This is a genomic window from Algoriphagus aquimarinus (assembly GCF_007997215.1).
Classification (GTDB): Bacteria; Bacteroidota; Bacteroidia; order Cytophagales; family Cyclobacteriaceae; genus Algoriphagus; species Algoriphagus aquimarinus_A.
Genome location: NZ_VORW01000009.1, coordinates 1 through 57,671 on the forward strand (window position 1 = coordinate 1; position 57,671 = coordinate 57,671).

General features: G+C 39.9%; 58 protein-coding genes and 1 tRNA gene (1 of these 59 running past the window's edge). 24 read left to right on the forward strand and 35 right to left on the reverse strand.

Annotated elements, in window-relative coordinates; genetic code table 11:
- Positions 1-453: 453 nt before the first annotated feature.
- From ESV85_RS13405 to ESV85_RS13425, 5 genes are all read right to left on the reverse strand, one after another.
- Positions 454-1,050, reverse strand: a complete 597-nt coding sequence (locus tag ESV85_RS13405) for a DUF1080 domain-containing protein (RefSeq protein WP_146918424.1) — start codon at positions 1,048-1,050, stop codon at positions 454-456.
- A 127-nt stretch (positions 1,051-1,177) separates the two neighbouring features.
- Entirely contained in the window at positions 1,178-1,942 is a 765-nt protein-coding gene (locus ESV85_RS13410; RefSeq protein WP_146918426.1) for a DUF1080 domain-containing protein, read from the reverse strand.
- Positions 1,943-2,061: 119 nt separating this feature from the next.
- Positions 2,062-2,820: an ABC transporter substrate-binding protein gene (locus ESV85_RS13415; protein WP_146918428.1), complete on the reverse strand. Its 759-nt coding sequence runs from the start codon at positions 2,818-2,820 to the stop codon at positions 2,062-2,064.
- Between the two features lie 43 nt (positions 2,821-2,863).
- Positions 2,864-3,928 (reverse strand): M42 family metallopeptidase, encoded by a 1,065-nt coding sequence (locus ESV85_RS13420; protein WP_146918430.1) that lies wholly within the window; start codon positions 3,926-3,928, stop codon positions 2,864-2,866.
- Between the two features lie 37 nt (positions 3,929-3,965).
- On the reverse strand, positions 3,966-5,549 hold the full coding sequence (locus ESV85_RS13425; protein WP_146918636.1) for an acyl-CoA carboxylase subunit beta: 1,584 nt from the start codon (positions 5,547-5,549) through the stop codon (positions 3,966-3,968).
- Between the two features lie 444 nt (positions 5,550-5,993).
- Here ESV85_RS13425 and ESV85_RS13430 point away from each other — a divergent pair, with 444 nt between their 5' ends.
- From ESV85_RS13430 to ESV85_RS13455, 6 genes are all read left to right on the forward strand, one after another.
- On the forward strand, positions 5,994-6,938 hold the full coding sequence (locus ESV85_RS13430) for an exopolyphosphatase (RefSeq protein ID WP_146918432.1): 945 nt from the start codon (positions 5,994-5,996) through the stop codon (positions 6,936-6,938).
- 68 nt (positions 6,939-7,006) lie between these two features.
- Positions 7,007-8,077, forward strand: coding sequence for an Ldh family oxidoreductase (locus ESV85_RS13435; RefSeq protein ID WP_146918434.1), 1,071 nt, complete (start codon positions 7,007-7,009; stop codon positions 8,075-8,077).
- A 301-nt stretch (positions 8,078-8,378) separates the two neighbouring features.
- A complete protein-coding gene (locus ESV85_RS13440) occupies positions 8,379-8,606 on the forward strand; it encodes a hypothetical protein (RefSeq protein ID WP_146918436.1) in 228 nt (75 codons plus the stop codon).
- Positions 8,607-9,224: 618 nt separating this feature from the next.
- Entirely contained in the window at positions 9,225-9,521 is a 297-nt protein-coding gene (locus ESV85_RS13445; protein WP_146918438.1) for a hypothetical protein, read from the forward strand.
- A gap of 2 nt (positions 9,522-9,523) precedes the next feature.
- Positions 9,524-11,359, forward strand: coding sequence for a flavohemoglobin expression-modulating QEGLA motif protein (locus tag ESV85_RS13450; protein ID WP_146918440.1), 1,836 nt, complete (start codon positions 9,524-9,526; stop codon positions 11,357-11,359).
- A 16-nt stretch (positions 11,360-11,375) separates the two neighbouring features.
- The gene (locus tag ESV85_RS13455) at positions 11,376-12,419 is read left to right on the forward strand and encodes a glutathione synthetase (RefSeq protein ID WP_146918442.1); all 1,044 of its coding nucleotides are present in this window, start codon (positions 11,376-11,378) and stop codon (positions 12,417-12,419) included.
- A gap of 74 nt (positions 12,420-12,493) precedes the next feature.
- Here the strand turns inward: ESV85_RS13455 and ESV85_RS13460 are convergent, their stop codons facing one another.
- Positions 12,494-13,441: a succinylglutamate desuccinylase/aspartoacylase family protein gene (locus tag ESV85_RS13460; protein WP_191322011.1), complete on the reverse strand. Its 948-nt coding sequence runs from the start codon at positions 13,439-13,441 to the stop codon at positions 12,494-12,496.
- Between the two features lie 536 nt (positions 13,442-13,977).
- Here ESV85_RS13460 and ESV85_RS13465 point away from each other — a divergent pair.
- From ESV85_RS13465 to ESV85_RS13475, 3 genes are all read left to right on the forward strand, one after another.
- Positions 13,978-14,361, forward strand: coding sequence for a hypothetical protein (locus tag ESV85_RS13465; RefSeq protein ID WP_146918446.1), 384 nt, complete (start codon positions 13,978-13,980; stop codon positions 14,359-14,361).
- Positions 14,362-14,552: 191 nt separating this feature from the next.
- The gene (locus ESV85_RS13470) at positions 14,553-15,263 is read left to right on the forward strand and encodes a YetF domain-containing protein (RefSeq protein WP_146918448.1); all 711 of its coding nucleotides are present in this window, start codon (positions 14,553-14,555) and stop codon (positions 15,261-15,263) included.
- Between the two features lie 515 nt (positions 15,264-15,778).
- The gene (locus ESV85_RS13475) at positions 15,779-17,086 is read left to right on the forward strand and encodes an FAD/NAD(P)-binding oxidoreductase (RefSeq protein WP_146918449.1); all 1,308 of its coding nucleotides are present in this window, start codon (positions 15,779-15,781) and stop codon (positions 17,084-17,086) included.
- 123 nt (positions 17,087-17,209) lie between these two features.
- On the opposite strand, the gene ESV85_RS13480 is transcribed toward ESV85_RS13475, so the two are convergent.
- The 8 genes from ESV85_RS13480 to ESV85_RS13515 form a co-directional block, all read right to left on the reverse strand.
- Positions 17,210-17,296, reverse strand: a tRNA-Ser gene (locus tag ESV85_RS13480).
- Between the two features lie 99 nt (positions 17,297-17,395).
- On the reverse strand, positions 17,396-18,463 hold the full coding sequence (locus ESV85_RS13485) for an asparaginase (protein ID WP_146918451.1): 1,068 nt from the start codon (positions 18,461-18,463) through the stop codon (positions 17,396-17,398).
- Positions 18,460-19,236, reverse strand: coding sequence for a TatD family hydrolase (locus ESV85_RS13490; RefSeq protein WP_146918453.1), 777 nt, complete (start codon positions 19,234-19,236; stop codon positions 18,460-18,462). The genes ESV85_RS13485 and ESV85_RS13490 overlap by 4 nt, the downstream gene beginning before the upstream one ends.
- Positions 19,224-20,339 (reverse strand): glycosyltransferase, encoded by a 1,116-nt coding sequence (locus ESV85_RS13495; protein ID WP_146918455.1) that lies wholly within the window; start codon positions 20,337-20,339, stop codon positions 19,224-19,226. The genes ESV85_RS13490 and ESV85_RS13495 overlap by 13 nt, the downstream gene beginning before the upstream one ends.
- Positions 20,339-20,965 carry a polysaccharide deacetylase family protein gene (locus ESV85_RS13500; RefSeq protein ID WP_146918456.1) on the reverse strand — a complete coding sequence of 209 codons (627 nt, stop codon included), beginning with the start codon at positions 20,963-20,965 and terminating at the stop codon, positions 20,339-20,341. Before ESV85_RS13500 ends, ESV85_RS13495 begins: the two co-directional genes overlap by 1 nt.
- Before the next feature lies 1 nt (position 20,966).
- Positions 20,967-22,178, reverse strand: a complete 1,212-nt coding sequence (locus ESV85_RS13505; RefSeq protein ID WP_146918458.1) for a PP2C family protein-serine/threonine phosphatase — start codon at positions 22,176-22,178, stop codon at positions 20,967-20,969.
- Between the two features lie 2 nt (positions 22,179-22,180).
- Positions 22,181-22,432, reverse strand: a complete 252-nt coding sequence (locus tag ESV85_RS13510) for a hypothetical protein (RefSeq protein ID WP_146918460.1) — start codon at positions 22,430-22,432, stop codon at positions 22,181-22,183.
- 3 nt (positions 22,433-22,435) lie between these two features.
- Positions 22,436-23,566 carry a glycosyltransferase gene (locus tag ESV85_RS13515; protein ID WP_146918462.1) on the reverse strand — a complete coding sequence of 377 codons (1,131 nt, stop codon included), beginning with the start codon at positions 23,564-23,566 and terminating at the stop codon, positions 22,436-22,438.
- Between the two features lie 21 nt (positions 23,567-23,587).
- Here ESV85_RS13515 and ruvC point away from each other — a divergent pair, with 21 nt between their 5' ends.
- Entirely contained in the window at positions 23,588-24,163 is a 576-nt protein-coding gene (gene ruvC, locus ESV85_RS13520) for a crossover junction endodeoxyribonuclease RuvC (RefSeq protein WP_092894598.1), read from the forward strand.
- Positions 24,164-24,214: 51 nt separating this feature from the next.
- Here the strand turns inward: ruvC and ESV85_RS13525 are convergent, their stop codons facing one another.
- Positions 24,215-24,760: a porin family protein gene (locus ESV85_RS13525; protein ID WP_146918464.1), complete on the reverse strand. Its 546-nt coding sequence runs from the start codon at positions 24,758-24,760 to the stop codon at positions 24,215-24,217.
- Positions 24,761-24,937: 177 nt separating this feature from the next.
- Here ESV85_RS13525 and ESV85_RS13530 point away from each other — a divergent pair, with 177 nt between their 5' ends.
- Complete coding sequence (locus ESV85_RS13530; RefSeq protein ID WP_146918466.1) at positions 24,938-25,501, forward strand: Crp/Fnr family transcriptional regulator; 564 nt, start codon at positions 24,938-24,940, stop codon at positions 25,499-25,501.
- An 84-nt stretch (positions 25,502-25,585) separates the two neighbouring features.
- Here the strand turns inward: ESV85_RS13530 and ESV85_RS13535 are convergent, their stop codons facing one another.
- From ESV85_RS13535 to ESV85_RS13550, 4 genes are all read right to left on the reverse strand, one after another.
- Positions 25,586-25,843 carry a PIN domain-containing protein gene (locus tag ESV85_RS13535; protein WP_146918467.1) on the reverse strand — a complete coding sequence of 86 codons (258 nt, stop codon included), beginning with the start codon at positions 25,841-25,843 and terminating at the stop codon, positions 25,586-25,588.
- Positions 25,844-25,962: 119 nt separating this feature from the next.
- Positions 25,963-26,229 (reverse strand): hypothetical protein, encoded by a 267-nt coding sequence (locus ESV85_RS13540; protein ID WP_146918469.1) that lies wholly within the window; start codon positions 26,227-26,229, stop codon positions 25,963-25,965.
- Entirely contained in the window at positions 26,213-28,159 is a 1,947-nt protein-coding gene (locus tag ESV85_RS13545; protein WP_146918471.1) for a DUF4209 domain-containing protein, read from the reverse strand. Before ESV85_RS13545 ends, ESV85_RS13540 begins: the two co-directional genes overlap by 17 nt.
- Before the next feature lie 52 nt (positions 28,160-28,211).
- On the reverse strand, positions 28,212-28,751 hold the full coding sequence (locus ESV85_RS13550) for a hypothetical protein (protein WP_146918473.1): 540 nt from the start codon (positions 28,749-28,751) through the stop codon (positions 28,212-28,214).
- 403 nt (positions 28,752-29,154) lie between these two features.
- Between ESV85_RS13550 and ESV85_RS13555 the strand changes: the two genes are divergently transcribed.
- The 13 genes from ESV85_RS13555 (at position 29,155) to ESV85_RS13620 (ending at position 47,069) form a co-directional block, all read left to right on the forward strand.
- On the forward strand, positions 29,155-29,754 hold the full coding sequence (locus ESV85_RS13555; RefSeq protein ID WP_146918475.1) for a hypothetical protein: 600 nt from the start codon (positions 29,155-29,157) through the stop codon (positions 29,752-29,754).
- A 237-nt stretch (positions 29,755-29,991) separates the two neighbouring features.
- The gene (locus ESV85_RS13560) at positions 29,992-31,680 is read left to right on the forward strand and encodes a hypothetical protein (protein ID WP_146918477.1); all 1,689 of its coding nucleotides are present in this window, start codon (positions 29,992-29,994) and stop codon (positions 31,678-31,680) included.
- Between the two features lie 10 nt (positions 31,681-31,690).
- Positions 31,691-32,788, forward strand: a complete 1,098-nt coding sequence (locus tag ESV85_RS13565; protein ID WP_146918479.1) for a ferritin-like domain-containing protein — start codon at positions 31,691-31,693, stop codon at positions 32,786-32,788.
- 3 nt (positions 32,789-32,791) lie between these two features.
- The gene (locus ESV85_RS13570) at positions 32,792-33,229 is read left to right on the forward strand and encodes a VOC family protein (protein WP_146918481.1); all 438 of its coding nucleotides are present in this window, start codon (positions 32,792-32,794) and stop codon (positions 33,227-33,229) included.
- A gap of 131 nt (positions 33,230-33,360) precedes the next feature.
- Positions 33,361-34,728, forward strand: a complete 1,368-nt coding sequence (locus ESV85_RS13575) for a purple acid phosphatase family protein (RefSeq protein WP_146918483.1) — start codon at positions 33,361-33,363, stop codon at positions 34,726-34,728.
- Positions 34,729-34,901: 173 nt separating this feature from the next.
- Positions 34,902-39,950 (forward strand): translocation/assembly module TamB, encoded by a 5,049-nt coding sequence (locus ESV85_RS13580; RefSeq protein ID WP_223276001.1) that lies wholly within the window; start codon positions 34,902-34,904, stop codon positions 39,948-39,950.
- On the forward strand, positions 39,940-42,234 hold the full coding sequence (locus tag ESV85_RS13585) for a BamA/TamA family outer membrane protein (RefSeq protein ID WP_146918485.1): 2,295 nt from the start codon (positions 39,940-39,942) through the stop codon (positions 42,232-42,234). The genes ESV85_RS13580 and ESV85_RS13585 overlap by 11 nt, the downstream gene beginning before the upstream one ends.
- A 156-nt stretch (positions 42,235-42,390) precedes the next feature.
- Positions 42,391-43,284: a DnaJ C-terminal domain-containing protein gene (locus ESV85_RS13590; protein ID WP_146918487.1), complete on the forward strand. Its 894-nt coding sequence runs from the start codon at positions 42,391-42,393 to the stop codon at positions 43,282-43,284.
- A gap of 1 nt (position 43,285) precedes the next feature.
- A complete protein-coding gene (locus tag ESV85_RS13595) occupies positions 43,286-43,588 on the forward strand; it encodes a chaperone modulator CbpM (protein WP_146918489.1) in 303 nt (100 codons plus the stop codon).
- 21 nt (positions 43,589-43,609) lie between these two features.
- The gene (locus ESV85_RS13600) at positions 43,610-44,068 is read left to right on the forward strand and encodes a DinB family protein (RefSeq protein WP_146918491.1); all 459 of its coding nucleotides are present in this window, start codon (positions 43,610-43,612) and stop codon (positions 44,066-44,068) included.
- Positions 44,069-44,085: 17 nt separating this feature from the next.
- Entirely contained in the window at positions 44,086-44,577 is a 492-nt protein-coding gene (locus tag ESV85_RS13605) for a VOC family protein (protein WP_317130790.1), read from the forward strand.
- A gap of 57 nt (positions 44,578-44,634) precedes the next feature.
- A complete protein-coding gene (locus ESV85_RS22555; protein WP_223276002.1) occupies positions 44,635-45,834 on the forward strand; it encodes a class I SAM-dependent methyltransferase in 1,200 nt (399 codons plus the stop codon).
- A gap of 128 nt (positions 45,835-45,962) precedes the next feature.
- Positions 45,963-47,069, forward strand: a complete 1,107-nt coding sequence (locus tag ESV85_RS13620) for an acyltransferase family protein (protein WP_146918493.1) — start codon at positions 45,963-45,965, stop codon at positions 47,067-47,069.
- Positions 47,070-47,247: 178 nt separating this feature from the next.
- Here the strand turns inward: ESV85_RS13620 and ESV85_RS13625 are convergent, their stop codons facing one another.
- The 16 genes from ESV85_RS13625 to secY form a co-directional block, all read right to left on the reverse strand.
- Positions 47,248-47,784: a pyridoxamine 5'-phosphate oxidase family protein gene (locus tag ESV85_RS13625; protein ID WP_146918495.1), complete on the reverse strand. Its 537-nt coding sequence runs from the start codon at positions 47,782-47,784 to the stop codon at positions 47,248-47,250.
- A gap of 273 nt (positions 47,785-48,057) precedes the next feature.
- Complete coding sequence (cysM, locus tag ESV85_RS13630) at positions 48,058-48,933, reverse strand: cysteine synthase CysM (RefSeq protein ID WP_146918497.1); 876 nt, start codon at positions 48,931-48,933, stop codon at positions 48,058-48,060.
- 82 nt (positions 48,934-49,015) lie between these two features.
- Entirely contained in the window at positions 49,016-49,864 is an 849-nt protein-coding gene (locus ESV85_RS13635) for a serine O-acetyltransferase (RefSeq protein ID WP_146918499.1), read from the reverse strand.
- Positions 49,865-49,882: 18 nt separating this feature from the next.
- On the reverse strand, positions 49,883-50,431 hold the full coding sequence (locus tag ESV85_RS13640; protein WP_146918500.1) for a hypothetical protein: 549 nt from the start codon (positions 50,429-50,431) through the stop codon (positions 49,883-49,885).
- Positions 50,412-50,699 carry an FtsB family cell division protein gene (locus ESV85_RS13645; protein WP_146918502.1) on the reverse strand — a complete coding sequence of 96 codons (288 nt, stop codon included), beginning with the start codon at positions 50,697-50,699 and terminating at the stop codon, positions 50,412-50,414. The genes ESV85_RS13640 and ESV85_RS13645 overlap by 20 nt, the downstream gene beginning before the upstream one ends.
- Before the next feature lie 103 nt (positions 50,700-50,802).
- A complete protein-coding gene (gene eno / locus ESV85_RS13650; protein ID WP_146918504.1) occupies positions 50,803-52,083 on the reverse strand; it encodes a phosphopyruvate hydratase in 1,281 nt (426 codons plus the stop codon).
- Positions 52,084-52,105: 22 nt separating this feature from the next.
- Positions 52,106-53,203, reverse strand: a complete 1,098-nt coding sequence (gene carA, locus ESV85_RS13655) for a glutamine-hydrolyzing carbamoyl-phosphate synthase small subunit (RefSeq protein WP_146918506.1) — start codon at positions 53,201-53,203, stop codon at positions 52,106-52,108.
- A gap of 119 nt (positions 53,204-53,322) precedes the next feature.
- A complete protein-coding gene (gene rplQ, locus ESV85_RS13660) occupies positions 53,323-53,895 on the reverse strand; it encodes a 50S ribosomal protein L17 (protein WP_146918508.1) in 573 nt (190 codons plus the stop codon).
- A gap of 6 nt (positions 53,896-53,901) precedes the next feature.
- Positions 53,902-54,891, reverse strand: coding sequence for a DNA-directed RNA polymerase subunit alpha (locus ESV85_RS13665; protein ID WP_092894618.1), 990 nt, complete (start codon positions 54,889-54,891; stop codon positions 53,902-53,904).
- 39 nt (positions 54,892-54,930) lie between these two features.
- Positions 54,931-55,536, reverse strand: coding sequence for a 30S ribosomal protein S4 (rpsD, locus tag ESV85_RS13670; RefSeq protein WP_146918510.1), 606 nt, complete (start codon positions 55,534-55,536; stop codon positions 54,931-54,933).
- 18 nt (positions 55,537-55,554) lie between these two features.
- Positions 55,555-55,953 carry a 30S ribosomal protein S11 gene (gene rpsK / locus ESV85_RS13675; protein ID WP_057939435.1) on the reverse strand — a complete coding sequence of 133 codons (399 nt, stop codon included), beginning with the start codon at positions 55,951-55,953 and terminating at the stop codon, positions 55,555-55,557.
- A gap of 15 nt (positions 55,954-55,968) precedes the next feature.
- Complete coding sequence (rpsM, locus tag ESV85_RS13680) at positions 55,969-56,346, reverse strand: 30S ribosomal protein S13 (protein ID WP_092894620.1); 378 nt, start codon at positions 56,344-56,346, stop codon at positions 55,969-55,971.
- Between the two features lie 3 nt (positions 56,347-56,349).
- The gene (gene rpmJ, locus ESV85_RS13685; RefSeq protein WP_092894928.1) at positions 56,350-56,466 is read right to left on the reverse strand and encodes a 50S ribosomal protein L36; all 117 of its coding nucleotides are present in this window, start codon (positions 56,464-56,466) and stop codon (positions 56,350-56,352) included.
- 7 nt (positions 56,467-56,473) lie between these two features.
- Positions 56,474-56,692 carry a translation initiation factor IF-1 gene (gene infA / locus ESV85_RS13690; RefSeq protein WP_057939437.1) on the reverse strand — a complete coding sequence of 73 codons (219 nt, stop codon included), beginning with the start codon at positions 56,690-56,692 and terminating at the stop codon, positions 56,474-56,476.
- 1 nt (position 56,693) lies between these two features.
- The gene (gene map / locus ESV85_RS13695; protein ID WP_146918512.1) at positions 56,694-57,467 is read right to left on the reverse strand and encodes a type I methionyl aminopeptidase; all 774 of its coding nucleotides are present in this window, start codon (positions 57,465-57,467) and stop codon (positions 56,694-56,696) included.
- A 1-nt stretch (position 57,468) separates the two neighbouring features.
- Positions 57,469-57,671: the end of a preprotein translocase subunit SecY gene (gene secY, locus ESV85_RS13700; RefSeq protein ID WP_146918514.1), read on the reverse strand. It continues 1,117 nt past the right edge of the window; only the last 203 of its 1,320 coding nucleotides appear in the window; its start codon lies beyond the right edge, outside the window; the stop codon is at positions 57,469-57,471.

The window sequence follows — 57,671 nt, forward strand, 5'->3', positions numbered from 1 at the left end:
CACTGCCTATAAAACCGCACGAAGCAAATTCTATAAGCTTCTCCCTGTCTGTTCTCAGGTTACTATTTTTTTTGTCTTACATCACTTCAAAGAACTTAGTGTCACTCATTTGTGACTCTGGTCAGATACCGGTAACTCGCGTTTTCCGATCCGTTTTCCCCCTTCCTTGCTGAAGGGAGTGCAAAGGTAAGAGATCATTCTTGACTTCCTAACACCCTCGCAAAATTAATTTTTTCAATACTTTCTGAGTTTCTCAACTCTTCCCATTTCCGCTGCCGTTCGCCTCGTTTGGGAGTGCAAATATCTACGTTTTATTCTTAGGAGCAATAGATTTCTTTGAGATTTAAATCCTTTTGACATAAACGACTGATAGAGACGGGGAAAAGTTTCCACAAAACAAAAATGCCCTGATGACTCAATCATCAGGGCATTTCATCTATAGCTTTTGGCCTATTAAAGCTTTTTCAAAACAATGTTTCGCCAGTAAACCTTAATTCCTCCGCCATCATGGATCTGAAGGTTAATTCCACCTTTTCCTTCTCCAATTTTAGCATCAGAGAAGTTCACCATCTCCACTCCATTCAAGTAGGAAGTAACATTATCACCTTTGACAACAATCTTCATTTTGTTCCATTCACCGAACTTCAGATTCTTGTCTTTTTCTGGATCTGGCTTCACTAACCACCCTCTACCGTATGATTCGTAGATCCCGCCAGTATCATGACCAGGAGGTGCAACCTCTACTTGCCAGCCCGAAACTTTTGTTCCATCTACTGTAGATCTAATGAAAACACCAGAATTCCCGTTTGCCTCTTGCTTGAATTCAAGGTTAATTTCAAAATCATCGTACTCCTCATCAGTTCCTAAGTAACCGTATCCCTTATCAGGGCCACTTTCAGAAATCAACAAGCCATCCTCTACATACCATTTTTCTGTTCCGTAAATAGTCCAACCTGAAAGATCTTTACCATTAAAGAGTTTTACTTTCTTCTGCGCATACGCAAAATTCACGGATGCTACCAAGAGCATCACCACTAATACCTTTTTCATATGTTTATAATTTGTCTTTAAATGTCATATAGCCTTTCTCTTCCCGATAGCTATCGGGATCAATTCGGGGAAATCTCGCATGTATTGCAAGCATACCTCTGTAAGAAGCTTGGAATCATGCTCGATTTCATAGTTTTCTAATTTTAATGTTTTTAAACCAAGTCTCAGCGCCGTGATCTTGAAGTGAAATCAAACCAGTTTTTGAAATCGCATAATCAGGGAAGTCATTCCACTTACCCGAATTACGTGCAGCTGTCCATGCTTCAGAATACGGAACGAACTCAACAGTCTGCTGTCCATTCAAATAATAGCTAGACCCATCTTCTGAGAAAATTATTTTTGATGTATTCCACTCGCCTGCTGGCTTCACTGCTCCTTCATAATTCGGTTCGGTCATTGCATAATCCGCGCCAATTGACTGCCACTTCTCCAATGGATCAGCAAAACCAAGCTGATCAATCATCTGATATTCCGGCCCTGTCTCATATGGAGCATGGTATTTTGGATCTTCTACTACGTGATAAAGCACACCACTATTTCCTCCTGGAGCTATTTTCCAAGTCCATTCCATCTCAAACTCCTCAAATTCTACAGGCCCAAACACAATATCTCCTCCGATATCCCCGCCTTTACCTAGTGCTTTCAAAGCTCCATCTTCTACTGTCCAGCCATCTGAAGGAAAGCTATCTCCGTTAAACGCTCTCCATCCATCTGTATGAGTGCCGTCGAAAAGAAGCATCCAGCCATCAGCCTTTTCTTCCTCAGAAAGTGAATTCTCTGCTACCAGAACTTCCTCAACAACTGTCTCAGTCACTGAGTCTTCTGCTGGCTTAGGCCCGCACGACCAAGACAAGGCGAATAATGCCACCCATGCATATCTTGTATTTTTCATATTTTGATAAGTTTCAAACTAATTAGAGTCAAAAGTTAATTGATTTTTTTAATAAAGTCTCCCGGTTAAATAAATTTTTTCATGAGCGGTATTAATCAAACGGGCCCTATATATAGTGTTCATAGATTTCCGCAGTACTCTTTTGCGCTTAGCAACCTACTTCCATACCAAGAGAAAATCTCGCCATCTACTAATCTAACCTTTGCCTTCGGTAAAATCGATTGAAAGTACTGTATGTGCATATCTTTAAAAGGAAAAGGTTCTGAGCTGAGTAAAAGGTATTCTGGATTCAGCTTAACTAGTTCTTCACTTGTAAGCTGAGGGTATCGAGAGGTTCGAATCAAATTATCAAAGCCTGCAAAATCCATCATCTCATCAATAAAGGTGTTACGCCCAGCTACCATAATAGGATCTTTCCAAATCAAATAAATCGCAGTTCCTTTCTTGGCAGGTGGTAATGCAAAGTCTGAATTCAACTGCTTAATCATTTCTTCAGCTTTCTCCTCCACTCCTAGCATTTCGCCAAAACTCCCAATCATATCCAGACTATCTTCCAAAGTATAGATATCACTCATCCAAACAGGATACTTTTCCATCAACTCCTCGATTCCAGACTGCTCGTTTTCCTCCTTGTTACCAATAATCAAATCTGGTTTCAGTGATTCGATAACCTCAATTCGATAATTCTTGGTGCCTCCAACTATGGTTTTTCGTTTTTTCATGCCTTTGGGATGAACACAAAACTTGGTTACTCCTACTAATCTTTCTTCCAAACCTAAATCAACCAACAATTCTGTTTGAGAAGGGACAAGAGAAATGATCCGCTGAGGAGGATTCGTAATAGAAATGCTTCGCTTGAGTTGATCTAAATATTCCATGAAAAAGAACGGTCCACAATCGAGATGATTGTGGACCGCAGACTTATTTTATATATCTAAAATCAAAAGTTGGATCAAAATCAATTAAGAATTCATACATCAAGCTGATTACCTGTTCGATATCATCCTTACTCGCAGTCTCAACTGTTGTATGCATGTATTTCAAAGGAAGTGAGATCAATGCCGAAGGAACACCCTCATTAGAATAGGCAAATGCATCTGTATCAGTACCTGTACCTCTAGATGCTGCAGCTCTCTGAAAAGGAATCTCTTTTTTTCTGGCTGTCGCAATAATTAAATCCAGCAACTTCTTGTGTACAGAAGCTCCAACGGGCAATACTGGTCCTTTTCCTGCAGTAAAATCTCCACTCGTCACCTTATTATATAAAGGAGCTGTGGTATCATGGCAGACGTCAGTAATAATTGCCGCATTTGGTTTGATTTTATGCGCTATCATTTGGGCACCACGAAGACCAATTTCCTCTTGGACCGCATTTACTATATAGAGTCCAAATGGCAATTCCTTTTTCTCCTCTTTGAGCCTTTTAGCTACTTGGGCGATCATATAGCCACCTATTCTATTATCAAGTGCTCTGCCTGAGTAAAATTTACCATTTAATTCAGTCAACTCATCTTTGAAGGTGATCACACATCCTACGTGGATCCCCATTTCCTCCACCTCATCCTTGGATCTGGCTCCTACATCAATGAAAATATTATCCAACGTTGGAGCATCTTCTTTTCCCTCTTTTCGCACATGTATTGCAGGCCAGCCAAATACTCCCGGAATCATTCCTTTGTCCGTGTGAATATTCACACGCATCGATGGAGCGATCATATGATCCGAACCTCCGTTTCGACGCACATATATATAACCGTCGTCTTTGATGTAGTTTACAAACCAGCTGATTTCATCGGCATGTGCTTCAATCACCACCTTGTATTCAGCCTTTGGGTTAATTACTGCAACAGCGGTTCCATAATTATCAGTGAAATAATCATCCACAAATGGCCTGACATAATCCAGCCAAATCTGTTGTCCTGAAGCTTCAAAACCCGTTGGAGAGGAATTGTTTAAGTATTTATATAAAAAGGTATTCGAATCCATATTGAAAATTGTATTTGAAAATTGATAATTGAATTAATTACAAAGGAATATTCCCGTGCTTCTTTCTTGGGATTTTATCCACCTTGTTTTCCAGCATTTTGAACGCTTTGATAAGTTTGATACGTGTTTCTGACGGTATGATAACTTCGTCGATAAAGCCTCGATGTGCTGCTCTGTAAGGATTGGCAAACTTGGATGTATATTCATCCACTTTTTCTTGCAGTTTGGCTTCCGGGTCCTCAGCCTCAGCAATCTCCTTCTTAAAGATAATTTCAGAAGCTCCCTTCGCTCCCATTACAGCAATTTCGGCAGTTGGCCATGCAAAATTCAAATCGGCTCCTATGTGTTTGGAATTCATCACATCATAAGCTCCGCCATAGGCTTTCCTTGTAATAACAGTAATTCTAGGAACAGTCGCCTCTGAGAAAGCATAAAGCAGTTTTGCTCCATTCGTGATAATCCCATTCCATTCTTGATCTGTACCAGGTAAAAATCCAGGAACATCTACCAATACTAGGAGAGGAACATTGAAGCTGTCGCAAGTTCTCACAAATCTTGCTGCCTTGACTGATGCATCATTATCCAATACACCTGCCATAGATTGGGGTTGATTACCCACAACACCAATACTTCTACCCGCAATCCTTGCGTAGCCAACAACAATATTGTCAGCAAAGTTTTCATGCACTTCCAAAAATGAATCCTCATCCACAATTCCTTTCACAGCATCACGGATATCATACGGTTGATTTGGATTATCTGGAATCAAAATATCCAATTCCTTTCGGCTTTCATCTTCCAACAGTTCGTAAGGATAAACGGGAGCAATTTCCTCACAATTTTGAGGCATATAGCTCAAGATCTTTTTGATATGCTGGATACATACCAGTTCATTCGCACATGCGAAATGAGTCACACCACTTTTGGTACTATGAGCTGAAGCTCCACCAAGTTCTTCTGCGGTAACATTTTCCTGAGTGACGGTTTTCACCACATTTGGTCCAGTTACAAACATATAAGAGGTGTGCTCCACCATCAATATAAAGTCAGTAATCGCTGGTGAATAAACTGCACCACCAGCGCAAGGACCCATGATCGCAGAGATCTGTGGAACTACTCCAGAAGCGCGGGTATTTCTATAAAATATGTCGGCATACCCCCCAAGTGAATTCACTCCTTCTTGGATTCGAGCTCCGCCAGAATCATTCAATCCAATCACTGGCGCACCATTCTTCATGGCCATATCCATGATCTTGCAGATTTTCTCCGCATGAGTCTCGGAAAGGGATCCTCCAAAAACAGTGAAGTCCTGCGAAAAAACATAAACCAATCGCCCATTCACCTCTCCATATCCGGTAATCACGCCATCACCCAGGTAATGCTCTTTGTCCAAACCAAAATCCTTTGCTCTATGCATCACGAATTTATCGATCTCCTGAAAGGACCCCTCATCCATCAGCAATTCCACTCGCTCACGAGCGGTGAGTTTACCTTTCTTGTGTTGGGAAGCAATTCGATTTTCTCCTCCACCAAGAAGAGCTTCAGCATTTTTCTTTTTTAGTAAATCGATTTTACCCTCTTTTCCGGGCAACGTATAATTGGGTTTATCCTGCTTACTCATATAATAGTTTTTAGACTTGCTCAAATATAACAGGCTTTGTCAGCTATGGAAAAGAATGAGAAGGAATGAGCTTAAGGGAGGTGTCGATTTGTAGATTTTGTAAAAAGTAAGTAGTAAAAGGCATTAACAAAAATATATCTGCAAAGAACCAAGCGTAAGTAGCCATGAGACTTTTTTAAAAAGCTCTCAGAGATCTGGGCTTTGAACCTATGGAAGGAGGTCTCAAACAGGAATAACAATGAGAGAGCTCTCCATAATAACTTTATGGAAGCTTTTCAGCAAAGCATCTAAAACAGTTTAAATTTATCTCTGCGGGTCTCCGTGAAACCTCTGTGTCCTCTGCGTCTAAAGGACATTCACAAAAAACTGAGGAATAAAATAAAAGTAGAAAGTCCTCATTTCAAATAACTTTCTATATTCGCCCATCGAAAAAATTGGCAGCATATGAATACCCGAAAGGCGGCGGTGATAGACATGGGGACCAATACATTTCATTTGTTATTGGTAGAATTAGACGGTGTAAGTTTTAAAACAATTTACAAGGAGAAAATCCCTGTCAAATTGGGTAAAGGCGGTATCAACCAAAATACCCTAGCAGAAGATGCTATAAAACGAGCATATCATACACTCACACATTTCAAAAACCTGATCGATGGCGAGCACATAGATCAGGTTTTTGCTTTTGCGACCAGTGCTGTACGAAATGCCGAAAATGGCCCTGACTTCGTCAAAACCGTCAAAGAAACCATTGGAATAAATATTCAAGTGCTTTCGGGTTCAGAGGAAGCGCAGATGATCTATGAAGGAATTCGACTTTCTGGCTCACTAAACGGCCAGACCGATTTGATGATGGATATTGGTGGTGGTTCTGTGGAATTCATCATAGGCAATAGTCAGGAATCACTTTGGAAACAAAGTTTTGAAATCGGTGGCCAACGACTACTGGAGCTTTTTCACTACCACGACCCGATTCTCCCAGAAGAGATCGATAAACTGGAAAGTTATCTCGAAGAAAAGCTGCAACCTCTGATTGAGGCTATTAAAACCTACAACCCGGTTGGTCTGGTGGGAGCTTCTGGGACTTTCGATACCCTGACGGACATTTATTTTGAATCCATGCTGCAGTGCAAACTCACTGGACGCCATGTATTCGAACTTCCTGTGGAAGAATACGAAGCGATTCATCGCATGATATTGAGCAAAAACAAAGAAGAACGTCTGGTGATTCCCGGAATGATTCCCATGCGGGTAGATATGATCGTGGTCGCTTCAAGCTTGATTGAGTTTATTCTGCGATACATCGATATTGATTTTATCACCTGCTCACACTACGCTTTGAAGGAAGGCGCTATCGCTTCCTTGCTTATTCCTGAGCAAACGACTCTTTAAGCCGCTCCAAAAAATTCCTTTCTTATATTTGGCTGATAGTTATTTCCCAGCTTAATCCCCCTTCTCATATGACTTATTCCTACGAACAACTCCACGCTTTTACTTTAGGTATGCTCGCCAAAATCGGCTGCCCAGAAGATCAAGCCAAAACGGCTGCGGATGTTTTGCTGTCTGCAGATCTGCGCGGAGTAGATAGTCATGGGGTCGCTCGTCTTTCCGGTTATGTGCGTTTATGGGAAAAAGGAAGAATTAATGCTACGCCAAATGTGCGCGTAGTACACGAAACTCCCTCCACAGCGGTAGTAGATGGAGATGGAGGTTTGGGTTTGGTGGTAGCACCTTATGCGATGAAAGTTGCTATCGAAAAAGCCAAGATTGCTGGGACAGGCTGGGTTTCTGTGAGAAATTCGAATCACTACGGAATTGCAGGTTACCATGCTATGCAAGCTTTAGCTCACGATATGATTGGGATTTCTTTGACAAATGCCAGTCCGCTGGTAGCTCCTACTTTTTCTCAGGAGAGACTTCTGGGAACCAATCCAATTGCTGTAGCAATTCCTGCCAAAGACCAGCCGCCATTCGTAGCTGATATGGCCACAACAACAGCTGCCAATGGGAAATTGGAAATCTTGCAACGCAAAGGAATGGACACACCAACAGGCTGGGTGCAGGATAAAGATGGAAATCAGACTACTTCTGCTAATGGAGTGAAAGATGGAGGAGCTTTACTTCCATTAGGAGGCGATCGTGAGCATGGTTCACACAAAGGCTATGCACTAGGTTCCATCGTGGATATTTTCTCGGCAGTACTTTCAGGCGCCAATTATGGACCTTGGGTTCCGCCATTTGTGGCATTCCTAGAGCCAGATCCTAATCCAGTTGGAGAAGGAATAGGACATTTCTTCGGCGCTATGCGCGTGGATGCATTCCGACCTGCAGATGAATTCAAAGCCCACATGGATAATTGGATCACTAGATTCCGAGCGGCCAAGCCTACCCCAGGTAATGAAAGAGTATTGATCCCAGGAGATCCAGAACGGGAATTGGAAGCTATTCGTATGAAAGATGGAATTCCATTGCTAGATCCAGTCGTCAAAGATTTGACGGAACTAGGCGAACGGTTTGGAGTGAAGTTTTAAAAGTTAAGGATGGATGACGAGATAAGAGAAATATATCGACTAATGCTTATTGAAAGAGTATTCCTTACATTCTTTTAACTTAGTACATCTTACAAAATAAATCATGTCTGACAATTCTAAAAAGTACAAGCTTGACCGATCTGCCTTCAGAGCAAGTGAACTATGGTAAAGAATATCAGGATTTAAATTGGAAGGATCGAATGAGGATCCATCAATATCTCAATAGCATTGCTTACGGTTACGATCTAAGCAACCCACCTAAAATGGATCGGACAGCATTTTGCATGAAATCCAGGGAATAATGGGGAATATTTTTGAAGATGATTTTAGGGATTTTTTAAATGCCCTGAATAACCAAGGAGTAGAATACATACTTGTGGGTGGCTTTTCTGTGATTATTCATGGTTACCCTAGAACAACTGGTGATATAACTGAAAACAATTATATAAAGCTTGTTAAAGCTTTCTATGAATTTGGAATGCCTGTCTTTGATATGACTCAGGAAAATTTCCTTAATCACAAAGAATGAGATGTTTTTTCTTTTGGGAAATCCCCAGTGGCAATTGATATTATGACAGCTGTAAAAGGGCTGGAATTCAATAAAACTTTTGAACAAGCAAAGATCTATGATGACGGAGGGCTAAAAGTCAGAACAATTCATAAAAACGATCTAGAGAATTTAAAAAGCAAAAACAAACACTTCCTAGTGATCAAAGCAAAATGATGCAAATGCCACTAAAAAAATAGTGGAGCACGAAGGAAGAAAATACCTATTAATTCAGGGGGCATTAAGTCTGAAAGCTTTTGCAAAAAAGCTGTTGAATCCTGTGTAAAAAGGCTTGGAGTCCTTAATACTCTTGTGAAGCACACCGCTGTTCAGCCCCCCCCAAAAAAATTCGCTCAAAAAGAAGCCAAAAGGGAAAAGCTAAGCGCCACATTTTTCATCACTCCACTATCTACCCAAACTGGGAATAAAGATTCTCAGACAAACTATAGGAGGAATTTTTTAGCGCTTTCAATCTTTGATCAAATCCTAAAAAACCTTGCTTCTGGGTTAACTATGCATGATTTAACTTTTTTAAAGGTAAGGAATCTCCCAAAGGCATCCAGATTGCCTATTTACATCTACACTAAAAAATCAACGATCATGACTAATCATAAGCCAACAAACCCAAAAGATTCGATCAACAAAACCACGGAAGAACTTGCCGAAGAGGCTAGAGTGACCAAAGAAGACCTTAAAGCTCTTGGGCCCAAAAGTGCCAATCTAAGTGATGATGGTGGAGATGACGAGCAGTTACTGCATAGAAAAGATAAGATTGACTTCGGAGGCGAAGGTCTAGATGTGCCCGGAAGCGAATTGGATGACGCACAAGAAAAAATAGGCTCAGAAGACGAGGAAAATAATGCGTATAGCCAAAGTAACGAAGACGAAGAAAAGTAAGGATGATCGATAAAAAGACAAAGGAAGCCATTGCTAACTCTCTTAAAACGGGAAACACCCTAAACATGCGTTTGGGAAAGAATATCCGTTTTAAAATTGAAAGAAGGCTTCCTTTTTTATTGGTTTACAGATACAAGGAGGGTGACAAAAATCCTGTTTCAGGATTGGTGGTCACAGAAAGCTCTTATCTCATTGCAGATTCTTCCACTGACAACAATAGCGAAGTAGCCATTTTGGTCAAAGACCTTGCGAAAGGAATCGCAGACGACTATGGCAGCGTGATGATCATGGAAGTCTGGATAGGAAAACCTGACAGTAAAACTTTTGTCATCAAAGCGGCAAAAGATAAGGCACCTAATACGGTAAAAGCACTTCAAGAAGGATTGGAGAAATTTTCGATTAATCATGCTGGTTTGGATGTGGTAGTAGAAGAGACTACAATCAGACATGCAGATGGCATCTCTGATTTCCTTACCCTCAAGCAATGTCAGGAGGCTGGTATTTATCTGTTGGGGTTGGAGATTCCGCCCTTTTTCCAAGGTGAGCATTCAGGCGAGTTCTATTACCTAGTTTTCAAAGAGTTCAAACGTGCCTTTTCTGGCATTCTTAGAAAATCAATTTTTGAATTCCTCCGAGTGCAGACTTCATTTGATATAGAAAATTATCAAAAACTAGGAAGTACTGCTATAGACAATGCCGTATGGGAAGTGGATAAAAAGCTCTCAGAGATTGAAGCGAAATATCAGTTTCTTATGCTTATTTCCCCTACAAACACCCTACAGGCTAAGGAGGAATTTATTTCCAGTCAACATAAAATCAATCCTAAATTTCTTTACAGAAACTTGCCCGTTGATCCAGACAGATTGAAAGAGGAGCTTTTCTCCATCAATTTGAGAGATATAGAAGACCCTACCCTTGCATTCTTATACACAGAAAAGCGCGAGGAACTGGAAAAGCAAATCACCATGCTGAAAGAGCGAGGCTCAAAGAATTTCATGTATAGCAGCATTCGTCTATACAGTTCTCCGGGAGTTAATCTTTTCGAGACTGCAAAATACCTGTTGAAAACACTTCCTCATGATAGCTATGAGGATGTTAAATGGATAGACTGCTATGATCTCGCAAAAATTTGCACAAACGAAATCGACAAATACAGAGAAATCTATCCTAAACTGGATGCCAAAGTCGAGGTCAAACATGACATCGTCGGAATGCTGGTATCAAGAGGGCAACTCTATATTGGCGAAAGCTTCAAAGTTCCTGAGCATAGAGTTCAAGCTTTGGTGCATCACGAAGTCAGTACACATGTGCTCACTTTCTACAATGGAAAGATGCAGCCGTTTGACCAAATGAGTAGCGGATTTGCAGATTATGATGAATTGCAGGAAGGATTGGCTGTTTTAGCAGAATACCTCGTGGGTGGTTTGACCAATAATCGTCTCAGAATTTTAGCAGCAAGGGTAATTGCTGGAAGAACTTTAATTGAAGGTCAGACTTTTGAAGAGACCTACAGAACCTTGACCGTCGAGTACGGCATGACTCCAGAACAGGCCTTTCAAATAACAGCCAGAACTTATCAAGGTGGTGGATGCACCAAAGATATTATTTACCTGCGGGGGCTTATCAAACTGGTGGATTACCTACAAAACGGAGGAGAATTAGAGCCACTTTATGTAGGTAAAATAGGCTTCAAGCACATCCCTCTCATTCAGGAATTGAAAATCAGAGGGATTATAAAACCTTCACCACTTTTCCCTTCTTACCTAAAAACCGCAGAAGCCAAAGATCGCCTAGAAAAACTCAAATCGGGAATGGATCTGCCCGAACTAGTCAATTAACTAAACCACTAACTATATGAAAATTGGAATCGTAGTAAATCAAATCGAGACCGAAACGGCTGCTTATAGCACCACAATGATTTCGTCGGCCGCTGTTCATCGCGAGCACGAGGTCTATCTTATTTCTGTCGGCCAACTCAGTTACTTAGAAAACGGTCATATGGGTGCGATTGCAATTAAAGCTCCAAAGACGAAATTCAGGAGTTTGGAAAAATATATGGAGGCGATTCACAGTCCTGAAGCTGAAAAGGTTTCTATCTCCTCTGCGGACTTAGATGTCTTATTTCTTAGAAACAATCCTTGCGAGGAATTTGGTGAGCGTGCTTGGGCACAGACAGCAGGTATGATCTTTGGCCAAATTGCCATGGCAAAAGGAGTTCTGGTAGTCAATGACCCATACTCCCTCATGTCTTCATTCAACAAAATGTATTTTCAGCATTTCCCAGAGGAAGTTCGACCACGAACTATCATCAGTAGAGATTCAGATGAGATCAAAGAGTTTTACAAAAAAGAAAAGAAAAAGATCATATTAAAGCCTCTTCAAGGCTCAGGCGGAAAGGATGTATTCCTTGTCGACTCCGACAAAAACATGAACCAAATCGTGGAAACGATCAATAGATATGGTTTTGTCATTGCTCAAGAATACCTTCCTGCAGCTAAAAACGGAGATATCAGAGTCATCATGATGAATGGAAAAATTCTGGAAGTAAAAGGGAAAGTTGCGGCTATCAATCGTGTAAATAACAATGATATCAGAAGTAATCTTCATACGGGAGGAAAAGCAATTCATGCTGAAATCACCGATGATATCCGCAGACTTTGCGAAATCGTCGGGCCAAAACTAGTAAGAGACGGGATGTTTATGGCTGGCATAGACATAGTAGGCAATAAAATAATGGAGCTGAATCTAGATAGTCCAGGAGGCATCAATGCAATGCATAGACTGGAAGAAGTTGACTTTTGTTCGGCAATGATTGAAGCTTTGGAGCGTAAAATCAATTACCAAAACCATTATGACGGCACACTCCCAAATGCCTTTTTGGCAACTTTGGATCTATAATCCGGAAAGTCACAAAAAAGAGGGGGAAAGCTATTAGTAGCTTTCCCCCTCTTTTTCACCTAATCCAAATTAAATCAATCCGCAGGCATTACGATAAAGAATCCATCTGAACCCTGCTTTTGATACAATGGCAAAAACACACGTGAGTCAGAATCTGCAAGAATTTCCTTTCCATCTAGTTTTGCCAAAAGCTGTCCTTTCTTTACCGCAGAGAAATTCTCAAAACCGGGTTCCATCACAAACTCCTGATCTTCCTTAAGATCTAATCTGTAGGTTACTTCAAAATTATCCTGAGTAGGCGATGATTTTTTTAGCAAATCGTGGTAATACGCATAGTCAATCACACTTCGATCTAACAATCCATTATCCACCATTACCACCCATATCGCGGCCTCATGGTAATCTACTGATTGAGGATCTTCATGTTGTCCAGCTTCCATCGTAAATCCCGTATGACCTTTCAGCGTCAAAAAATGGTCAAAATGGCCTGGGATATATTTCTCTATTCCTTTCACCACAGGCAAAGGCATTTTTTTAGCGAAATTAAAACTCTCCGGTTTTTTATTAACACTGATATACGGAGCCGTTTTAGATGAAGTGGTATGCAAATCCATAAACAGAAAGTCCTCCTGCTTCTTGTTGTTTTCAATAGCCTCTACTATCAAGGAAAGATCATGAAACTCCGAACCTTCCTGAAATCCTGCAGCTTCTCCGGTTTTAAGTTGCTCCGCAAACTCAGGAGTACAAACTCTATTCAAGTCTTTATCTATCAGTCGTACGCCCTTTTTCAAAGCTGCCATATTTCCTGACACCCCTATTAGCTTCCCTTTTAAATAAGGCCTATTGGTTTTCAGTTTATTAAATACCCGCTGCAAAGCCAGTATTCCACTAGGTTCATTCCCATGAATACCAGCGCTAGCCAGCAAATATGGGCCGGGTCTAGAGTTCATCCCATCTGTAGGATACTCCCCTATTATTCTTGTCAATTTATCTGAGTTGAATATCTCGCTATTAGAGGTCATGGCTAGTTGGTTAGGTTCTGTATAAAAAAAGCCAAAGACCATACCTCAAATCATGTAAAACTCAGAGATCTTCCTTAATCAGCTGCATAGCTAGTTTCAGCGCAAAAAACAGTATTATACAGATAGAGTCAGCAGATCTACTTTCAATTAACTGCGCTTTACCAGCCTATTCTGAGTGAGACATTCCTCGATTTGAGACCACAGCAAAGTCATTAGAAAAATCCACATATTGGGAACTAAAAAGATCACAATGAGTACTTTACAGACATGGCGGTAGCAGTATCACATTGCCTAAAAAACAATTTTGGATTTTTTAATAAATCAATATTTTTTCAAATATGTCATCCCAATACATGCTCTTTCAACTGCCAGACCTTTATAATAAGCATTAGATCAAAAAATTATACTAAAACCAACACATATGAAATCAACGTTTTTGCACGAAAGATGTAAAGATTTTTTTTGGGTAGAATTTTGAGCTAATAAGTATAGTAACCTTTTCCTCCTAAGTAAGGGGGCTGAAAACTAAACCAACTATGAAAACTCAACTAGTAATTTATCCTGCGATGATAGCACTACTGTGTATGTCCTGTGGAGAAGATAAAAAAGACACATACGAAGAGAGTATAGAAGCTCAAAATGAAATGAGTGGCCCAATGCATGAAGGTGATACCAATATGGTGAAGCGTGATGGAACATTACTAGATGGCACTATAGACCAAACTGACACGGTGAAGCTACCCTCTCAGGTACTTGAGGTAATTTCAAATGACAAAGCGCTTTCCGTGGATAAAATCAGAAGTAAAAGAAAGTTCACCGAAAATGGGATTACCTATTACGAGGTCCAATTCATGACTCCGGATGAAAAAACCCAGACTATGATTTTTGATGAAACCGGAAAAATTAAATCTGAAGATTAATAGATATGATTAGGCGATGATGCCTCCTTTGACCGACTGTAGATCACCAAAAGTTTACTAGTTAAGAAGTCGAATACGCGTTAAGTAAAGTAAGGCTGACAGGTAAACCCAAAATAGATTCTAGTATAAATATAGGATCATGAAAATCGAAAGTTGAGAGGAGGCGCCATCGTTTATTTCTAGGGAGAATTATGAAACCAGAGCAATCAGTGGATCTTTTTGATGTTAATCGCTTGCTGATGGGCGAGGGTATACCTTTTTCCTTTCTTGCAGAAGTACTACTTCGTACTACTGTTATGTTTTTTATACTTCTTATTATACTACGCCTCTCAGGGAAGCGAGGAATTAAGCAACTCTCTGTATTCGAATTAGCTATAATTATATCCTTAGGCTCGGCAGCGGGTGACCCTATGTTTTATGAAGATGTCGCTTTACTTCCAGCGATTCTTGTATTAATAATCGTCATCAGTCTCTATAAACTCATCACCTACCTTACCGGTAGATTTGAAAAGGTAGAAGAGTTTGTGGAAGGGAAACCGGTCAAATTAATTGAACATGGCAAAATCCTTTATAAACCATTCCGTAAAGAATCACTGGCCTATGATGAGCTATTTTCCCAACTTCGTCAACAAAGCGTATCGCATCTCGGTCAAGTGCAAAGCGCCTATCTAGAAACATCAGGAGAACTGAGTATTTTTTATTTTCCTGATGATGAAGTCATTTCCGGCTTGCCTATTTTACCTGATATTTATGATTTTCCTTGTACAGAATTTCACTTAGGTACAACATACAGCTGCAAGCACTGCGGAGAATTGAAGCCAGATCTTCAGCCTTCAACTACTTGTCCTATTTGTGGTGAAAATGAATGGTTGGAAGCTAGTCATAGTCCACGCATGAATTAAATGACGGTCTATTTCTTTTGAAAAGCATAAAACACAATTGCAACAATCCAATCCATATTGAAAACGTAACAATCCCTAAAACTCTTCTCCTTGCTATTTTAAAGATCCATTAAATAGAGAATTAGGTGCCTTGAAGAGCAAATTATAACTATTTTATTATGTGTATTCGGATACCTGCACGTATGTTCAATCAGGCTTCGACTGCGCTCAGCCTCCGGTCAATTTTGGTTTAAAGGGAGAGGGAGGGAATGCGGCGGTGCCGCATTCCCTCCCTCTCCCTAGACTTTAAACTTAAATTCGGTCCTTGAGCGCAGTCGAAGGGAAGGTATTCAAAATATTATTTTAGTACGTGCATTCAAGCGAATACACATATATTTTATTCTGGCATTGCCAATATCAGAGTTTCAGAAGCCAAGCTTTACTTACTTTTTCAATTTATCCCTTATGTAATAAAAGTTACCATCTAATGAGGTATCTAAATTTAGATTAGATGGAATTTAAAAGACCCAATAATCATGAAATCACATTATCAAATCCTAATAATTGGTGGTGGTACAGCAGGTATAATGACAGCTGCACAGCTCATCCAGCAAAAAAAACTCAAAGATATAGCCATCATTGAGCCTGCCAGCACACATTATTACCAGCCGGCTTGGACTTTGGTGGGAGCAGGAACTTACGATTATGATAAAACTGCAAAGCCTATGGCTGATGTGATTCCCAACGATGCTATATGGATAAAGGATAAGGCAACTGGCTTTGACCCTGAAAATAATTTGGTCCATACCTCAGAGAGCGGTGACATTACTTATGATTATTTAGTCGTAGCTCCTGGCTTAGTATATGATAATAGTCTGGTTAAAGGCTTAGGGGATGCATTGGACAAAGGTGTGGTCTGCAGTAATTATACAGACCCAAACCACACCTGGGAAGTAATAAAAAACTTCAAAGGAGGAACTGCATTATTCACGCAACCGGCGACGCCGATCAAATGTGGTGGTGCACCTCAGAAAATAATGTATTTGGCGGATAGCTATTTTAGAAAATCTGGGGTACGTGATAAAACCAATATTGTCTTCGCTACTCCAGGTTCAATTATTTTTGGAGTTAAGGAAATTGCCGAAACACTGATGAAGGTCATTGATAGAAAAGATATCAACCTACGGTTTCACCATAAACTAGTAAGCATAGATGCTGAAAAACAAATAGCCTGGTACGAGCTCAACAAGGAAATTCCTGAAGGAGGGTGTATTATCATGACCAAACCAGAAGACAAGAATTTACTTGACAAAGACTTTCAGTACAATTATAAAGATGTAAAAGTCACTGTAAAGGGGGATTTATATGGCATTCATTATGATATGATCCATACTGCACCGCCCCAAACAGCTCCAAAATTCATTCAGGATTCCCCACTTGTCAACGATTCTAAATGGCTGGATGTAGACATCCATACCATGCAACATAACAAATACCCTAACATATTTGGTCTTGGCGACGTGGCATCACTGCCAACAGCAAAAACTGGAGCAGCTATCAGAAAACAAGTCCCAATCATCGTGGATAATATAGATCTGTTGATAGCACACCATAAGATAGGCACTAAGTCATATAATGGATATTCATCTTGTCCACTTGTAACAGATTATGGAAAAATGGTCCTGGCGGAATTTGACTACGGAAATAATTTCACTCCAGACCCAAAACTGAAATCTATGCTTATTTCAGATAGCTCAAAAGAACACTGGCGCCTATGGATGCTGAAAAAATATGGGCTTCCATATCTTTATTGGAATAAAATGATGAAAGGTAAGGACGTTTAATACATTAGTAGAAAGTTCGCTGCTTTTAAAAGACAATGTTTGCAATAACAGTAGCTCAGGGTCAAAACCCTTAAAAATTAAAAAGCCCTAGCTGTCATATTGACATTCTAGGGCTTTAATCTGTAGAGAGGAAGGGATTCGAACCCTCGATACCCTCACGAGTATACACGCTTTCCAAGCGTGCGCCTTCAGCCACTCGGCCACCTCTCTAGGTTGTTTTCCGACTCAGTATCCCGAATCGGAGTGCAAAGAAAATTATTATTAGTGCCCTTTCCAAATTATCCTGGAAAATAGCCAATGAATTTACTGTTAAGCACTCATCTCTCCTGCCAGAGGCACTTTTAGCTTCGCTATAATCTCTGAATGTCTGCTCTCCTGACCCAGAAGAAACATCAATTTTGTCACTGCCGCCTCGGTAGTCATGTCTGTTCCACTGATCACTCCCACATTGAGAAGCTCCTTACTGGTCTCATATCTACCTTGGATTACTCGACCACCATTACATTGAGACACATTCAAAATGATTATCCCTTTGTCGATGGCCTTTTGAAGTGAACTCATAAACCACTCCTCACTTGGGCTATTTCCAGAACCGTAAGTTTCCAGAACTATTGCCTTAAGCCCTTTCACACTCAGAATAGAATCAATTACATTTTGAGTAATCCCAGGAAAAAGCTTAAGAATTAAGACATTATTATCAAGTGACATTCTATTCACCAATTTCTTATGGGATTCCAGCGGACGAATTGCCTGCGTATTATAATCTATGACAATCCCAGACTCGGCAAGAGGTGGATAATTCTCAGATTCAAACGCATCAAAATGAACACTCTGCACCTTTTTGGAGCGATTCCCTCTTAAAAGCAGATGATTAAAGAACACACACACTTCAGGTACAATAGGCTCTCCATTGATTTTTGCTGTTGCTATTTCTAAGGAAGTCATCAGATTTTCACGCGCATCTGATCGCATAGCTGATATCGGCAACTGTGCACCGGTGAAAATCACCGGTTTATTCAAACCTTGCAGCATATAGCTAAGCATGGAGGCAGAATAAGCCATGGTATCGGTCCCATGCAACACTACAAACCCGTCATAGCTATCGTAATTCTCATTAATTATATAAGCCATATCTTTCCAATGACTCATCGTGACATTGGAAGAATCAATAGGTTCTGGGAAAGAAATCACCGTAATGGCAATATCCATAGTATAGAGAATAGGAATCTTCTCCAGAATCTGCCCGAAGTTGAATGGTACCAAAGCCCCACTATCATCATAGGCCATTCCAAGCGTACCTCCTGTATATATAATGAGTACAGAAGAAGTCTTGCTGGTACGAAGCGCTGTATTTAATCGAACTATTTTATAATTCATGATCCAATCTCACGGAAAAGGTTAAGGGCATTTTGTTTCGTTTTCTGAGCTACTTCCTCTTTCGAAATCTGAAGGTAATCTCCTATTTTCTCTGCAATAATCGGCAAATAAGCAGGAGAGTTCCTTTTACCCCTAAATGGTACCGGAGCAAGATAAGGAGCGTCTGTCTCCAAAACCAAATGATCTATACTGATTTCAGGAATTACCTGATCCAATCCACCATTTTTAAACGTTGCTACTCCGCCAATTCCAAGCAGAAATCCCATGTCAATAATTTGATTTGCCTGAGCTAAATTCCCATTGAAGCAGTGAAAAATGCCTCTGAGGTTACCATCACTGGCGTCCTTTACTATCGCGATAGTTTCGTCCATAGAATCTCGACAATGAAGCACTATCGGCAAATCCTTTTCCTTAGCCCAGCCGATCTGAATCTTCAGTGCTTCTTTTTGCTGCTCAAAGTAGCTTTTGTCCCAATATAAATCCAGACCAATTTCTCCAACAGCCGCAAACTGGCGCTTATCCAGCCAATCCTTCATGATAGCCAATTGCTCCTGAAAATCTTCCTTCACATCACAAGGATGCAATCCCATCATCGGAATGCATAAACCTGGATATTTCTCTTCACATGCCAGCATAGCATCTATCGTCGACACATCCACATTGGGCATGTAAACTCGCTCTATTCCAGCATCTTTGATATCTTGGATCACCTGATCCCGGTCGGAATCGAATTTGGTTGAATAAATATGTGCGTGTGTCTCTATGTAATGCATGGGTATATTCTGGATTTCCATTTCGTCTTGGAAGGCCAAAAATAGTAAAGAATCGTAAGGACGGTAGTATTGAAATTATAAAAATCAAAAACGAGCAAGTATAACCAATTGATTTTCACGCCAGCTTTATTGGCAATGCCAACGAGAAATATGCCTTGCAAAAGAATTTTTATCAAAGCTAAACTCATACCCACTAAGGGGTTAATGGCTATTAAAGCTATAATGCCAACGAAGTATCCAAACTGAAGTCCCAATATCAACTTCCAATAAATCGGCAAAGTCATCACTCCGCTCATCCAGCGCTTTCTCTGATTTAAAAGCTTCGAAAAACTGCTCTCAGGCTTAGTGAAAGCCAGCATCCCAGGACTTACTTGATGTGCTATACTAAAACCTTCTCGCTGAATAGCCCGTGAGATTTCCAGATCTTCGGTAAGGCAAAATGGCAAATCCTTGAAGCCCCCTGATTGCTCATACGCGGCTTTACTGATCACCATATTATTCCCGAGTCCAGTGGTTTGAATTCCGAGATCGGTAGCTACTTTGACGAAACCTAGCGTCAGCCACCAATCAATTTCTTGAAATCCCCCCATCAAACTCAGCGCTTTCACCTGCGTAATCCCTATCACCAAACCTACATTTTCAGCAAATGCACCTACCCCTTCCCGTATCCAGGCTGGATTCACTTCGCAGTCTGCATCAGTGAAAAAGTAATAATCCCCATTCGCTTTTTCGCCTAAAAGCGCCAGCGCATTTGCCTTGCCATTTTCATTAAATAGCGCATTTTGGGAAGAGGTAATGCTCAATAAACTGGCATTATCGTGCTTGGCGCACCAATCTACCAATATCTCAGCGGTTCGATCTGTACTTTGATCATCTGCAAATAAAAATTGAATCCTGTCTGCTGGATAATCCAACTGCTCAAAGGATGTCAGAAGATCAGGCAGATCTTTTTCTTCATTTCGAGCAGCGATGAGAATAGAAACTTGGGGAACTTCAGTACTTAATTTTCCTTGATGCGTTTTCCAGAAAAATTTCACACGAAAAAGTAGGACAACAAACTGAATAAGAATCAGCCCAACTATTCCTATGCAAAACCAGAGCATCACAAGAGTGATGTAGTCCAGCCCATATCCTGAATGTAATCTAGGTATTGGGGTAATATCTTCGGTAAAACTTCCTTGGTCCTTAGCTGATCGTGAAAGACCGCGATGGAACCTGGTTTAGAATGTTGTATGGATTTCCTCAAGACCAACTCAGGTTTCAAACTTTGATCATAATCGCCTGAAAGCATATTCCACATCACCACTTCATGAAACCTGCTTACCTCCGCCGCTTGACTAGATTTAATCAAACCATAAGGAGGACGAAACAATTTTGTCTTCACGCCCAACTCATCCACTAAAACCTTATCGCACAATTCAATATTTTCGAGGTAAGCAAGGGTCTCTGTTTTCCAACCATTCAGATGATTGTAGGTATGATTCCCAAGTTTATTTCCTTCAGAGATCAATTCCTGGGCGAGTGATGGATTCTTACGAATATTATCGCCAACCACAAAAAAAGTGGCTTTTTGACTTCTTTTCGCCAGTTCTTTCAATACATAATCTGTAACACCAGGTACTGGTCCATCATCAAATGTGAGATAAATTTTACTTTCTTCTTTTCCCTTTTGCCAAAGCCGCTCTGGGAAAAGTCGCTGAAAAAGAAAAGGAACTGTGTGCCAAATCATCCTATTGAAATCTTAAACTGAGCAAGGTCAAATCATCCCGTAAAGGCACGTCTTTCGAGAATTCCTTGATTTTCTTCAAAAACTTTCGATGAAAATCATCCGGATCCATGATCATATTCTTATCTACAAATTTCTCCAATCGCTCCTCGCCATACTCCTCCTCAAATGGATTCATTGCTTCAGTCAATCCATCAGTATATAAGTGTAAGGAGAATTTTTGTAGGTTTTCCCGCTTACCTATCTCCAAAAATGGCAGCTCATCAAAAGCTCCCAAAATAGTTGTACCCGCATGAAGACTTTCACATTTTTTGGTTTCTTCTCGGCAGAGTAAAGGTGGATTATGCCCCGCATTTACATAAGTGAGTTCCCGTGTTTTGAAATTGAAATGTCCTAGAAAAAAAGTGATAAAGCGTTCACCATGGGTATTTTCATACAAGGTGTAATTCAGTTGATTCACTACCATTTCCAGATCAGCATCGCTTCGCAAAAGCGTACGCAAAGCAGCTTGGAAATTTGACATCAGCAAAGCCGCAGAGATTCCTTTCCCCGATACATCAGCGACACAGAAGTACACTTCATCTTCGGATTTTCGGATCAGATCGTAATAATCACCACCCACCATACTGTGTGGGAGGTAAGTGACTTTCGCCTTCAACTCCTTATCTATAGGAAGCTCTGCAGGGAAAAGCATTTGCTGCACCTGAGATGCGATAGCAACTTCCCTATTCAAAATCTCTTGTTCCAACTGCTTCCTGGCAAAACGCTTATTTTCCAAAGCCACCACCAGAATATTTGTCAAGGCCTGCGTGAAATTCAGATCTAAATCCAAGCTTTGATCCTTTCTTCGTAGAAATAGAATCGCAAGCATCTTGTCTTTATGATAAACAGGCAAATAGGTTTCCAACTCCTCAAAGGAATATTCTTCCTCCAGTTCTAATCTAAGCTCACCGGTAGATTTCTCATCTACCACTTGATCAGCCGAAATCAGCATAGGAACATTCCCTTTCACGCCGTGTGAAATCTTATTCTCAAAAGCGCCCTCCTTTGCCACATAGAGTATCAGCGCTTTGATATTCAGGTGCACCAGGCAGGTAAACTTGAAAATATTCAGCAAGATCGCCTCAGACTGATTCTCATTAATTGCCTGAGTGATCTCAAGCAGTGATTTCAGCTGCAGTTCCTTGCGTTGATATTTGTGTATTTCTGTGGTCAATTCTAAAGTGTATTATGTGCCATTAGGCCATTTTTTGTCGCCAAAAAATATAAGCCCGTTCCTTCTTTCATGATATCAACCTTTCCAAATCGTTCTTTATCCGGATCATCCAGGCACTTAATATATCCCTGAGAAAAAAGCGATTGCAAAGTTGACAAAAGCAACTCCTCCTCCCAATCCAGGGTTTCTAAAAGATATCCGTAGGGCTGGACGAAATAGAGCTCGTCCATCAAGTCAAATTCCTCGTCGTTCATGATTTAATTTTCAGATTCTAAATTAACACTTCTCCCGTTACCCCTGCCTTTCCAAGTAAACTTTCCGTTCAAAGCTCCAATCCCAACTCGCAAGACATAGAATGGATGTACAAATGAAGTTTGAAATATTGAGAGGTTACTCTGTTGCTTATCTAAATTTTTCAAGACTTTACCCAAGCTTAACTTTTCAGCAAATACTTTTATCAGCCAAACTAGCCCAAAAGCCAGAACTCCTCTTCCGCCCAGGAAAATCAAAAAAATGCTACCAATCCAAATCAACTGCATCAAAAATACGCCCGCAGCGGACATAGCATGTGAAAGAGAGAAATGCGCTTTCCACTTACTTGCCCAACGAACTCGCTGATTGATCAATGCCTGCCAATTAGGCTCTGGCTTGGTAATGACCAAAATATCCGGGGAGGACAGATAGAAACAAGCTTCTTTACCGTACATTTTGTGTATTTTCTTCAGCAAAAACTCATCATCACCCGAAGCAAAATCTCGATTTCCTTCGTATCCATTTACTTTCTGAAAAGCCTCTTTCCTATAGGCCAGATTTGCTCCGCTACACATCAGTGGCTCCTTCTGGGCAAAAGTGTACTTAGTCATTAATAAAATACTTGCCCAATCAAGTGATTGAAATGCTTCTATAAACTTGCCATTTCCCTCCACCATCACAGCTCCTGCCACCAACTGAACTTTCGGGTTTTGGAAAGGCAAAATCATATGTTCCACCCAATCTTCAGGAAAACCACAATCCGCATCTGTGCAAAGAATAATTTGTCCAGAAGCTATTTTCACTCCATATTCCAATGCGCTTTTCTTTCCTTTCCTATCACTTCGAATGACTTTGAAGTTTTGATTTTCTTCAAAACTCTTATCCAATAGCTGAAAAGAGTCATCGTCAGAATGATCATCTATCAGCAGAATCTCAAGGCCTGGATACTTGAGCTTCTTCAAGTTCAAACTTAGGCTTGGGATATTTTTAGCTTCATCTCGAAAAGGAATGATCAATGTCACTGCTGGAATAAACGCCTGATTGACTGGTTCATTTTTAATAGATGTCCAAAATCTACTCACCCACCAAAGTAATGTGAAGTAACTCAGAGACCAGATCAGGTAAAAACTTAGCATGTTTTGGGCTAACTTGCGGGGGTGAGCAAAGAACAAGAAAAAGCACCAAAGGAAAAAATCATTTTAGGCATAGATCCAGGAACAAATGTAATGGGTTATGGAGTGATTTTGACGGAAGGCAAAAAGTACAAACTCCTACAATACGGCGTAATTCATCTTAAAAAGTATGAAACGCATGAATTGAAACTCAAGAAAATTTTTGAACGAATCACAGGGATTTTGGAAGAATTTATGCCTGACAGCGTCGCTTTGGAAGCTCCATTTTTCGGCGTAAATGTGCAATCCATGCTCAAGCTAGGCCGTGCACAAGGTGTTGCGATGGCAGCGGCTTTGGCAAGAGATATTCCTATCACTGAATATTCTCCTAAAAAAGTGAAGCAGTCAGTAACTGGAAATGGAAATGCATCCAAAGAGCAAGTTGCAGCTATGCTTCAAACACTTTTCTCCATAACTGAGCTCCCTAAAATGCTGGATGCTACGGATGCTTTGGCGGTGGCACTTTGCCATCATTTTCACGACGGAAGAATTCAGACAAAGGGAAGAAATGCGGGCTGGAAATCGTTCATAGAAGAAAATCCAGATCGGCTGAAAAAATAAAAGCCCGGCAAATCACCGAGCTTTTAAAGTCATTCTAAAGTTGAAAATCAATTAGAGATCTATCCCAAGCGAAAATTTCAACACATTGTTTTTAACATCTTGATCAAAGTAATTCAGGCTCTGAAGACCAAAGTCATAACTCACCTGAGCATTCAAATTCATAGGTAGCTTCACTCCCACACCTACTACACCTGAGATATCATAAGCCTTTATTGCCTCTGTGCTTGTTTCTGTGTTTCCTCCATTTTCATACTTTCTTGAAAGCAGAGCTGATCCCTGAGGTCCTGCAAAAACGTTAACAATTGGCAAGAAATTCACTCGAAGAAGAACTGGCAAATCAATGTAATTTAATCGCTCAGTAATTTCTCCAGCTCCCCCTTGGTCAACCATATATCCTTTTTGCGAAAACTGAAGTCCTGATTCTAAGGATATAAGTCCCAAATCCTTTCGATAATAAGTTCCTGCATGAAATCCTGCTATAGCATCAGAATCGAAATCTGAGAAATTAGCACTACTGTAGCCCGCCCGAACACCAAACTGTGCATTTGCCGTACTGAAGAGTCCCAATGCAAAGAATAAAACCAATAGCTTTTTCATAGATGTTAATTTATTGATGATTTTGATGGTTAGAATTCAATTCTTAATACACTTATTAAATAGATATTTTCAGGAATACTGTAACTGTTACTTCACTTCTCTTTAAATTAAGTGGGTAAAACCAATCAAAGGGTTATCACCCTAATCCATCCACCTAATTTTTTTATTAACTAATAAATGGAAAATTTCTCAAGCTTATTCAGCAAATTCCCGACCACAAGTGATAAAGCAAAAGCTGCTTTTGCAAATCACCTGGAAGAATTTGAAGTAGAAAAAGGGTTTTTATTAGAAAAAGAAGGTCAAGTAAGTAAATATCTCTACTTCGTAGCGAAAGGGTCTGCAAGGAGCTATTATATCCGTGACAACAGGGATATCACTGTCTCATTTACATTAGATGAAGAATTTGTAACTGCTATGCATTCTTTTATTACCAGAAAACCATCCTACGAAAACATCGAAACGATGGAGAAAAGCAAAGTATTCAAAATATCTTATGAAGGTCTTCAATCGTGCTTTATTGATTTCCCAGAACTGGAACGTGCCTATCGTATGATTTTGGAACAGTACTACATTGTACTCGAAGAGCATCAGATATTCAACAAATTCAAAACAGCGAGGGAAAGATACCTCGAACTGATGCAATACCGACCCAAAGTGATCCATAAAGCTTCCGTTGGTCAAATCGCTTCATTTCTGGATATGACCATAGAAACTCTCAGTCGAATCCGCGCAAGGATCTGAGGAATCAAAATGTTTGAGAGAAATCCGGATATCTCTGATAATGCATTTGATGTTGAGTGGAACTATAAACATATAACCTCATGGCTACAGTAAATTTTTTGGATTTAAATAATTCAACCCCATACCTGACATCTTTAAAAAATCTTTGTCATTGTAGGAAATCAAAACCAAATTATTTACGATCGCGGTAGCAGCAATAATTGCATCTGGAATTTTAATTTTTAATACCCTCCTTATTTCAATTGTCTTATCAATGATCTTTTGATCTATCAGAAAAACCGTTGATCCTGAAATAAATTTATGGAAAACATCTACTTCTTCCTCAACTCTACCCCAAACCAATCATTCTATTTCAGTAATGAAAGAAACAAGACATTCCTTTTCAAGAATATCACCTAAAAACTCGAGTTCCTTTTCCTTTACTGACTCTCCTAAAAAATAGATAACAGCATTGGTATCAATTAAAAATCTCTCTCCCATTCATTTCGCAATTCGTTGATTCGATTATTTATCTCATCTTCTGATTTTCTCTTGATTTTACCTCTTAGACAAGAAATCCCTGTTTTTGTCCCATTGATGGAAGGCAGACTTAAGAGTGTCTTTGGTGTTAAAACCTCAATATTGACACCAATTCTCAATATACCAGAATCAATTTGATCTGATCTAAGAGGAACCAACCATTTGGTTATCTGGTAGCTTATTATAGGCTCATTAACGGTAGCTATCATATACTTTATTCTTCTGGATCGGTACAAATTTATATTTACTCAATTTAAGAATAATACAAAACAGTACAATTAAATTCCCTAATGAATACTCGTTAAAATCTAATAGACCGTGTGCCACTTTATTTCTGAGATTTAAACCTGCCTTTTCAGTCATTACATATTTTATCAATATCCTATCATCTTCATCAAAATTGGTCACTTGATCTGGCTTAGATAAAGGTCGATCTTTAATATCAGCTAATAGATCATCAAGAAGCTTTTCCATAACTACATCTTTCCCTTTAGGTCTGAATTTAAATGTGGGTAAACCAAGTCGCTCGACAAAGAACCTGACCAGCCCTTCAATTTTTAAAGTGAGACTGTCCGTACTGGTTAATAGGTCTGGAAAGTTTTTGTGATCGAGTCGGTAATCTTCCATTTCTGCAAATAAGTATTTCAAAGGAGGTTTTAGGATATCTAGAGGGATCACTTTAACTTTTGCACCATAGTATTCACGGGTTATAGACTCATTCATCCAGGTTTTTTCAAGATGAACCAGCACCGACTTATAGGTAAGCTTTTTTGCAGTGATTGCCTCCATAAAAAAGTCAAACATTGTCTGGGTGCCCATTTGAAATTGAAAACCGTAAGATGTCCAAAAATTCAATTCTTCCTTTTCTTGGTCAGAGGAGAATTTTTCAATTGTATTTCCAAACTTATCCATGATTGATGCGGGAATCATAGAAAGTAAAACACTTTTCTTAGCTAAATCTTTTGCCAATTCCGTTGATTTCTCCACCGAGGCATACCAAGGACTTTGAATAAAAAAGGAAATAATATCCTGTTCATTGGAAGCGGAAACTGTATTATGAATCTGCTTTTGTATCGCTTCGACTTCTTCTTGAGGTAACTCCTTTGCAAACCTTCCCATCTCAATTTTGCCCCTGAGTTGAGAATATTTGATCTCAAGCCTTTCTATGTCTAGTTCGGAATTAATTTGTTTGTATAAAACCAAAGCATCTTCTACAAATGACAACGCGGCCATATTTCTTGTCCCTTCGCCCTCATTAGCAAGTTTCTCATATAATCTTGCTTTTTTTAAGATCAAATCCTGACTGCCCCCCCCTTTTTTCTGTTGGATTTCTATACAAGTATTGATGGCGTAAATAGCTCCCCAGACTTGGGCTTTTTCCAATTCTATAGCACCTTGTAAATTTTTCAAAATAACAGCATCGAAATCTATCCAATCTTTAAATGTTTTGAATTCCTCTGACATCAAATCCGATAAATCTAACAAAATCCTTAATGTCCCCTCTTTACTTACATTCCAAGTTAGATGTGCTGAAAAAGTAAATAACACTATTTCTTTAAGTAAACTCTGAAACTTCTCTCTTTTGGCTATTTGAAATGCCAATTTCAAAGTATGGAAAAAATATAGAAAATATCCCTTCGAGGCTTGGTCATCTGCAGCTTTCCCCAAGTATTGTTTACAAAGAGTGAAAAGCAATTCTCCAAGCTCTAATTTAAAATCACGATGCTTTGAATACCTTGTCTTTTTGCCGAAATAAACCAAAAGCCCGTATTCTACTTTTGCAAAAAGGTTTTTACATGAATTATATCTTTCTTCGAAATACTTAAATTTCTCTTCATCATACTTAACAATATCTGGCCAATAGAAAGGCGCCTCCTCACCACTTTTCAACGTATAGGTACCACTCATTTGCCAAGACAATCCATCTATCTTCCCATTATCAAGCTCGGCTTTCTGATCAAATGATTTATTTATGAGAAAACCCTCTCTTTCGAGGTTTGCGAGCTGTGCCTTAGATTCATCATTCTTTTCGACCAACTTTTTAGCCAACTCTTCCAACAAAAGCGTAACCTCTCCGACATCGGATTGATCAAAATAGGATTGATCTAAAAAAACATAAAATTCCTGAATGCTATTCATTTTATTGATATTAATATCCCATCCTTAAATTAAAAATTGAGTTGTACCCATACTAACTCCCACTCCCCTTAAACTGATCTTCTTTATAAGCGAATAATACATTGAAAGTGGTGAGGGAACCATAGCAGCGGGTAATATACTGCTGCAATCCAACTCGATCTTCGTCGTCCAACTTTGGATGATTGTTGATGTTTTGCTCCAAGACGCGAAGCTTCTCGCGTACCATTACGATCTTATGAAAGAAGGTCGCCATCGGGATTTCTTTGGCTTGCAGTGAATCATCATTTGGTTCGAAAACCACATTCCCTCCCATCCATTTTCCTCCAAGCGGCACAATCGGTGCTCTTTCAGCTGTTTGCAGCAAAGCCTCTTTGATTGCTCTTTCCACATCCTTCATCGTAAGCATGGGAAAATCAGGAACTTTTGCTTCATCTATCATAAAACCCTCATAATCCCTAGCGAGCGTTTTGATTTCTTCGTTGTTATAAAAATAGATTTTGTAATACGTATCGTCCACAGAAAGAATCATTCCTGTACCGAATTTTGGGTGGGAAAGCTTGCTCCCTGCTGCTAATTCACTTGCTGATGCCATTGTGAGAAAAGGTTTAAGCAACCAAAATAATGAATTTTAGTAAAACCTAAGCAACTAAATGGCAGTTGGCGGAGTCCTAATCCTCCCCACCAAATCAAAGTGCCAGTTACTAGAATTGAAGCAAAATAGCGCTCAAACAAAAAGCCGGAATTTTCGCTGGCAATCCTGCAATTCATACGCATGATTTTATTGGCAACGGAGGCTTCAGAGAATCGGCAGCATTCAAACACAAGCATTTCTTATACCGCTACAGTAAAACTTTTTAGAACGCAATTTAAAGCCATAACAAAAGAGAAATTATGGGTGAATTCAGTCAACAGAATTTCGCAAATTAACCTTCGCAAAATCCAGTATTCCCTAGTTGTGTTATATATTGGTTGTTAGGTATCTATCAACAAAATTTATGAAAAACCTTCCCCGAATCATCCTTATGCTCATTTCCATCTTCTTGGGGTTTACATTTTGGGGTTCGGGTATGGCCAAACTATTCTATGAACATAGATTTTTTGGATGGATCGGGCCTGTTTGGCTGATCGAAAGATTAGAGCCTTATGGACTTGGTTTTTATGGGAAATTCATTGCGCTCAGCCAAATAGCAATTGGCTACATGCTGATCACCACTCGGTACAAATTATTGGGAAGTATCATGATGTTGCCGCTGATCGGGAATATTCTGATGGTAACTATTTCCTTGGACTGGAGTGGGACTCCTTATGTTTTAGCATTTCTACTTCTCTTGGATTTGATTCTACTCTGGCAATACCGGGATTTTTTCAGACCGCTAATTGATGAGGGGAAAAGTAGCTATGATGTGAAAACTAGACCCATACGAAGTCGAAATGGACATTTGGTTTGGCTAGCAAGCCTAGCACTGCAGTTCTTTGCTATTCAGGTATCATTTTGGAGTTGGCCTATAGCTTTGGTAATCGTTATTCTTGGGTTAATTATGTCGGCCTTGAGTTTTCGTGTGGATCTTTTGAATGAAAAGGCCAATGCGACATAACTTTGGTTTAAGCGAATTTAGTCAAGTCACATTTTTATTACTCTGTCCTTTCTACCATAGGTTTACTCCCTTTTAAATCAAATAATGATTGTTTTTTCAACTTAAAACAACAAAAACATAACACATTCATAACAAGATTTTTTAATCTAAAATAATTGGATTTAAGACTAGCATTTCCAAACAACAAGCATTAACTTAAAATTTCTTTTTTAACCATTACTTTTAATCTTTCATAAAATGGCATACTTAAATTCCCCCCGATTGACTTTTTCGGGGCAGTTTCAAGCAGACCCTTCGACGGTCAACAACGATCCAACACACTTCAACAACGAAACCTTCAAACCCGAGTACCAGAAATTCTCAGATGGAGACAATCCAAATGGCTGGTGGAATCCTGAAGGAACCGGTAGCTGGCGCTTCCTTAGTTGTGGAGTAAAAAGTGTGACCTATATGGACGGGACTTCTACCTCAAATCCTGCGGATGACCCTATTATCGGAATGACCATCATGGATTCCAGCAGCAAAGTAGCTGGGAAAATTGTTGATCTGGACACTCAGCAGCAGATGGTTTCTGCTCTTTGGGGATTGGTAGTCCGATTAGTCTCCGGTGACAAGGAGATTATCAAGTCGGATTATGAGGTTGCTTCTTTTACTAATATTTGGATGGCTAGAGCGCCCAAATTAGGTGGAGACACAAGGGCTGCGGCGATCTTTCAATCTGTCTTGACTAATATTTCATGGGATATTGACTCCTGTAATTCAAGGTATTTGAATGAGCTTTATTCAGTGAGCAAGGATAAGCTTTCCATACAGTTCACTACAGATCTTTATGATATGGATCATACTTCGCCACAGTTTACGATTGGTAGAATTGTAGGATCTATTGGGCCCTACTTCGAGGGTGAACCCACACATATTACAATAGGCAGACCTCTAGTGCCACAAAATCCAAGTACTACCAATTATGCCAATGCTATCGTTGATTCAAAATTGAATCAACTTGTTTTGGATTTGGCAAATTCATTCCAGATCAATCCTGATGGTAAACTCATTGATAACAGCAACTTACAGTTGGCTGTAAACAAAGGAGAAAACGGGAACGATGACTTAATAGCTATAGGAGAAATCATCCTAAATGATGCTGATTGGTATGGAATCAAATCAGGTATCAACACCATCGCTCTAGGAGATAAGACAAGTCTGGTAGAACAATATCCACTTGTCATACTAGATTCAGAAAAGAACATCCTTTTCAGAGAAAGTATTGAATATGTCTGCGCAGACAAATTTGTGTTTTATTTAAACCCAAATGAAAAATGCCAAGTGGATCTTTATGCCAGCAAGCTTGGTCAGCCTTTAGCAGGAAAGGAGATAGAATTCCAATTAATCGATATTCCCTTTGGCCCTACTCCTCCTGTAGCTGGCGTACCCAAATCAACGATAAAACTACCCACACCTATCACCTCTGATGCGTCTGGAAAGGCTGTTCTTACTATTAAAGCCGATGACCCAGGTAATCCTAGAGGCTATATTGATGGACAAGTTTTTGGCGTGGCATATAATTTCAGTGACGCTTATTTTTCTGATTGTAACCAATCAAATTTCATCAGCCTGCTCGTCTTTGATAGCGTAGATCCGTCGAAAATTGCAAACCCGAGTTGGGAGGACATCCTACCCATCATGCAACAATACTCCAATCTCTATCCATTGATGTCAAAGGGGATTTTTAACCTAGCTGACCAAACCATAGTTGACCAAAATGCCGAAATCCTAAAGTTTGTTTTCAGCAAAGACAGAAAGGATCCTAATTACATGCCTGCTACCAGGGACCTTTCGCGGGATAAATCCTCGATGATTATCAACTATCTAGATTCAGTTTTAAACCAGGCGGGAGTCAAAGACTCCATCACTTTTAAAAAATTATAACTCAAACATCATGATTTTTCTTAAAGCAATTAATATAGAGACCATCGAAGAGCTTCGATCAGCAGTACAGACTGCCATTGAACTTGAGCATTCCACAATACCTCCTTACCTGACAGCCAATTTCACGCTCGTGAACACCGGAAATGATGAGATCTCGAATTTGATCGGGTCGGTAGTTGGAGAAGAAATGCTTCACCTATCCATAGCCTGCAATCTCCTGAATGCTCTGGGAGGAAGCCCGGTGTTAAATCAACCTGGCTTTATTCCCACTTATCCTGGCCCACTTCCTGGAGGAGTAGATACTGGGTTGACCGTTCCTTTGGAAAAATTCTCCTTAGACCTGATCAAAAATGTTTTTATGTCAATTGAGGAGCCTGAAAACCCAATTCAAATCAAGTCGATGGCAATGGCAGAAGACTCCATGACAATCGGGCAGTTTTATCAAAAAATCAAAGATAAAATCGGCAAGCTAGAGTCCGAAGCAAAACAAAAAGGCTCTACCATTTTTACTGGCGACCCTTCTTACCAACTTACTTTCGCGAAATTTTTCCCTGAGAAATTGCTATTCCCAATCACAGACGAAGATTCCGCAATCAAAGGAATCAATATCATAGTGGATCAGGGCGAAGGTACTGACATAGACCCTTTTGTTAATCCAGAGGACACTATGGAAGAAGAGCCTGCGCACTATTACCGATTTGAAGAAATCTATAAGGGAAAAACTCTGGTAAAAGATCCTAGTGCAACAGCTGGTTATTCCTATTCTGGAGCACCTATTGTCTTCAATGAAAAGAATGTCCCCAATATGAAAGAAAATCCTAAAATGGCGGATTTCCCTAAGGACACTTTGGCGTACCAATACAGTAAGCTATTTAATTTTACCTATACCTGTTTACTTAACAGTTTGCACCTGACATTCAATGGTCAGACAGATCAGATCAATGAGTCAATGGGGCTGATGTTTTCTCTTAGGCTATACGCCGGAAAACTATTAGCCACTTCATATCCAAACCAACCTGGCTATGTAGCTGGTCCAAGTTTTGAATATGTAACCAATGAGGATTTGAATGATTCTGACACCGCTCTACTGGCACAAAAACCATCCTGAAAAATGAAATTTGCGGCAGTAGATTTAGTCACAAAAATATCCGTAAGCAATATGAGTAAGTCCAAGGGTTTTTATGAAAAAACCCTTGGCTTCCAACTCGACGCGAGATATACGATCAATAGCGACAATGATTTTGGAGAAATGTCCTATATGCAATTCAACCTTGAAAAATCAGAAGGGCAAAACATTATTTTCGGATTGTATAAGGACATAGACAAGCCCTTTGATCCTATGCCAAATACGGGTACGGTTCCCAGCTTTATAGTGGATGACATTGAAGCTACACTTAGCTTTTTTCAAAAAAATGAGGTAGTAATCGATAAGATTGGGGGAGACTACATCCTCACAAATAAATCTGATCAGGGCTATATTGATAAGTTCTTTTTTTTTCGTGACCCGGACAATAATTCGCTGGTAATCCGTCAAAACATCAACCAATAGTTAAAAAACTCCACCTTCAAATCCCAACTTCATATAGGATATAGATTTAAGAATTCCTTAACACGACTTTCGATATAAACTGCGCTTTTAGACACTTCTTTGCTATATTAAAATCACAAAACTTCAGTTTGATGAACGCGCACTATAAAATCACTTTTGCAACGCTATTTTTTCTAGCATTTTCCACCAACCTTTTCGCCCAGAAATTCCTTCCTTCCGAATTTCCGGATCGAATCGTTCTCAGCTGGTCTGACAATCCCATGACCACTCAGTCGGTCACTTGGCGAACTTCAGCAGAGGTCACTAAATCAAAAGCGCAATTTATCCTTGCCCCAAATACGCCTATCTATTTAGAAAGTGTGGAGACTATTGATTCTAAAATAGAACTGCTCGATGTGGACAGCGTGCAGGCAAATTATCACTCGGTAACTTTTCGACATCTTCAGCCAGCGACCACTTACGCCTATAGAGTAGGAGATGAAAGCACTTGGTCAGAATGGTTTCAGTTCACCACAGCGCCGGAAAAAGGAACACCATTTTCCTTCATTTACTTTGGAGATGCCCAAAATAATCTGAAATCCCAGTGGTCAAGAATCATCAGACAGGCTTATTCAAATCTTCCAAAAGCAGCTTTTATGGTTCATGCGGGTGATTTGATCAACAGTACTCAATCTGACTCAGAGTGGGGCGAGTGGAACTATGCTGGTGGATTCATCAATGCCATGATACCAAGTATCAGCACTCCTGGCAATCATGAATATAATCGTGCGGAAGACGAAACTTTAGTATTGGATTATCATTGGAAAAAGCAATTCACACTTCCGGAGAATGGCCCAAAGGAATTTCCAGAGACAGTTTACTACACCGATTACTCAGATGTACGTATGATTTCACTCAACTCGCAAGAGATTGTTTTGGATGAAAAGTCTATGGAAATTCAGAAAAATTGGCTGGAAAAAGTGCTTTCAGAAAACACCCAAAAATGGACCATCATTACGTTTCATCACCCGATTTACTCTTCAGGCACGGGTAGAGACAATCAGGAATTTCGCGAAGCCTTCAAGCCTATTTTTGACAAATACAAAGTCGATCTCGTGCTACAAGGACATGACCACTCCTATGGCAGAGGAAGAAATCTACCATCTGGCGTGGCAAATCAGGACCCTGCAGCCCAAGGGCCAGTTTATGTGGTATCTGTGAGTGGCCCAAAAATGTACAATCTCACCTTTGATAAGTGGATGGATCGCGCAGCTTCCAACACGCAATTATACCAGCTAATATCTATTGAAGGAAATAGACTCAGCTATGGAGCGTACACCGCCAAAGGTGATTTGTACGATGCATTTGATGTAATCAAGGATGGAAATAAGCCAAAGGAATTCATCGACAGAGCCGACAAAGCCATACAAGAAGCTATCGAGCTAACTCCCGGATCTGACAAGAAAATGACTCCTGAGGAAATGGCGGAGTACATGCGTACCTATAAAAAAGGAAATTAACATCCCGACAACTAATCCTCTCATCCCAAACAAACCGACATATTTGAGGTTTAAAAGTGAACGTAGAATAGCTAAACTGGCTTATTTATTGCCTCAATAGTAGCTTACAGAAAAGTACATTTACAGACAATATTTAAAAACTCAATTCCATTAAACGCTTTTTTGGTAAATTTTTGAAGATTCTGGGTATTACCATCGCTGTAATTCTGGTGATCGTAATTGCCTTGATCTTATTTATCCGTAGCCCTTGGGGTCAGGGGATAATTGTGGAAAAAGCGACCTCCTACGTTTCTGGCAAAACAGGGACTGAAGTATCAATAAAGCGCCTTTTCGTTACTTTTTCCGGGAATATTTACCTAGAAGATTTATACTTAGAAGACACCAATGGAGACACCTTAATTTATTCCAAAAACCTCGAAGCAGGAGTTGCTTTTGGGCCTTTACTCTCCACCGGAAATATCAGCATTACAAAATTGGATTGGGATGGATTAGTGGCTCGCTTGAATCGTACTTCCGAATCGGAGAAGTTCAATTATCTCTTTTTTATTGAGGCTTTCACTACCCAAAATGAGGGTGCTATCGAAGTTGCAGTCGATACCACTTCTTCAAAACCGCTCCAAATCAAACTTTCTCCAATTTCTCTACGCGATATTGACATCACGTATGTAGATGAAATGATGGGGATAGACGCTTCCATTTTACTTGGAGAATTGGATGTAACCATACCCGGATTCGATTTGGTAAAGTATGAGTTCAATATCAAAAAAGTAGCTATTCAAAATGCTCGGATCAAGTATCACCAAACTAAGCCCTTTCCGCCTACTGAAGAATCAACAGAGGAAACTCCGACGCCAACCCTAAACTTGGATGAACTCCAGCTAACCAACGTCACAGCTGATTATATCAATGCCTCTGACAGACAGGAAGCACAGATTCATATTGGAAATTTACAAGCTGAACTTCCCGAAGCAAACCTTCAAACCCAGACCGTCAAGCTCACCAGTCTGGCTTTGGAAAAATCCACGATTCTCTTCCATGATTTTTCAGTTACTTCGCAAAGTGACACCATAGCTACGAGCGCATCTGCTCCTTTCGAATGGCCAGATTGGATCGTTGAAGCTGGAAAAATATCGATTGATTCCACCGACATTGAATACAAATCTGTAGATATTCCTGTTAGAAAAGGACAGTTTAACCCTGAGGCAATTGTTATCTCCAACTTAGTCTTAGATGCTAAAGATTTATTCCTAAAAGATGAACAAATCGGCGCAAAACTGCAGAAGTTCCATTTCCAAGAAGGTAGTGGTTTTGAGCTAAAAGAACTCCAGTTTGATTTAGAAGCAGGGAACAATTCAGCTCAGCTGAAAGATCTTTTGCTCACTACAAACCGAAGTAAGCTCGATGCTGGTATTTCGCTTAGCTATCCTTCCATTCAAGCACTTATAGACAATTACGAAACCCTCAGGTTTGATTTGACTGTAAACGAGTCCAAACTCGATGTACGAGATAGCTATTTCTTTGACCCGACATTGGCACAGGACACACTTATTCGTGAGCTTGCAAAGGCCCCGATTTCGCTGGATTTGGTCGCAAATGGAGATCTGAAAGCAATGGATATCTCCAGTCTGAATCTTCATTGGGGAGAAAGCATTTTCAACGCTAGCGGCAAGGTTCAAAACCCGCTGGATGTGGACCAGCTTGTATTTGATTTTCCAAAATTAAACCTACAAACCAACCGCGAAACACTTTTGAAATTTGTCAAGGAGGAAGATTATGGAGTAAAATTCCCTGAGCAAATCACCTTGAAAGGCAATGCCAATGGCATGATCGACGACCTTTTGGCTAATCTGGATTTAGAAACAGACATGGGTAATATCCTTCTCGACGGAGCTTACCAAAACAACGGACAGATTGCCTTTGATGCCAATCTAAAAGTAAATCAACTGCAACTCGGCAACCTCTTAAAGCAACCAGAGCTAGATACTCTGACTTTTGAAATCATAGCCAAAGGTTCTGGATCCAATCTTAATAACTTGAATGCTGAACTGTCCTCCACATTTGAGCGACTTCGCCTTTACGGTTCTGACTATTCTGGACTGAAGCTGGAGGGAAAATTAGTCGATGGAGCAGGTGATATACAAGCAGGTTTGGATTCAAAGTTTTTAGACTTTGACCTGCTGACAAAATTAGATCTAGATTCAGTGAATACTAAAATCGATCTAAACCTGGATTTGAAAGGCGCTGACTTTTATGAACTTGGTCTCTCAGGCAAAAGCTCCCGGGCACAACTAAAACTCGATGCAAATTTCGAAGGAAATCTAGAAGAGTTTGACCTCAAAGCGCTGCTTCAAGACGGAACAATTCTTTACGACAACAGGAATTATCCTTTAGGAACTCTGTCTGCGGATGCAAGTGTAAGAGATGATTCTACAAGTGTGGACATTGCAAGCAAATTGGTAAACGGATACGTACGTACGAACACCAACCCTAGCGAATTATTCGAGGCACTAACCGCCCATTTCCGCCATTACCTAGACAAGTCTGACACCTTGGCTTTTACTGATGAGCGAGATATAGTTATGAATATGGATTTGAAGATTTCTGACGATCCTTTACTTTCTGAAGTTCTCATTCAAGGATTGCAGCAGTTTGACTCAGCAAGCATAAAAGCTGATTATTTCCAAAACATAGATTCGCTGACTGCCACTATAGAATTCCCATATATCAACTACTCGGGAACTGAAGTGGATAGTCTGGGAGTGAGAATCAGATCAAACAGAGAGGAACTTCGTCTTTATTTGGGGTTCCAGGATTTGACCTCAGGACCATTAAGCATGGATAAAACCTTCTTTACAGGTCAGCTGGCAGATTCGCGATTATATTTTGACTTCCACTCTTACGAAGAAGATGAACGCACCTATCACGTATCTTCAGATATTGGGCTCAACGGCGATACACTTAGTTATCATGTTTCCTCTATAGATCTGATTTTAAAGGGAGAAGAATGGGCAATACCTGAGAAAAACTTTGTCAAATATTCCGGTGAAAGTCTAGAATTCAAAGACTTTAAATTCACTAAAGGCAATCAAGCACTTTCCATGGTGAATAATGCAGAAGGATTCACCGAAGAGAATATAGCTCTTCTATTTCAAGGATTTAGACTATCCACTTTTACCAGCCTGCTGAATCCTGAAGAAATCATAGCAGGGGGATTAATGAATGGCCAACTGGTGGTAGAAAACCCTTTCGGAGCTACCGGACTAATGGGGCAACTACAGGTCGATAGCCTGAAAGTTGTCGGTGTCCCTCTAGGAAGTCTGAATTTGGAAGCTACCGCAAAGAGTCTTGGGAATTATATTTTAGAACTCACCATAAAAGATGCAGGGCTTGACTTGGACTTGAACGGAGAATTTGTGGCAGACGAGTCAGGTGGTGAATTTGACATAACCTTAGATCTGAATAAGATCGAAATGCAGAAGCTAGCTGAACTTTCGCAGGGTCAAATTTTGCAAGGCGAAGGTTATCTATCTGGAAAAATTACAGCCAATGGAACTACCAATGAACCACTTTACGACGGGGAATTCCAGTTTCATGAAGCTTCTCTCATTCCCGCAGAACTGAATACTAAATACCTGCTATCCAATGAAACCATACGAATGGATAATGATGGCGTTTACTTTGATCAGTTCACTTTAAGAGACATTGAGAATAACACCTTTGAAATTGACGGCACTATCTTCACGGAGAGTTTTATCAACCCATCATTCGATTTAAAACTAAGTGCGGATAATTTCATGGCTGTGAATTCCACAGATAAGGAAAGTGATCTGATTTATGGAAAAGCATCGCTGGACGCTGATGTCACCATCAAAGGTGATTTGGTTTTACCCATAGTGAATGCTCGGCTAGGTGTCAAAAACAATACGGATTTGACCGTGATCATTCCAGAATCTCAGCTTGATTTGGTAGAGCGAGAAGGTGTTGTACTTTTTGTCAACAAAGAAAATCCTGATGATATCCTGACTAGACAGACAGAAGAAACTACGAGTGCTTTCTCAGGATTTGACATACGAGCCTTACTTAACATAGATCCTGAGGCGCTCTTCACTATCGTCATAGATCCCGCGACTGGAGACAACTTACAGATTTCGGGAGATGCGGACTTGCAAATGGACATCAATCCAAATGGGCGAATTACACTAAGTGGCAACTATGAGATCTCAGGTGGACATTACGAAATGTCCCTCTATAATCTTGTTAGTAAGAAATTTGACATTAAACAGGGAAGTCGAATCACTTGGAATGGAGACCCAATGGATGCGAGCATGGATATCCAAGCGATTTATACGGTAGAAACTGGTGCATCGGAACTGATGTCTTCTCAGCTCACGGGCAGCAATAATGAGACTAAAAGTCAGTACCAGCAGCAGCTACCTTTCTTAGTGTACCTCAATGTGAAGGGTGAGTTGCTTCGGCCAGAGATTTCATTTACCCTGGATATGCCAGAAAATCAACGTAGTGCTTTTGGAGGAAATGTATACTCTAAGGTATTGCAGATCAATGAGCAGGAAGATGAGCTCAATAAGCAGGTATTTTCCCTCTTAGTACTGAATAGATTCTTCCCTTCTTCGGGTAGTGACGGATCGAATGGAGGTGCAGAATCTCTTGCTAGAAATAGTGTGAGTCAGATACTTTCTGATCAGATGAATGCTCTTTCCAATAAGCTTTTTGGAAACAGTGGTTTTCAAGTAGGCTTTGATGTAGATAGCTATCAAGACTACCAATCCGGAAGTGCTCAAAACCGAACCGACCTCAACATTAATGCTCAGCAGACTTTGTTTGACGATAGATTAACAGTTCAAGTAGGAAGCCAAGTGGATCTCGAAGGAAGCTCTCAAAACTCACAACAAGCCAATTCTATTTTGGCAAATATTAGTTTTGAATACACGCTGACTGAAGATGGTAGATGGAGAATCCGCGCTTTTAGAAAAAATCAATTCCAAAGTATCATCGACGGACAACTCGTGGTGACGGGTGGCGGTTTAATATTTAACCGTGAATTCAACGAATTCTCTGAGCTTTGGAACGCTCCCATATCACCAGAGGATCAGAACAAAACTAATCCTATTGACGAACTGGAAAAAAAGAACAAAAGGAAGAAAAAGACTGAGCTAAGAAACGAGAAAAAGGCTGCCAAAGAATCAAAGAAAAATGAAGACTAGAGGATTCATATCGACTTTAACTATACTTCTACTTGCAGTAGTCCTTAGCTGCAACGTAAAGAAATATATTCCAGAAGGTGAGTTTCTTTACAAAGGCGCTTCATTGGATATAAACGCCACGGAGGACATACAAGGGCTGGAAGATGTAGAGGAAGAGCTAGAAGGGTTGCTGAGACCAGAACCAAATAGTAAAATCTTGGGAATGTATGTAGGACTATGGGCACACTATAAAGGAACCAAGGAAAGGCCAGGATTCATCAACCGCTTTCTGAATAAAAAAATCGGACAAGAGCCTGTTTACTTTAGTCAGGTAAATCCTAGCAGAACAGAAGACTTGATAGTAAACCGGCTGGAAAACAGAGGTTTTTTCTACAGCAATAGTAAGTCGGAAGTGACGCGAAAGGGTCAATTTGCTGAAGTAGCGTACACTGCAAATATTTCAACTCCATACACCCTAACAGAGGTAGTGGTAGATCGGGATAGTTTGGAAATCGACAAGGAGATCATTGCAATGATGAATGAAAGCCTTCTGGATTCAGGAAGTAGATTTGACCTCAATACACTGAACGCTGAACGAACCCGAATCGATTCCACCCTGAAAGAAAAGGGCTATTACAACTTTAATAATGACTTCTTAATTTTTGAAGCCGACACGAACATTTCTGACAGTCTTCGTCTATTCAAACTTTATTTGAGACTTAAGAAAAATGTCCCTGCTAAAGGCATTATTCCATACAAGATTGATACGATTAACGTGTTTCCTAATTATTCCATAGATGAGGACGGGGACAAGCTGGATACAACCATATACGATGACAAAAACTTTATCCAAGGGAATTTTGTCTTCAAGCCAAGGTTGCTAAACGAGTACATACTTATAGAAAATAATCAGCGGTACAAACCTACCCTCTCCAGACTTTCGAGCAATCGCCTCAGCTCTATAGGCAATTATAAGTTTGTGAATCTTCGCTATGAGGAATTAGCTTCCAGCGACACATTGGGACATCTCAAAGCTAGTTTTTACCTGTCGCCAATGACAAAAAGGTCATTACGGGCTGAGCTACTAGCAGTAACCAAATCCAACAACTTTGCGGGTCCAGCTTTGAATTTGATTTATAGAAACCGAAACTTATTCAAGGGTGGAGAAATGTTGAATTTGACGGGACGGGCAGGTTATGAATTTCAAATAGCGGGAGGAGAAAATAGAAAAGGACTTCAATCTTTTGAGCTGGGCTTAGGTGCTGATTTGATTTTCCCTCGGGTTATTTTCTTTGTGCCAATCAAAGAAAAATTCAGTTACTCAGTACCCAAAACAAAGATGGGGATCAGTGCGGAATACCTGAGCAGAGGGGGGCTTTATAGGTTGAAGTCTATTTCTGCCAACTATGGCTACTTCTGGAACGCAAATCAATATGCTTACCATGAAATCAATCCTATTAGTCTGAGTGTAGTAAACCTCAGCAAGACTTCACCCGAATTTGACCAGATCTTAAATGACAATCCATTTTTGAAGCGCAGCTTTGATCAGAATTTCATCGCTGGAATTAATTACACTTTTAACTACAACAAGCTAAACGACAGATTTCGAACTCACGGTTATTTCCTAGGATTAGGGCTTGATTTTGCTGGAAATACTGTTCACCTGCTCGACAAAATCTCGGGCACCGATGATGGTAAATTCCTAGGATTGGAGTATGCCCAATACGGAAAAATAGATCTTGATCTACGATATCATTGGAACATTGACAAAAAACAAACTATTGCAACTCGCCTATTTGCCGGTATGGGTATGCCTTATGGCAACTCACAGTCTTTACCCTACATCAAGCAGTACTTTTCTGGAGGCCCAAATAGTGTGAGGGCATTTCGAATTCGCTCCATAGGACCAGGAACTTATCGCCCGGATGACTTTGATATCAACTCTTACTTTGATCAATCCGGTGACATTCGTATCGAGGGCAACATTGAATATAGATTCCCTATTGTATCCTTACTGAAAGGCGCCTTTTTTATGGATGCTGGGAATGTCTGGCTGATGAATGAAAATGAAGCCTTGCCAGGAGGCAAATTCACCTCTTCTTGGTGGAGTGAATTAGCTGTAGGAACCGGAGTGGGATTACGGGTGGATATTCAGTTTTTTGTGATTCGTTTTGATTTGGCTACTCCGCTGCGCGTTCCCTATCTGGATGAAGGTGAGCGATGGGGAAATACATTTGACATCGGAAGCAGATCTTGGAGAAAACAGAATTTGGTATTCAATTTTGCTATTGGTTATCCTTTCTAAGTTCAAAAGATAAAACAGAGAATTTAACAATTCACTTCGTTGAATTCCGCTAATCATCAGGCAATCCTTTGCATTCTCAGTATATTGAAGATGAAAAGGCTTACACGTCATTCTACATCCATTTTTACAACCCTTAAATAAATACCACTAAGAAATATGGCATTTATAGATTATTACAGCGTCCTAGGCATAGACAAAAGTGCTACCGAAGCAGATATCAAAAAAGCATACCGAAAGCAAGCTCGAAAATATCACCCCGATGTGAATCCTGACGACAAAAATGCAGAGCAGAAATTCACAGAAGTGAATGAAGCGAATGAAGTGCTCAGCGATCCAGAAAAGCGTAAAAAATACGATAAGTATGGTAAAGACTGGAAACATGCCGATCAGTTTGAGCAAGCGGGAGGTGGAGCAGGAAGACAGCAACGTGGCCAAGGAAACCCAGGTGCGGGATTTGGAGGAGCAGATTATTCAGATTTCTTCGAGTCCATGTTTGGGGGATCAGGCGGTGGCTTCCGACAAGGAGGGCGTAGTACTAAATTCAAAGGTCAGGACTTCAACGCACAGCTGGAACTTGACATTCATGATGCCTACACGACGCACAAAAAAGTACTCACCGTCAATGGTGAAAACATACGCTTGACCATAGCTGCGGGCATCGAAGATGGACAGACCATCAAGATTAAAGGCAAAGGGTCGCCAGGAATTAACGGTGGGCCAAACGGTGATTTATATATCAAATTTGTGATCAAAAATAACACGAAGTTCACTCGAGAGGGAAACAACTTGTATTCCACTGTTGAAGTGGATCTATATACCGCGCTACTTGGTGGGGATATCATTGCAGATACTTTTGACGGAAAAGTCAAATTGAAAGTCGCCCCAGAAACTCAAAATGGCACAAAAGTAAGACTCAAGGGTAAGGGATTTCCTGTCTATAAAAAAGAGGGTGAATTCGGAGATTTGACTCTTACCTATTCGATCAAAAACCCTACAAATCTCTCAGAAGAAGAGAAGAAGTTATTTGAAGAACTCCAAAAACTACGATAAGATGGCACAGCAAGAATTAATAGTAATAGAGACGCTTTGTTCACATTATGAGATCGAAGTTTCATTTGTGGACTCACTTTACAGCTTGGGCTTAATAGAAATTCATACCGTGGAGCAGACGCGATTTATCTCAGAGGAAAAAGTAGCGGATTTGGAAAAAATGATCCGAATCCACCAAGAACTGGAAGTCAACCCAGAAGGCATAGATGTCATATTCAATTTGCTCCGCAAAGTAGATGATCTTAAGAGCGAATTGGCTGTTGCCAAAAACCGACTCAGACGCTACGAACTGGAAAATCAATAAACAAATCACCCAATACTACTCATGAACACTTCATTCCACATTTGGAAAAATAACCGCTCCATCTATTTAAAATTCTTAGAACATAATTCTCTGGAGCAATTGAATAAAATCCCAACAGGATTTAACAATAACCTGATCTGGAATATAGGCCACGTCATCGTGGTACAGCAGCGACTCGTATATGGATTATCGGGTCTTCCATTAAATGTATCTGAGGAACTGTTTCAGAAATACAAGCCGGGGACTAAACCTGAATCGGATGAAACTCAGGAAACAGTGGAGCTATTCCAGGAGCTTTTGATATCTCCTATCGATCAAACCATAGCTGATTTTGAGTCTGGGAAATTCCAAAACTATAACGAATACACTACTTCCAAAGGCTTTCATCTTGCTAGCGCAGCTGATGCTATTACGTTCAACAACTACCATGAGGCCTTGCATTTAGGCACAATGGTTAGCCTTTTAAAATTCATCCATTAACATCAATCCGTTTTGCTATGAACAAGACAACACTTTTGGCAACAGCGATTTCAGTATCTTTTAGTCTGGGTTTTTTCTTAAATTCTTTTATCTATCCCGAGAGAGAGACATCATCGCAAAACCTAAAGCCAACTGATATGAAATTAGGAGCATTTTCTATCAGCCTTAGTGTCAAAGATCTTGATGTTTCTAGGGAATTCTACGAAAACCTTGGCTTTACCCAATTTGGTGGGTCAATGGAAAGTAATTACTTGATCATGAAAAATGAAAGTACGTTGATCGGGCTTTTTAATGGAATGTTTGAAGGCAATATTCTTACATTCAATCCAGGCTGGGACGACAATGCTCATGCATTAAAAGTATTTGATGACGTCAGGAAGATTCAGCAAAAACTTAAAACCAGTGACATTGAAATCATTAATCCAGCAGATGAAACCACTTCTGGCCCCGCTAGCTTTATGGTCAAAGACCCCGATGGAAATATGATTCTTTTTGATCAGCATTTATAATTATAGTATTCTGAGTATTCTTTCCTCAGACATTTTTATCCCATACATTTTCAACTCATGAATAAGTCCAGTACTACAGAAATCCGCGAACGATTCGATAACGATGTAGAACGATTTGCAAACCTTGACACTGGTCAAGTGGCCACTATAGATGCCAAAATATCCTTGGAGCTAATCACCGAAGCAGCAAGGCGAATCGCCCCAAATGCCAAATCTATTTTGGATGTAGGATGTGGAGCGGGAAATTATTCACTTATGATGCTTACTAAATTGCCATCACTCAACTGCACTTTGGTGGATCTAAGCGGAAAAATGCTCGAAAAGGCAGTGGAACGTGTTTCTGCAGAAACCAATGGACAAGTTTCTGCTTTCCAAGGAGATATTCGTGATGTACTCTTACCAGAGGGTAGCTATGACATTATCCTAGCAGGCGCAGTTTTGCATCATTTGCGGGAAGATGAAGATTGGGAAAGGACATTTACAAAGCTCTTTAGTCTCCTTAAACCTGGAGGATGCTTAATGATCTCTGACCTGATCACTCAAGACACTGATTTGCTCAATGAGTATACCTGGGAGCGCTATGGAGATTATTTGGAAAGTATTGGAGGCAAAGAATACAGAGAAAAAGTGCTAGCCTATGTAGCTAAGGAGGATTCTCCTCGATCTATGAATTATCAATTGGATTTGATGAAAGAAGTGGGTTTTAGTAAAGTAGAAATCCTGCACAAAAACATGTGTTTCGGAGCTTTTGGTGGGATAAAGGCAAAAGACAAAACGGAGACCCAAAAAGTAGATGCTGCTAATACCAAGATTATACTTGACTTTTTGGATGAAATTGGCATCAAAACAAAAACGAAATCACTGGGAAACACATTCTTACCGGGAATTGAAATCAACAGGGGAGTTCTACTTTATGACCCAGAAAATCTATTGTATCCTGGGGATTTGCTGCATGAAGCAGGACATATTGCACTGATGACAGAGGAAGAGCGCGAAACCATAGTGGGCAATGTAAAAGAATATAGATCTCCGGGTCAGGACGATGAAATGGGTGTCATGCTCTGGTCTTATGCTGCCTTGAAGCACTTAAATCTTAAACCAGAAGTAGTTTTTCATCCTGAAGGATATAAAGGTGACTCAGAAATGCTAATCGCTAGTTATGAAAATGGCGACTACAAAGGATTACCACTTTTAGTGTGGATGGAGCTATGCGAATCATTGGAATTCCCAAAAATGGCAAAATGGATTAGAGAGTAGTAAATCAATCTTTAAAAGGCGCTCATGAAGCGCCTTTTCTATTTCTGAAATCCACTGATCAAGTTTAGGGTAAATTTATTTCTGCTTTTCTCTATATTAGATTACCTACCGACCCTAAACCCTAATCAATGAGTAACCTAAAGCTTTCTGGACAAAACCGTCTTGTTTCCTTAGATGTATTCCGTGGACTAACCATGTTTTTGCTAGTAGCAGAAGCTGCTTCGGTTTACCATACATTACTTGAAGCTAATCCTGAGGGGATATTATTCCATAATTTTTTCATCCAATTCACACATCATCCTTGGAATGGACTTCGGTTCTGGGATTTGATACAACCCTTTTTCATGTTTATAGTAGGCGTAGCAATGCCTTTTTCCCTCAATAAAAGAATGGCTGTAACAAGTGATCGAGGACAAGTAACTCGTCATATTTTAAAGCGCTGCTTACTGCTATTTCTATTCGGAACAGGGCTTCATTGTGTTTATGCAGGCAAATTGGTTTTTGAACTTTGGAACGTCTTAACACAATTATCATTTACCATATTGATCACCTATTTCCTACTGGATAGATCATGGAAGGTACAACTAGGCGTTTCCTTAGGTTTACTTGTATTGACCGAAATACTGTACCGACTCTATAATCCAGAGGTTCCTTTTGAGCATGGAGCTAACTTTGGGAACTATATAGATCAAATTCTGATGGGGAAAATCAATAATGGAGGCTGGGTAGCTATCAACATCATCCCAACGGCTGCACACACGATCTGGGGAGCTATCTGCGGAAATTTGCTTTTATCTTCCAAGTCTGAAAATGAAAAAATCAAACTACTAGTAATCGCAGCTTTAGCTGGATTGGCTATTGGTTATGGCTTGGATCTAGCAGGAATCACTCCCATCGTCAAACGAATCAGTACCACTTCTTTTGCATTTGCTGCGGGTGGTTGGGCAATTTTGACCTTAGCCTTTACTTATTGGCTAGTCGATGTCAAAAAGATTAATTCATGGGTATTCCCTTTTGTAGTGGTAGGAATGAATTCCATATTCATTTATCTCTTTGCTGAGATTCTCGGACATCGCTGGTTGTATGGATTTATCGAGATTTTTACTGGAGGCACTTTACCTGCACTTGGCATGGGTGAGTCTGCAGTTGCCATTATTACTGCATTTCTGACTTTAGGTGCCATGTGGTATTTATGTTACTTCCTCTATAGGAAGAAGATCTTCTTTAAAATATGACATGGGTCAAAAAAATGTCGATGTCTAATATGAGAAATCATGCCTCAACAAAAAATGCTTATCAAAACCCATTCGTGTAAATCATAAGCTTTCTTATGGTACTAAGTAGTTAAGTAAATTCAAAAAAAAATGTGATCCAGTTTCCTGGATCACATAATGAACTCAAAAGTGTCCCCAATTACACTTTTAAAGTTCCTTCAATGGAATCATCCATTGTTTTCCCTGATATCGAGCTGATCAAAACCTTGATGCCAGCCACGGTATTACCATGCTTATTATCCCAATAGTATCCACTGTCAGGGATAAATTGGATTACAGATATTCTAGGATCGTCCTTTCCTTCGGTAAACCACGCTTTCACAGTTGGGTCCCAGAGCTCTTCTATTTTTGATTTATCATCCGTAATTACGGCATGACCATTAAGCTCCAAGAAATCAGAATAGGAAGAACCTTGGAAATAAAGTGTCACATCTGTATCAGCTTTAATCTCCATGTTCTTCATGCTATCTTTTGCACTTAGGAACCAGACATTACCAGCCTCGTCCGTCTTCTGAACTGACATAGGACGGGATTTATGTGAATTATTCAATGAGGTAGATGTAACAAAAAAACATGATCCTGATTTATCAATCAGTTCACGGATTTTTTCTATAGCATCGGATCCTTCATAATTTTGTTTATGTTTTGCTTCTTGTTGGCGATCTATTGAGTTCATGCTATTGTTGGTTTAATAATTCAACTTATTCCCCAAAAGGGTACGCATTGATTAAATCAAACAAACTGCCGAACTCCAAATTGAGCTGCATTTCTTAGAACTCTCTTACAAAAGAGGCTTTTTTATAGCAATAGAAAGGGATTGATACCCAAAACATACTTAGTCAGAAAAAATAATTTCTAAAGTAAATAGGGTATTAATACCTGAATCGGGGAAATAGATGCCTAATAATATTGAAGGCAATAAAAAACAAATGGTTATCGATAGCTTGTATCAACCGAATAGATCAGAGCTAAGGTAACGATCGCCACGGTCACAGGTAATACAAACAATTACCCCTTCTTTTAAATTCTTAGCAAGTTCAATTGCTGCATGTAACGCTCCACCACTACTCATCCCTGCAAGAATGCCTTCTTCTCTAGCCATTCTTCTGGTCATCTCTGTAGCCTGATCTTGGCTCACGTCGATTACCTGATCTACTCTGCTTGGGTCAAATATTTTAGGCAAAAATTCTGGTGACCATCTTCTGATACCAGGGATACTTGATCCATCTGTAGGTTGAGTACCTACAATCTGTATATCAGGATTTCTTTCTTTTAAGTACTTAGAAACACCCATGATAGTACCTGTAGTCCCCATTGCTGAAACAAAATGGGTAATCTCACCATCCGTATCTTCCCATATTTCAGGACCTGTAGTCTTATAATGGGCAAGGTAATTATCTGGATTACCAAACTGATCAAGCATGAAATAGCCATCTTTGCTCATCTGCTCAGCTAGGGTTCTGGAATATTCTATTGTCTTTGCTGCCGGTGTCAATATCACAGTTGCTCCGTAAGCTTCCATTGAGATTACACGTTCTTTGGTAGAATTGTCAGGCATGATCAAGGTCATTTCCAAGCCAAGGACTTTAGCAACCATAGCCAATGCAATTCCCGTGTTGCCACTCGTCGCCTCAACCAGCTTGTCTCCAGATTTGATTTCACCACGCTCCATGGCACTTCTAAGCATATTGTAAGCAGCTCGGTCTTTCACACTTCCACCAGGATTCTGACCTTCCAGCTTACAAAAAATCTTAACTTTTGGATTAACCGGGATATGCTCCAGTTGAATCAGTGGTGTATTTCCTATTAGTTCAAATAGCTTCATGCGTTTATTATTGATAATTATTTAGTCGCATGGAATTAGCGCACTAGAAATTTATACAGTTTGCAAACCTAAGAATAAAATTCTACTGGCTCATTTCATCTTGATCGTTTTTGAAAACGTACATGTCTGTCACAGCAGAATCTGCGTGGTACATTTGCGTTTGGTAATAGACTTTACTCCTAGGAGCTACACTTTTTGTTAGCCATACATTGCCTCCGATTACACTACCTTTTCCGATGACAGTATTTCCTCCTAAAATCGTCGCTCCCGAATAGATTATTACATTATCTTCTATTGTAGGATGTCTCTTACTATCCGCATCTGCTTTGTCCACACTCAATGCGCCTAGAGTTACTCCTTGATAAATCTTCACATGATTACCTATTCTAGTGGTCTCCCCTATGACAACTCCAGTCCCGTGATCTATGCAGAAATGCTGACCAATGGTAGCTCCAGGGTGAATATCTATACCTGTACGACTATGAGCGAATTCTGTGATCATCCTTGGTATCAAATGCACACCTAATCCTTGCAGTGAATGTGCAATTCTATAAGCTGAAATTGCATAAAAACCTGGGTAACTCCTTAATATCTCAGTCCTTGATTTGGCGGCTGGATCGCCTGCAAACATCGCATCCACATCCTGATGAATCCAATCAAAAACCTGTTCAAGGTTAGCAAAAAAGGCAGCTGTTATCTTTGATCCAACTCCACTGTGCAAGTGAGGATTTCGATGCAGGATAGAAGAAAGGTCATTATTCAATTGAACGAGCGAAGCTTCTATTTGAAATTTATCGTTAATTCTTTCGACCGAGTATTCTGGAAAAAGCAATCCAAGTACATCTTCAAAAAACTGCTGAATTACTTTAGGTGAAGGGCATTCCGAACAATCCTGATGTGCTTTATATAATTTTGAAACAAATGATTCCATGAAAATGTGTTAGGGTATTTAAAGCACAAAACCAACACGGATCACGTATGGTTCACCATAGGGCGAACGAAGATTGTCGTGCAAAACATTGTAGAGAAAAGTAAAGTTAGCTCCTCCCCTAAAACCAAATGGAGCAAAATAACCTCCTCCTAGAAATAAGGAATTTGCCCAGATCCGCTCGTACTCAGTTTTGCCATAACCTAAATGATCAAAATTTATGGATTCCATTTCTGCATGAGCAAATATATTAGGAAGGATATTGTAGCGAGAAAAAACTCTACCTCCATAAGATGTTGATTGGCCACCGTAATAATACCTAGACTTGAAATACTGATAAGTAACTCCTACGCCTGAAGAAAATTTAGGAGTGATCATCACTCCGATGATGGGTGAAACCTCAATTAAAGTAGTGGAGCCGAACTGCATCCCAAAATTACCTCCATAGTACAGTCGATCTTTTAATGCAGTTGAATCAGAATAAATTTCTCTCTGCGCAAACGAAGAAGTTTGGTACAACCCAAATGCAAGAAAACAAAGGAGTAGATATTTACTTTTTAACAATGACATAGAGATCTTCAGTGTTTCTTTTCATTAAGTACTTTTCACGGGCAAACTTCTCCAATAGTTCAGGATTGCTCATCAATTCCTCTCGTTCAGTTTTAATTTTCTCTCTTCTCTCTAAATAAAATTCTTTCTGATCTTCGAGCTGTCCAAGCTTGTTACTCAATTTCACTTGGTTCACAACATTATTGGAATCAATAAAAATCATCCACGCTATAAAAAAAACGAGCCCCAGAAAATAAAAACTCTTGGTGTACTTAAGGTATTTGCTCATAGGACAGGATTGTTAATGCGCTTCAAGGTACAAAAATGGTGCAAAAAAAAGACAGCTCCCCGAGGCAAGCTGTCTTTATAACTATAATTTTTAAAAGGACTTGTTAGAACTTACCGTTGAAAACAGCTGAGTCACCCAATTGCTCCTCAATTCTAAGTAATTGATTGTATTTAGCCATACGATCTGATCTAGATGCAGAACCGGTCTTGATCTGTCCACAATTCAATGCTACTGCAAGATCTGCGATAGTAGAATCTTCAGTTTCGCCTGATCTGTGTGACATTACTGCTGTAAAACCTGCTTTGTGCGCAAGATTTACTGCGTTGATTGTCTCGGTCAATGTTCCGATTTGGTTTACTTTGATCAAGATAGAATTCGCAGACTTCTCTTCGATTCCCCTTTTAAGGAACTTAACGTTAGTCACGAAAAGATCATCACCTACCAGTTGGATTTTATCACCGATTTTGGCTGTCAACATAGCCCAACCTGCCCAATCTTCCTCAGCACATCCATCTTCGATAGAATCGATAGGATATTTCTCAGTAAGCTCAGCTAGGTAAGCTACTTGCTCTTCTCTGCTTCTAGCTACTCCTGTAGAACCTTCAAATTTCGTGTAATCATATTTACCATCTACAAAGAACTCAGATGCAGCACAATCCAATGCGATAGTCACATCATCACCTGCTTTGTAACCTGCTTTCTTAATAGCGTCCAAAATACATTCTAGAGCTTCTTCAGTTCCTCCAGAGAAATTAGGTGCAAATCCACCCTCATCTCCTACTGCAGTGCTAAGACCTTTGTCATGAAGAATTTTCTTAAGGTTGTGAAAGATCTCAGTTCCCATTCTCATCGCTTCTGAGAAAGTAGGAGCTCCAACTGGACGGATCATAAACTCTTGGAATGCAATAGGTGCATCAGAGTGAGAACCACCATTGATAATGTTCATCATCGGAACAGGAAGCGTATTTGCATTCACGCCACCGATATATCTGTAAAGCGGCTGGTTAGACTCCATAGCTGCAGCTTTAGCTACTGCCAGAGAAACACCAAGGATAGCATTTGCGCCTAGATTACCTTTATTAGGAGTGCCATCAAGGTCAATCATGATTTGATCAATCATGTTTTGCTCAAACACGTCAAAGCCTACAAGTTCAGAAGCAATGATGTCGTTTACATTAGCAACAGCTTTCATTACACCTTTACCCATGTATGCGCCCTTGTCGCCATCACGAAGCTCTACTGCTTCGTTGATACCTGTAGATGCACCACTTGGTACAGCGGCACGTCCAAAAGCTCCATTTTCGGTATACACATCTACTTCAATAGTAGGGTTTCCTCTAGAATCGAGGATTTGTCTTGCATGAATTGATTGAATCAACGTCATAGTTTTAAAAGGTTTAAGGGTATTAATTTTTATTAATTAAAGAAATAAACTCGTCAAACAAGTAGCGAGAATCATGTGGGCCTGGGGAAGATTCCGGATGGTATTGAACTGAAAATGCAGGCTTATTTTTAAGACGAATTCCAGCAACCGTATTATCATTCAAATGAACGTGAGTGATTTCAACGTCTGGATTTTGTTCGGTATCCTCACGAGTGATATTAAAACCATGATTCTGTGAAGTGATTTCACTTTTACCAGTCACTAGATTTTTGATAGGATGATTCAATCCTCTGTGTCCATGGTGCATTTTGTAGGTAGAAATACCACATGACTCAGCAAGAAGCTGATGACCTAGACAAATACCAAAAAGAGGTTTGCCTGTGCCTAAAATGTCCTTTGTAGTTTTTACAGCATATTCCATTACTGCAGGATCACCTGGTCCATTAGATAGGAAATATGCATTTGGAGCCCATTCTTCCATCTCTGCAAGAGAGGTTTTTGCTGGAAACACCTTACAATACACACCTCTGTCTGCTAGATTTCTTAAGATATTCTTCTTGATACCGAAATCCATACAAGCCACTTTGATAGGTGCATTTTCATCACCGAAGAAATAAGGCTCTTGTGTACAGACTGTGGAGGAGAGCTCAAGCCCGTCCATATCTGGAACTTTAGCAAGTTCAGTTTGGAGGCCATCTAAGTCCTCTTCAAATTCTGAGCTGATGATTGCATTCATAGCACCTTTTGATCGAAGATGTCTTACGAGCTGTCGAGTATCTATATCTGCAATCCCAGTGATCCCATTCTTCACAAGATAATCCTGCAAGGAACCTGAAGCATCGAGTCTAGAATAAACATCAGAGAAAGTATTGACTACAATCCCACCTATCGTAGGATGATCAGATTCTACTTCTTCGTCAATCACACCATAGTTTCCGATGTGAGAAGTGGTATTTACAATGATTTGTCCAGTATAGGATGGGTCAGTATAAATTTCCTGATATCCTGTCATTCCAGTGTTGAAACAAATTTCACCTCCATTTGTCCCTGGATTACCAATTAAAGAACCGTGAAAAACTGTTCCATCGGCTAAGAGTAAAGTCGCTTTTTGTTTGATCATTTTGCTAAGTAATTGCCCAAAGTTAAATATTTATTGGGAAGGAAGATAAATGAAAAGGGTATAAAAAAAGGATTGAACAAATGTCCAATCCTTTCAATATCGTGAAGCCACTGATCAACTTATTTGTTATCAGTTTCTTCTTCCGCTGAATCAGCAGAAGCTTCAGGAGCCTTAGGCTCTTCAGCATCCTTTGCAGGAGCTTCTTCTTTGGCTGCAGATTCTTTTTTAGCTGGAGCAGCTGCTGCTGTCTCTTCATCACCTGCTGTTTTACCAGTACCTCTACGAGATCTTCTGGTAGTTTTCTTAGCAGGCTGAGCATCTTTCAACATCAATTCGTTGAAGTCAACCAACTCGATGATACACATTTCTGCATTATCACCTAATCTGAAGCCAGTTTTGATAATTCTTGTGTACCCACCTGGACGAGTAGCTACTTTAGAGATTACTTCACCAAATAGTTCGATGATAGCTTCCTTATTTTTTAAATAAGCGAAAGCCATACGTCTATTGTGTGTAGTATCTTCCTTAGCTCTAGTCACTAGTGGCTCCAAGTACTTCTTCAATTCTTTTGCCTTGGCAAGCGTGGTTGAGATACGCTTGTGAAGAATCAGCGAAGTTGCCATATTAGAAAGCATTGCTTTTCTATGAGCGGCCTTCCTTCCAAGGTGGTTAAATTTCTTACCGTGTCTCATTATTTTTTATTCTTCATCAAGTTTATACTTAGAAATATCCATCCCGAAGGTTAGACTTTTTTCCTGAATGAGTTGCTCTAGCTCAGCTAGGGATTTCTTACCAAAGTTTCTGAATTTCATCATGTCAGAAATTTCAAGCTTGGCAAGATCACCCAAAGTCTTCACGTCAGCAGCTTTAAGACAGTTGAATGCTCTAACCGAAAGGTCAAGATCACTCAAAGAAGTCTTAAGAAGCTTTCTCATGTGCAAGAATTCTTCGTCGATTGGCTCCGGCTCTGCTACTCCTGTTGAATCAAGAACCATCGTCTGGTCAGAGAACAACATAAAGTGTTGGATAAGGATTTTGGCTGATTCCTGCAGGGCTTTCTCCGGGTGGATAGAACCGTCAGTGGAAACTTCCATTATCAATTTTTCGAAGTCAGTCTTCTGTTCTACTCGCGTATTTTCAACACTGTATTTCACATTCTTAATAGGAGTGAAAACTGCATCGATAGCGATAGTACCGAAAATCTGCTCTTTTGGTTTGGATTCTTCAGCTGGTAGATACCCTCTTCCCTTTTCCATCGTCAATTCGATCTCAAAGTTTTTGGTCTCGTCGATATGACAAATCACCAACTCTGGGTTCAAGATTTCGAAAGAAGAAGTGAACTTAGCAATGTCCCCTGCAGTGAAAACAGATTGATTTTTAATTTCAACAGTGATTTTTCCGTCAAATGCCTCATGGACCTTCTTGAATCTCACCTGCTTTAGGTTCAAAATAATATCTGTAACGTCTTCAACTACGCCTTCGATGGTCGAAAACTCATGCACTATACCAGGAATCTTGATAGCAGTGATGGCATAACCTTCCAAGGAAGAAAGCAAAATTCTTCTCAGGGCGTTACCTATTGTAACTCCATAGCCTTTTTCCAGTGGTTTAAAAGTGAATAAGCCATGAAAGTCATCGGCTTTTTCCATTACCACTTTTTCGGGCATTTGAAATGCTAGTATGGACATATATCTCGTTCTTTTTTAAAAGCTGAAAATATTAAAATATTACTTAGAGTAAAGTTCGACAATGAGTTGCTCCTTGATATTCTCTGGAATATCATCTCTGCCCGGAACACTGACGAATTTGCCGGTCAACGAAGTGCCATCCCACTCTAACCAGGAATATTTATTAGCACCTCTACCAGCTAGGCTATTAGTAATAGCTTCAAGAGACTTAGATCTTTCTCTTACAGAAACCACATCACCTGGCCTAAGGGTAAACGAAGGAATATTAACTACCTCACCGTTTACAAGCACATGCTTGTGAGAAACTAGTTGTCTAGCACCTCTTCTGGTAGGGGAAATTCCCATTCTATATACCGTATTGTCCAATCTTGCTTCAAGAAGTTGAAGAAGGTTTTCACCGGTAATTCCAGTTTTTCTGGAAGCAATATTAAACATTTTAGCGAACTGTCTTTCCAATACACCGTAGATGTATTTTGCTTTTTGTTTTTCAGCAAGTTGGATCGCATATTCAGACTGCTTTTTTCTTCTACCTCTACCATGTTGACCAGGAGGATAGTTTTTCTTTGCAAGTGCCTTGCTATGTCCTTCTATAGCTTCGCCAAATTTTCTGGCAATCTTTGCTTTAGGACCTGTATATCTAGCCATTGTGTTACAATTTTATAATTAAACTCTTCTACGCTTAGGTGGACGACAGCCGTTGTGCGGCATAGGAGTCACGTCGATGATCGTAGTCACATCCAATCCTACATTTTGCAATGTTCTGATCGCTGATTCACGACCAGATCCTGGACCTTTAACAAAAACTTCGATTTTTCTTAAACCTAAGTCGTATGCCACTTGTCCACAGTTCTGTGCGGCCATCTGTGCAGCGTAAGGAGTATTTTTCTTTGAACCTCTGAAACCCATTTTACCGGCAGAAGCCCAAGATATTACTTGACCTGCATTGTTGGTAAGAGAGATAATGATGTTGTTGAAGGATGCTCTAATGTGAGCTTGTCCTACAGCTTCAACCTTTACTACTCTTTTTTTACCTTTTGCTTTATCGTTTCTTTTCTGAGCCATAATCTAAATCAGGTTTTATTTAGTTGCTTTCTTCTTGTTAGCAACTGTTTTTCTCTTACCCTTCCTTGTTCTGGCGTTGTTCTTGGTATGCTGACCACGAACTGGAAGTCCTTTTCTGTGTCTCAAACCTCTGTAGCAACCGATATCTTGTAGTCGCTTGATGTTCAATTGGATCTCTGACTTCAGTACACCTTCTGTTCTGAACTCTTCAGCGATAATGTTACGGATGGAAGTTGACTCATCGTCATCCCACTCACCAGCTTTCTTGTCGAAAGAGATGCCGGCTTTAGTCAAAATAGCCTTGGCTGCACTTCTCCCAATTCCGAAGATATAGGTAAGTCCGATCACGCCACGCTTATTGTCTGGTATATCTACCCCTGCAATTCTAGCCATAATTTAACCTTGTCTTTGTTTAAACTTAGGATTCTTCTTATTGATGACATACAACACTCCTTTTCTACGGATCAATTTGCAGTCAGCACTCCTTTTTTTGATAGATGTTCTTACTTTCATCTCAGTCTTATTTATATCGATATACAATTCTGCCTTTACTCAAATCATAGGGAGACAGTTCCAATTTCACTCGATCACCTGGAAGGATCTTGATATAATTCATTCGCATTTTACCAGAAATATGGGCGATCAACTGATGTCCATTTTCTAATTCAACTTTGAACATCGCATTAGACAATGCTTCCTTAATGGTACCGTCCTGCTCTATTGATGTTTGTTTGGCCATATTAGAATTTAAAATTCTCTTCTATGTATTTATGAGAGGTTAATACCTCTGTTCTATCTTCAAATATCGCTACTGTATGCTCATAATGTGCTGAAGGCTTTCTATCCGCAGTGCGTATAGTCCATCCGTCGCGTTCTTGAACAATATTTCGTGTTCCAAGATTAATCATGGGCTCAATGGCGATCACCATTCCATCTTTCAGTAAAGGACCACTTCCTTTCTTTCCATAATTAGGAACTTCTGGTGCTTCATGTAGATTTTTACCTAATCCATGTCCTACAAGCTCTCTGACTACAGTGTAGCCCTTTGCTTCTACAAACTTTTGGATGGCATTACCCACATCACCGATTCTATTCCCAAAGACAGCTTGCTCAATTCCAATGTAAAGTGAATCTTTGGTGGCTTTTAATAATGCTTTTACAGCAGGGGAGACCTCACCAATAGGGTATGTATAAGCGGAATCGCTATGAAAACCTTGGTGAAAGACTCCACAATCTACTGAGATTATATCGCCATCTTTCAATTCATATGCACTGGGAAAACCATGTACTACTGTTTCATTAACAGAAATACAAAGTGAAGCAGGAAATCCATTGTAGCCCTTAAAAGAAGGAACTCCTTTATGATCCCTGATATACTCCTCAGCAATTTTGTCTAGAAAAGAGGTCTTTACCCCTTCCTTGATATGTTTCGCCACTTCCCCGTGGGCTTTAGCTAGTATATCGGCACTTTCTTTTATTAACTTAACTTCATCAGAAGTCTTGTAATTAATCATCTTAGGCAACTTGGTAATTAGAAGGATTATTCTTCACATTACCACTTTTCATCATGCCTTCGTAATGTCTCATTAACAAGTAACTTTCGATTTGTCTCAAAGTATCCATGATCACCCCTACCATAATAAGTAGAGAAGTACCACCATAGAACTGAGCAAATTCACCACCAACTCCAGATATAATCGCAAGAGCAGGAAGTATAG

Coding starts and splice junctions, on each gene's coding strand:
- ESV85_RS13595 (WP_146918489.1), top strand. CDS start 43,286: ATGGCACAGCAAGAATTAATAGTAATAGAGACGCTTTGTTCACATTAT.
- ESV85_RS13495 (WP_146918455.1), bottom strand. CDS start 20,339: ATGCTCTGGTTTTGCATAGGAATAGTTGGGCTGATTCTTATTCAGTTT.
- ESV85_RS13635 (WP_146918499.1), bottom strand. CDS start 49,864: ATGGAATCATTTGTTTCAAAATTATATAAAGCACATCAGGATTGTTCG.
- ESV85_RS13625 (WP_146918495.1), bottom strand. CDS start 47,784: ATGAACTCAATAGATCGCCAACAAGAAGCAAAACATAAACAAAATTAT.
- ESV85_RS13455 (WP_146918442.1), top strand. CDS start 11,376: ATGAAAATTGGAATCGTAGTAAATCAAATCGAGACCGAAACGGCTGCT.
- ESV85_RS13570 (WP_146918481.1), top strand. CDS start 32,792: ATGAAATTTGCGGCAGTAGATTTAGTCACAAAAATATCCGTAAGCAAT.
- rplQ (WP_146918508.1), bottom strand. CDS start 53,895: ATGAGACACGGTAAGAAATTTAACCACCTTGGAAGGAAGGCCGCTCAT.
- ESV85_RS13555 (WP_146918475.1), top strand. CDS start 29,155: ATGAAAAACCTTCCCCGAATCATCCTTATGCTCATTTCCATCTTCTTG.
- ESV85_RS13515 (WP_146918462.1), bottom strand. CDS start 23,566: ATGCTAAGTTTTTACCTGATCTGGTCTCTGAGTTACTTCACATTACTT.
- ESV85_RS13465 (WP_146918446.1), top strand. CDS start 13,978: ATGAAAACTCAACTAGTAATTTATCCTGCGATGATAGCACTACTGTGT.
- ESV85_RS13405 (WP_146918424.1), bottom strand. CDS start 1,050: ATGAAAAAGGTATTAGTGGTGATGCTCTTGGTAGCATCCGTGAATTTT.
- ESV85_RS13475 (WP_146918449.1), top strand. CDS start 15,779: ATGAAATCACATTATCAAATCCTAATAATTGGTGGTGGTACAGCAGGT.
- rpsM (WP_092894620.1), bottom strand. CDS start 56,346: ATGGCTAGAATTGCAGGGGTAGATATACCAGACAATAAGCGTGGCGTG.
- ESV85_RS13425 (WP_146918636.1), bottom strand. CDS start 5,549: ATGAGTAAGCAGGATAAACCCAATTATACGTTGCCCGGAAAAGAGGGT.
- ESV85_RS13410 (WP_146918426.1), bottom strand. CDS start 1,942: ATGAAAAATACAAGATATGCATGGGTGGCATTATTCGCCTTGTCTTGG.
- ESV85_RS13575 (WP_146918483.1), top strand. CDS start 33,361: ATGAACGCGCACTATAAAATCACTTTTGCAACGCTATTTTTTCTAGCA.
- ESV85_RS13530 (WP_146918466.1), top strand. CDS start 24,938: ATGGAAAATTTCTCAAGCTTATTCAGCAAATTCCCGACCACAAGTGAT.
- eno (WP_146918504.1), bottom strand. CDS start 52,083: ATGACGTTGATTCAATCAATTCATGCAAGACAAATCCTCGATTCTAGA.
- rpmJ (WP_092894928.1), bottom strand. CDS start 56,466: ATGAAAGTAAGAACATCTATCAAAAAAAGGAGTGCTGACTGCAAATTG.
- ESV85_RS13560 (WP_146918477.1), top strand. CDS start 29,992: ATGGCATACTTAAATTCCCCCCGATTGACTTTTTCGGGGCAGTTTCAA.
- rpsD (WP_146918510.1), bottom strand. CDS start 55,536: ATGGCTAGATATACAGGTCCTAAAGCAAAGATTGCCAGAAAATTTGGC.
- ESV85_RS13450 (WP_146918440.1), top strand. CDS start 9,524: ATGATCGATAAAAAGACAAAGGAAGCCATTGCTAACTCTCTTAAAACG.
- ESV85_RS13440 (WP_146918436.1), top strand. CDS start 8,379: ATGGGGAATATTTTTGAAGATGATTTTAGGGATTTTTTAAATGCCCTG.
- ESV85_RS13420 (WP_146918430.1), bottom strand. CDS start 3,928: ATGGATTCGAATACCTTTTTATATAAATACTTAAACAATTCCTCTCCA.
- ESV85_RS22555 (WP_223276002.1), top strand. CDS start 44,635: ATGAATAAGTCCAGTACTACAGAAATCCGCGAACGATTCGATAACGAT.
- ESV85_RS13605 (WP_317130790.1), top strand. CDS start 44,086: ATGAACAAGACAACACTTTTGGCAACAGCGATTTCAGTATCTTTTAGT.
- ESV85_RS13640 (WP_146918500.1), bottom strand. CDS start 50,431: ATGTCATTGTTAAAAAGTAAATATCTACTCCTTTGTTTTCTTGCATTT.
- ESV85_RS13565 (WP_146918479.1), top strand. CDS start 31,691: ATGATTTTTCTTAAAGCAATTAATATAGAGACCATCGAAGAGCTTCGA.
- ESV85_RS13665 (WP_092894618.1), bottom strand. CDS start 54,891: ATGTCCATACTAGCATTTCAAATGCCCGAAAAAGTGGTAATGGAAAAA.
- ESV85_RS13435 (WP_146918434.1), top strand. CDS start 7,007: ATGACTTATTCCTACGAACAACTCCACGCTTTTACTTTAGGTATGCTC.
- ESV85_RS13470 (WP_146918448.1), top strand. CDS start 14,553: ATGAAACCAGAGCAATCAGTGGATCTTTTTGATGTTAATCGCTTGCTG.
- ESV85_RS13445 (WP_146918438.1), top strand. CDS start 9,225: ATGACTAATCATAAGCCAACAAACCCAAAAGATTCGATCAACAAAACC.
- infA (WP_057939437.1), bottom strand. CDS start 56,692: ATGGCCAAACAAACATCAATAGAGCAGGACGGTACCATTAAGGAAGCA.
- ESV85_RS13645 (WP_146918502.1), bottom strand. CDS start 50,699: ATGAGCAAATACCTTAAGTACACCAAGAGTTTTTATTTTCTGGGGCTC.
- ESV85_RS13500 (WP_146918456.1), bottom strand. CDS start 20,965: ATGATTTGGCACACAGTTCCTTTTCTTTTTCAGCGACTTTTCCCAGAG.
- cysM (WP_146918497.1), bottom strand. CDS start 48,933: ATGAAGCTATTTGAACTAATAGGAAATACACCACTGATTCAACTGGAG.
- ESV85_RS13460 (WP_191322011.1), bottom strand. CDS start 13,441: ATGACCTCTAATAGCGAGATATTCAACTCAGATAAATTGACAAGAATA.
- ESV85_RS13550 (WP_146918473.1), bottom strand. CDS start 28,751: ATGGCATCAGCAAGTGAATTAGCAGCAGGGAGCAAGCTTTCCCACCCA.
- ESV85_RS13525 (WP_146918464.1), bottom strand. CDS start 24,760: ATGAAAAAGCTATTGGTTTTATTCTTTGCATTGGGACTCTTCAGTACG.
- ESV85_RS13545 (WP_146918471.1), bottom strand. CDS start 28,159: ATGAATAGCATTCAGGAATTTTATGTTTTTTTAGATCAATCCTATTTT.
- ESV85_RS13510 (WP_146918460.1), bottom strand. CDS start 22,432: ATGAACGACGAGGAATTTGACTTGATGGACGAGCTCTATTTCGTCCAG.
- rpsK (WP_057939435.1), bottom strand. CDS start 55,953: ATGGCTCAGAAAAGAAACGATAAAGCAAAAGGTAAAAAAAGAGTAGTA.
- ESV85_RS13485 (WP_146918451.1), bottom strand. CDS start 18,463: ATGAATTATAAAATAGTTCGATTAAATACAGCGCTTCGTACCAGCAAG.
- carA (WP_146918506.1), bottom strand. CDS start 53,203: ATGATCAAACAAAAAGCGACTTTACTCTTAGCCGATGGAACAGTTTTT.
- ESV85_RS13490 (WP_146918453.1), bottom strand. CDS start 19,236: ATGCATTACATAGAGACACACGCACATATTTATTCAACCAAATTCGAT.
- ESV85_RS13415 (WP_146918428.1), bottom strand. CDS start 2,820: ATGGAATATTTAGATCAACTCAAGCGAAGCATTTCTATTACGAATCCT.
- ESV85_RS13585 (WP_146918485.1), top strand. CDS start 39,940: ATGAAGACTAGAGGATTCATATCGACTTTAACTATACTTCTACTTGCA.
- ESV85_RS13590 (WP_146918487.1), top strand. CDS start 42,391: ATGGCATTTATAGATTATTACAGCGTCCTAGGCATAGACAAAAGTGCT.
- ESV85_RS13620 (WP_146918493.1), top strand. CDS start 45,963: ATGAGTAACCTAAAGCTTTCTGGACAAAACCGTCTTGTTTCCTTAGAT.
- map (WP_146918512.1), bottom strand. CDS start 57,467: ATGATTAATTACAAGACTTCTGATGAAGTTAAGTTAATAAAAGAAAGT.
- ESV85_RS13540 (WP_146918469.1), bottom strand. CDS start 26,229: ATGATAGCTACCGTTAATGAGCCTATAATAAGCTACCAGATAACCAAA.
- ESV85_RS13430 (WP_146918432.1), top strand. CDS start 5,994: ATGAATACCCGAAAGGCGGCGGTGATAGACATGGGGACCAATACATTT.
- ESV85_RS13600 (WP_146918491.1), top strand. CDS start 43,610: ATGAACACTTCATTCCACATTTGGAAAAATAACCGCTCCATCTATTTA.